Source organism: Pseudomonas sp. Irchel 3F6 (assembly GCF_900187595.1).
Taxonomy (GTDB): Bacteria; Pseudomonadota; Gammaproteobacteria; order Pseudomonadales; family Pseudomonadaceae; genus Aquipseudomonas; species Aquipseudomonas siliginis.
In genome coordinates this window covers 56994-114664 of the sequence record NZ_FYDP01000003.1, presented here as the reverse complement: position 1 = coordinate 114664, position 57671 = coordinate 56994, and the positions used below count along the sequence as shown (strand labels likewise).

General features: G+C 61.1%; 47 protein-coding genes (2 of these 47 cut by a window edge). 25 read left to right on the top strand and 22 right to left on the bottom strand.

What is annotated here, in order from left to right; genetic code table 11:
• The 7 genes from CKW30_RS12245 to cbiE form a co-directional block, all read right to left on the bottom strand.
• Positions 1 to 1467, bottom strand: partial view of a TonB-dependent copper receptor gene (locus tag CKW30_RS12245; protein ID WP_095180928.1) — the 5' portion only. 654 nt of this gene lie to the left of the window's left edge; only the first 1467 of its 2121 coding nucleotides appear in the window; its start codon is at positions 1465 to 1467; the stop codon falls past the left edge of the window.
• Positions 1468 to 1551: 84 nt separating this feature from the next.
• A complete protein-coding gene (locus tag CKW30_RS12240) occupies positions 1552 to 1998 on the bottom strand; it encodes a DUF2946 domain-containing protein (RefSeq protein ID WP_095180927.1) in 447 nt (148 codons plus the stop codon).
• Between the two features lie 21 nt (positions 1999 to 2019).
• Complete coding sequence (locus CKW30_RS12235; protein ID WP_041480685.1) at positions 2020 to 2499, bottom strand: copper chaperone PCu(A)C; 480 nt, start codon at positions 2497 to 2499, stop codon at positions 2020 to 2022.
• A 48-nt stretch (positions 2500 to 2547) separates the two neighbouring features.
• Complete coding sequence (locus CKW30_RS12230; protein ID WP_041480684.1) at positions 2548 to 2946, bottom strand: DUF2946 domain-containing protein; 399 nt, start codon at positions 2944 to 2946, stop codon at positions 2548 to 2550.
• 317 nt (positions 2947 to 3263) lie between these two features.
• The gene (locus CKW30_RS12225) at positions 3264 to 3980 is read right to left on the bottom strand and encodes a cobalt-precorrin-6A reductase (protein ID WP_056787660.1); all 717 of its coding nucleotides are present in this window, start codon (positions 3978 to 3980) and stop codon (positions 3264 to 3266) included.
• Complete coding sequence (locus CKW30_RS12220; protein ID WP_095180926.1) at positions 3977 to 5074, bottom strand: cobalt-precorrin-5B (C(1))-methyltransferase; 1098 nt, start codon at positions 5072 to 5074, stop codon at positions 3977 to 3979. Before CKW30_RS12220 ends, CKW30_RS12225 begins: the two co-directional genes overlap by 4 nt.
• On the bottom strand, positions 5067 to 6278 hold the full coding sequence (gene cbiE, locus CKW30_RS12215; RefSeq protein WP_095180925.1) for a precorrin-6y C5,15-methyltransferase (decarboxylating) subunit CbiE: 1212 nt from the start codon (positions 6276 to 6278) through the stop codon (positions 5067 to 5069). The genes CKW30_RS12220 and cbiE overlap by 8 nt, the downstream gene beginning before the upstream one ends.
• Positions 6279 to 6503: 225 nt before the next feature.
• Between cbiE and CKW30_RS12210 the strand changes: the two genes are divergently transcribed.
• The 8 genes from CKW30_RS12210 (at position 6504) to CKW30_RS12175 (ending at position 20818) form a co-directional block, all read left to right on the top strand.
• On the top strand, positions 6504 to 7175 hold the full coding sequence (locus CKW30_RS12210; protein ID WP_056787668.1) for a hypothetical protein: 672 nt from the start codon (positions 6504 to 6506) through the stop codon (positions 7173 to 7175).
• Positions 7099 to 8136, top strand: coding sequence for a hypothetical protein (locus tag CKW30_RS12205; RefSeq protein ID WP_159894668.1), 1038 nt, complete (start codon positions 7099 to 7101; stop codon positions 8134 to 8136). Before CKW30_RS12210 ends, CKW30_RS12205 begins: the two co-directional genes overlap by 77 nt.
• Before the next feature lie 52 nt (positions 8137 to 8188).
• Complete coding sequence (locus tag CKW30_RS12200; protein WP_095180923.1) at positions 8189 to 8839, top strand: hypothetical protein; 651 nt, start codon at positions 8189 to 8191, stop codon at positions 8837 to 8839.
• A gap of 156 nt (positions 8840 to 8995) precedes the next feature.
• Entirely contained in the window at positions 8996 to 10294 is a 1299-nt protein-coding gene (gene cobG / locus CKW30_RS12195) for a precorrin-3B synthase (protein WP_095180922.1), read from the top strand.
• A complete protein-coding gene (locus CKW30_RS12190) occupies positions 10287 to 10913 on the top strand; it encodes a precorrin-8X methylmutase (RefSeq protein WP_095180921.1) in 627 nt (208 codons plus the stop codon). The genes cobG and CKW30_RS12190 overlap by 8 nt, the downstream gene beginning before the upstream one ends.
• Positions 10910 to 11644: a precorrin-2 C(20)-methyltransferase gene (locus CKW30_RS12185; RefSeq protein WP_370695113.1), complete on the top strand. Its 735-nt coding sequence runs from the start codon at positions 10910 to 10912 to the stop codon at positions 11642 to 11644. The genes CKW30_RS12190 and CKW30_RS12185 overlap by 4 nt, the downstream gene beginning before the upstream one ends.
• Positions 11644 to 13344, top strand: a complete 1701-nt coding sequence (gene cobJ, locus CKW30_RS12180; protein ID WP_095180920.1) for a precorrin-3B C(17)-methyltransferase — start codon at positions 11644 to 11646, stop codon at positions 13342 to 13344. The genes CKW30_RS12185 and cobJ overlap by 1 nt, the downstream gene beginning before the upstream one ends.
• Positions 13345 to 13711: 367 nt before the next feature.
• A complete protein-coding gene (locus tag CKW30_RS12175; RefSeq protein ID WP_095180919.1) occupies positions 13712 to 20818 on the top strand; it encodes a TcdA/TcdB pore-forming domain-containing protein in 7107 nt (2368 codons plus the stop codon).
• Between the two features lie 78 nt (positions 20819 to 20896).
• On the opposite strand, the gene CKW30_RS12170 is transcribed toward CKW30_RS12175, so the two are convergent.
• The 8 genes from CKW30_RS12170 to prmA all read right to left on the bottom strand — a co-directional run bounded on the left by CKW30_RS12170 (position 20897) and on the right by prmA (position 31249).
• Positions 20897 to 21493, bottom strand: coding sequence for a MarC family protein (locus CKW30_RS12170; protein WP_016771870.1), 597 nt, complete (start codon positions 21491 to 21493; stop codon positions 20897 to 20899).
• 63 nt (positions 21494 to 21556) lie between these two features.
• Positions 21557 to 24334: a hybrid sensor histidine kinase/response regulator gene (locus tag CKW30_RS12165; RefSeq protein ID WP_095181162.1), complete on the bottom strand. Its 2778-nt coding sequence runs from the start codon at positions 24332 to 24334 to the stop codon at positions 21557 to 21559.
• Positions 24335 to 24433: 99 nt separating this feature from the next.
• Positions 24434 to 25729, bottom strand: coding sequence for a phosphoribosylamine--glycine ligase (gene purD / locus CKW30_RS12160; RefSeq protein WP_095180918.1), 1296 nt, complete (start codon positions 25727 to 25729; stop codon positions 24434 to 24436).
• A gap of 147 nt (positions 25730 to 25876) precedes the next feature.
• Entirely contained in the window at positions 25877 to 27484 is a 1608-nt protein-coding gene (gene purH, locus CKW30_RS12155) for a bifunctional phosphoribosylaminoimidazolecarboxamide formyltransferase/IMP cyclohydrolase (protein ID WP_095180917.1), read from the bottom strand.
• A gap of 83 nt (positions 27485 to 27567) precedes the next feature.
• Positions 27568 to 27888: a DNA-binding transcriptional regulator Fis gene (fis, locus tag CKW30_RS12150; protein ID WP_002555375.1), complete on the bottom strand. Its 321-nt coding sequence runs from the start codon at positions 27886 to 27888 to the stop codon at positions 27568 to 27570.
• Entirely contained in the window at positions 27885 to 28895 is a 1011-nt protein-coding gene (gene dusB, locus CKW30_RS12145) for a tRNA dihydrouridine synthase DusB (protein WP_095180916.1), read from the bottom strand. The genes fis and dusB overlap by 4 nt, the downstream gene beginning before the upstream one ends.
• A 185-nt stretch (positions 28896 to 29080) precedes the next feature.
• The gene (locus CKW30_RS12140) at positions 29081 to 30340 is read right to left on the bottom strand and encodes a DUF3426 domain-containing protein (RefSeq protein WP_095180915.1); all 1260 of its coding nucleotides are present in this window, start codon (positions 30338 to 30340) and stop codon (positions 29081 to 29083) included.
• 30 nt (positions 30341 to 30370) lie between these two features.
• Positions 30371 to 31249, bottom strand: a complete 879-nt coding sequence (gene prmA / locus CKW30_RS12135; RefSeq protein ID WP_095180914.1) for a 50S ribosomal protein L11 methyltransferase — start codon at positions 31247 to 31249, stop codon at positions 30371 to 30373.
• Positions 31250 to 31443: 194 nt separating this feature from the next.
• Between prmA and CKW30_RS12130 the strand changes: the two genes are divergently transcribed.
• On the top strand, positions 31444 to 35397 hold the full coding sequence (locus CKW30_RS12130; protein ID WP_143497944.1) for a type III effector 1: 3954 nt from the start codon (positions 31444 to 31446) through the stop codon (positions 35395 to 35397).
• 65 nt (positions 35398 to 35462) lie between these two features.
• Here the strand turns inward: CKW30_RS12130 and accC are convergent, their stop codons facing one another.
• The 5 genes from accC to gcbA all read right to left on the bottom strand — a co-directional run bounded on the left by accC (position 35463) and on the right by gcbA (position 41684).
• Positions 35463 to 36818 (bottom strand): acetyl-CoA carboxylase biotin carboxylase subunit, encoded by a 1356-nt coding sequence (gene accC, locus CKW30_RS12125; protein WP_024011424.1) that lies wholly within the window; start codon positions 36816 to 36818, stop codon positions 35463 to 35465.
• A gap of 17 nt (positions 36819 to 36835) precedes the next feature.
• Positions 36836 to 37294, bottom strand: coding sequence for an acetyl-CoA carboxylase biotin carboxyl carrier protein (accB, locus tag CKW30_RS12120; protein ID WP_016771862.1), 459 nt, complete (start codon positions 37292 to 37294; stop codon positions 36836 to 36838).
• Positions 37295 to 37318: 24 nt separating this feature from the next.
• Entirely contained in the window at positions 37319 to 37774 is a 456-nt protein-coding gene (aroQ, locus tag CKW30_RS12115; protein ID WP_016771861.1) for a type II 3-dehydroquinate dehydratase, read from the bottom strand.
• Between the two features lie 241 nt (positions 37775 to 38015).
• Complete coding sequence (locus CKW30_RS27855; RefSeq protein WP_370593508.1) at positions 38016 to 38564, bottom strand: methyl-accepting chemotaxis protein; 549 nt, start codon at positions 38562 to 38564, stop codon at positions 38016 to 38018.
• A 1449-nt stretch (positions 38565 to 40013) separates the two neighbouring features.
• On the bottom strand, positions 40014 to 41684 hold the full coding sequence (gcbA, locus tag CKW30_RS12105) for a diguanylate cyclase GcbA (protein ID WP_016771860.1): 1671 nt from the start codon (positions 41682 to 41684) through the stop codon (positions 40014 to 40016).
• A 324-nt stretch (positions 41685 to 42008) separates the two neighbouring features.
• On the opposite strand from gcbA, the gene CKW30_RS12100 reads away from it, so the two are divergent.
• The 10 genes from CKW30_RS12100 (at position 42009) to CKW30_RS12055 (ending at position 51793) form a co-directional block, all read left to right on the top strand.
• On the top strand, positions 42009 to 43157 hold the full coding sequence (locus CKW30_RS12100) for a DUF2515 family protein (protein WP_095180911.1): 1149 nt from the start codon (positions 42009 to 42011) through the stop codon (positions 43155 to 43157).
• Positions 43157 to 43879 (top strand): hypothetical protein, encoded by a 723-nt coding sequence (locus CKW30_RS12095; RefSeq protein WP_177434211.1) that lies wholly within the window; start codon positions 43157 to 43159, stop codon positions 43877 to 43879. The genes CKW30_RS12100 and CKW30_RS12095 overlap by 1 nt, the downstream gene beginning before the upstream one ends.
• Positions 43858 to 44364 (top strand): Hcp family type VI secretion system effector, encoded by a 507-nt coding sequence (locus tag CKW30_RS12090; protein ID WP_095180910.1) that lies wholly within the window; start codon positions 43858 to 43860, stop codon positions 44362 to 44364. The genes CKW30_RS12095 and CKW30_RS12090 overlap by 22 nt, the downstream gene beginning before the upstream one ends.
• Positions 44361 to 44837 (top strand): hypothetical protein, encoded by a 477-nt coding sequence (locus CKW30_RS12085; RefSeq protein ID WP_041480665.1) that lies wholly within the window; start codon positions 44361 to 44363, stop codon positions 44835 to 44837. The genes CKW30_RS12090 and CKW30_RS12085 overlap by 4 nt, the downstream gene beginning before the upstream one ends.
• 138 nt (positions 44838 to 44975) lie before the next feature.
• Complete coding sequence (locus CKW30_RS12080) at positions 44976 to 46043, top strand: DUF2333 family protein (protein ID WP_041480664.1); 1068 nt, start codon at positions 44976 to 44978, stop codon at positions 46041 to 46043.
• Between the two features lie 3 nt (positions 46044 to 46046).
• Positions 46047 to 46604, top strand: a complete 558-nt coding sequence (locus CKW30_RS12075) for an NUDIX hydrolase (protein WP_041480663.1) — start codon at positions 46047 to 46049, stop codon at positions 46602 to 46604.
• A gap of 315 nt (positions 46605 to 46919) precedes the next feature.
• The gene (locus tag CKW30_RS12070; protein WP_007914613.1) at positions 46920 to 47291 is read left to right on the top strand and encodes a translation initiation factor Sui1; all 372 of its coding nucleotides are present in this window, start codon (positions 46920 to 46922) and stop codon (positions 47289 to 47291) included.
• A 220-nt stretch (positions 47292 to 47511) separates the two neighbouring features.
• Entirely contained in the window at positions 47512 to 49425 is a 1914-nt protein-coding gene (gene speA, locus CKW30_RS12065) for an arginine decarboxylase (RefSeq protein WP_016771856.1), read from the top strand.
• Between the two features lie 233 nt (positions 49426 to 49658).
• Positions 49659 to 51005 (top strand): type VI secretion system Vgr family protein, encoded by a 1347-nt coding sequence (locus CKW30_RS12060; RefSeq protein WP_095180909.1) that lies wholly within the window; start codon positions 49659 to 49661, stop codon positions 51003 to 51005.
• The gene (locus CKW30_RS12055; RefSeq protein ID WP_095180908.1) at positions 51002 to 51793 is read left to right on the top strand and encodes a DUF4123 domain-containing protein; all 792 of its coding nucleotides are present in this window, start codon (positions 51002 to 51004) and stop codon (positions 51791 to 51793) included. Before CKW30_RS12060 ends, CKW30_RS12055 begins: the two co-directional genes overlap by 4 nt.
• A 9-nt stretch (positions 51794 to 51802) precedes the next feature.
• Here the strand turns inward: CKW30_RS12055 and CKW30_RS12050 are convergent, their stop codons facing one another.
• A complete protein-coding gene (locus tag CKW30_RS12050; protein ID WP_095180907.1) occupies positions 51803 to 53152 on the bottom strand; it encodes an MATE family efflux transporter in 1350 nt (449 codons plus the stop codon).
• On the opposite strand from CKW30_RS12050, the gene CKW30_RS12045 reads away from it, so the two are divergent.
• Positions 53151 to 53600, top strand: a complete 450-nt coding sequence (locus CKW30_RS12045) for a hypothetical protein (protein WP_095180906.1) — start codon at positions 53151 to 53153, stop codon at positions 53598 to 53600. The two genes, CKW30_RS12050 and CKW30_RS12045, sit on opposite strands and share 2 nt — an antisense overlap.
• Before the next feature lie 314 nt (positions 53601 to 53914).
• Here CKW30_RS12045 and CKW30_RS12035 read toward each other — a convergent pair whose 3' ends face one another.
• Positions 53915 to 54208, bottom strand: coding sequence for a hypothetical protein (locus tag CKW30_RS12035; RefSeq protein ID WP_039757018.1), 294 nt, complete (start codon positions 54206 to 54208; stop codon positions 53915 to 53917).
• 245 nt (positions 54209 to 54453) lie between these two features.
• Here CKW30_RS12035 and CKW30_RS12030 point away from each other — a divergent pair, with 245 nt between their 5' ends.
• From CKW30_RS12030 to CKW30_RS12010, 5 genes are all read left to right on the top strand, one after another.
• Positions 54454 to 54756: a MazG-like family protein gene (locus CKW30_RS12030; RefSeq protein WP_016771852.1), complete on the top strand. Its 303-nt coding sequence runs from the start codon at positions 54454 to 54456 to the stop codon at positions 54754 to 54756.
• Entirely contained in the window at positions 54756 to 55505 is a 750-nt protein-coding gene (locus tag CKW30_RS12025; protein ID WP_095180904.1) for a methyltransferase, read from the top strand. The genes CKW30_RS12030 and CKW30_RS12025 overlap by 1 nt, the downstream gene beginning before the upstream one ends.
• Before the next feature lie 12 nt (positions 55506 to 55517).
• A complete protein-coding gene (locus CKW30_RS12020) occupies positions 55518 to 56129 on the top strand; it encodes a DUF4136 domain-containing protein (protein WP_095180903.1) in 612 nt (203 codons plus the stop codon).
• A 41-nt stretch (positions 56130 to 56170) separates the two neighbouring features.
• On the top strand, positions 56171 to 56728 hold the full coding sequence (locus CKW30_RS12015; RefSeq protein ID WP_041480657.1) for a DUF4136 domain-containing protein: 558 nt from the start codon (positions 56171 to 56173) through the stop codon (positions 56726 to 56728).
• Positions 56729 to 56947: 219 nt separating this feature from the next.
• A protein-coding gene (locus CKW30_RS12010; RefSeq protein ID WP_095180902.1) for a pilus assembly protein TadG-related protein crosses the window boundary here: on the top strand, positions 56948 to 57671 show its beginning. Its footprint extends 1274 nt past the window's final position; only the first 724 of its 1998 coding nucleotides appear in the window; its start codon is at positions 56948 to 56950; the stop codon falls past the right edge of the window.

The following is a 57671-nucleotide window of genomic DNA, read 5'->3' as shown; positions in this document are numbered from 1 at the left end:
CGATCCTGCCGGGCCGGACTTGGGCGAAAACAACTCCCAGTAATCCGGGAAGCGTTGCGCATGGCCGAGGCCTGCATAGAGCGTGGTCGGGCTGTCGGCCAGATCGTGTTCATAGCGCACGAAGCCACTGGGTAACGTGTCGGCGCGGCTGTCGTCGGCGGTCTGGTTGGGGCGGGACATCATCCCCGACCCTGTGGTTTGCCGGTAATCCTTGGCCGAGGCGCGATCGACCCGAGCGCCAGTGATCAAGCGATCACGCTCGGCGGCGTACCAGGTCATTTCGCTGAACACACCGTAATTGTGGAAATCGGCGTCCTTGCTGTACGGCAGCTCCTTGTAGGTATCGATGCCCATTGAGCTGCGCTGACGGTGCTCGTTGGTCTGTGCGTCGAGGCCGGTGATCAGCTGAACATCAGCCCAGCGCCAGGTTGCTTTGATCCGTGCACCGAGGGTACGACGGTCGACGTTGGACGCCATCGGTCCCGCCATCATGCCGGTGCCGGACGGGGTGCGCAGGGTGTAGTTGTCCATCACATGGTCGGCGTAGTTGTAGTAGACCTGCGCTTCCAGTTTTTCCAGCACCTCGCTGATGTTGGATTTTTCCAAGCGCAGACCGAGGCTCTCGCGCAGGAACTGCGAACCGTCCATGCCGCGCCCGGCATACCGTGCCTCGCCATCGCCCTTGCCGGCGGTGAGTTCGATCAGGGTGTCGGCATCCGGCGTCCAGCCCAGTGCGATATCGCCGTTCCACTTGTCGTAACGCGAGGCGACGATGTCGTTGTTGCCGTCGCGATAGTCATCGGAATGCGCAGTGTTGCCGATCACCCGCACGTAACCCAGAGGACCGCCGGCAGCGGCGTCGACAACCTTTTCGAAACGCCCATGCGAGCCGGCCAGGAGGCTGGCGTTGACGCGCGTGCCGAGTTCGCCGAAGTTCTCCGGCTCACGGTCGAACAGCACCGTACCGGCCGATGCGCCGGGACCCCAAAGCACGGTTTGCGGGCCTTTGATCACGGTGAGTTTGTCGTAGGTTTCCGGCGAAATGTACGAGGTCGGCGCGTCCATCCGGCCAGGGCAGGCGCCGAGCATCATGCTGCCGTTGGTGAGGATGTTCAGGCGCGAACCAAACATGCCGCGTAGCACCGGATCGCCGTTGGTGCCGCCATTGCGCACCAGAGCGAAGCCGGGAATGGTCTTCAGGTAATCGCCGCCGTCACTGGCCGGCACCGGTTGGCGCGGATCCTTGGGGTTAGTGACGATCGTCAGTGGCGAGCTCGGGGCGATGGCAGTGATCACCGTCGGGCTCAGTTCATGTTCATGGCCGGCGTGAGCGTCGGCCAACGCCAGGGGTGTCAGCAGTACGCCGCAAAGGACGGCAATAGCGTGCCTGCAACGAATCCGCGATTCGTTCAGGGCAAAGTGCGCGCGGGCAGATTCCGCGCAGGGGACAGCAGTAAACCTGGACATGACAATTTCCATCGAACAGTCGTAAACACCACGGTCGGCAGCCTGGCGCTGTCTTCTCAACCGTGTGCAATCAGAGGTGCGTGTTTACGTGGCGATGGGCGGGGCGCGGGTGCGGGCGCCGGGGAAGAAGGGTTGGCGGGCATGGCCCAGACGCGGGGAGGGTGTGGTGAAGGTGTTGGGTGGCGGGATGTTGAAAGCGACGAAATCGCCGCCGCCGGTCAGTGCCGGGCAATTGAACAGCAGGGTGCAATAGCCGCACTTTTCCCACAGCACGTGATGCGAAGATTGCGGCGGGCAATGCTCGGCAGCAGGCTGGGCGCCATGGCCGCTGTGATCCATGCCGGGCATGTCCATCGACATGTCCATGCTCATTGGCATCGACGTCGAGGCGTGCTGATCCATCGGCATCGACTGAGAAATCAGTGGACCGATGAAGATCATCAACATGGCGAACAGGGCGATCCAGCTGCCACGCGTCAGCGCTTGAGTCTGACGGTGATGCGGGACGGGCCTGGCGCGCAACGGACGCATGGGCGAAGTCAGCCGAAACAGTTACTGAGCGTGCACGTGGCCCTGGGCCGATTCCGGCGGTTTCTTCTGCACGGCTACTTCAACGCTGACGTCACCTGCCTTTTCGAAATGCAGGGTCATCGGGAAACGCTTGCCGTCGCTGAGCAGGCTGCGATCGCTCGGGTTGAGCAGCATCACGTGGTAAGCCATCGGCGCGAAGGTCACGGTGCCGCCGGCGGGGATTTCCACGCTTGGCACTTGCTGCATCTTCATCAGATCGCCCTGCATCACGTGCTCGTGCAACTGCGCTTGTGCAGCGATGGGCGAGTCGACGCTGAGCAGGCGATCGGCGCTTTTGCCGGTGTTGTGAATGATGAAATAGGCGGCGACGGTCGGCGCATTCGGCGGCAGTTCCTGCGACCACGGATGGGCGATTTCCAGCGCACCCACCTTGTATTCGTGGGCATGGGCAAAGCACGCCGGCAACAACAGCGCAGCGAGGACGAAGAGTTTCTTCAACATGGCAGTTCTCCAGAACGATTTGAAACGCGGATTCAGGGCGCGAACCAATCAGACCAGAGGGGAGGCACGGGGATTGAGACTCGGCCATTGCTGGCGCGGCGTCGGGGTTTGCAGGGAGGCGGGCGCAACGCTGCGGTTGCTTTCAAATTGCGCGAAATACAGCTGCGGCGAATGCCCCGGCAGCGCCAGCAATGGCGCCCCGCCTGAGCAACACCAGCAGTGCTGCATGTTCGAATGGTTGTCGTTTTGCGGGGCCTTCTGATCCGTGGCACCGATGTCGATCGCCACCATCTTCATGCCGCTGCCGGTGCAGAAACTGCTCCAGAGTATCTGCTCGGCCGGTGAACTGGCCGCCTGCGCCATCGCCCCGCTCAGCGGCATGGCGAGCATGTTGAACAGCACTGCAAAGCAGGCGATCCAGGCAAATGCTAACCGGCGTCGGTTCATGGGACAGGTCCGTTGGGTGGGCGATCAGGCGCGGCCCATTTAGCCTGATCAGGGCCGATAAGTAAAAAAGCGTCGTGCGGCTTGGTGTCGCATTGAGCTGTTAAAGGAGTGTAGCTACTTGAATTTGCAGTGCCAGACCTGACGCCTTCGCGGGCAAGCCCGCTCCCACAAATTTTGTGAGTGTGCACAGATATCAGCAACATCCACGGTTCCTGTGGGAGCGAGCCTGCTCGCGAAAGCGATTTGTCAGGCACTGATGGGCTACTGGTGCTGACGTCTTCGCGAGCAGGCTCGCTCCCACAAAGCGCCGTGCCGATTCAGTGGGAAAGGGCAGCGAGGACTTCAGCGACTGATTCAAACTCCCGATCAACCCCCGGCAACCCCGGGCGCTTCAACACCAGCACCGGCACGCCACGCTCACGCGCCACTTCGAGCTTCGGCTCGGTGGCGCTGCTGCCGCTGTTCTTGCTGATCAATACGTCGATCTGCCGGCGCTCGAACAGCGCGCGCTCGTCTTCCAGCAGAAACGGCCCACGGGCGCCGATCACTTCGCAGCGCGCGTTGCCGGGATAAACGTCGAGGGCGCGCAGGGTCCAGAACTGGTGGGCGGGGATTTCGTCGAGGTGTTGCAGCGGTTCACGGCCGAGGGTGAACAGCGGGCGGTGGAACGGTTCCAGGGCGGCGATGAGTTCGGCCCAGTCACTGACCTCGCGCCAGTCATCGCCTGCTTGCGGTTGCCAGGCGGGCCGGCGCAAGGCCCAGCAGGGAATGCCGGCGAGCTGTGCCGCGCGGGCGGCGTTGGCGCTGATTTGTGCGGCGTACGGATGCGTGGCGTCGAGCAGCAGATCGACGCCTTCATCGGCGATGAACTGCGCCAGACCCTCAGCGCCGCCATAGCCGCCGACCCGAACCTGGCAGCGCAAATCGCTCGGCACCCGGCCAACGCCGGCGAGGCTGTAGATATGTTGTGGGCCGAGCGTGCGGGCAATCGCCAGCGCTTCAGTCACGCCGCCGAGCAGCAAGATCCGTTTCATGCAAAACCTCCGGCGTGCCCGACAATCCCGCCTTGACGATCAATGGCAAACACCTCGACCTGGACCTGTGCCGGCACGACGCTACTGGCGAAATTCAATGCGTGGCGACACACCTCATCCCCTAAAGCGATGCCCGCCGCACTGGCTATGGCCAAGGCTTGTTGGCTGGTATTGGCTTCGCGAATGCCTTGTTGCAATGCCGCATCCGCGCCAATCGCCGCCGCCCACTCGGCCAGTTGCGGCAAATCGATGCTCGAATGCCGTGAGTGCAGATCCATATGCCCGGCGGCGAGTTTGCTGATCTTGCCGAAGCCGCCGCACAGGCTGAGTTTATCCACAGGTACTTTGCGCAGATGCTTGAGCACCGCGCCGACAAAGTCACCCATTTCGATCAGGGCGATTTCCGGCAGGTCATAGACCCGGCGCATGGTGTCTTCGCTGGCGTTGCCGGTGCACGCGGCGATGTGCAGATAACCGTTGGTTTTCGCTACGTCGATGCCCTGATGAATCGAGGCGATGTAAGCGGCGCAGGAAAATGGCCGGACGATGCCGCTGGTGCCGAGGATCGACAGGCCGCCAAGAATGCCTAGCCGCGGATTCATGGTTTTCAGCGCCAGTTCTGCTCCGCCCTCGACATTGACTGTGACTTCGAAGCCGCCGCCATAACCGGTTTCGGCGGCGAGCAAGGCCAGGTGATCGCTGATCATTTTGCGCGGCACCGGATTGATCGCCGGCTCGCCGACGGCCAATACCAGGCCGGGTCGGGTCACCGTGCCGACGCCGACACCGGCGTTGAAGTGGATTCCCGGTTCGGCGGACAGTCGCACCTGTGAATAGAGCAGGGCGCCGTGAGTGACGTCAGGGTCATCTCCGGCATCCTTGATCGTACCGGCCTCGGCGCCGCCCTCGCTCAGGCGGCAGAACTCCAGGCGCATCTGCACCTGTTTGCCCTTGGGCAGCGTGATCTGCACCGCGTCGGAGCTGACGCCGGTGAGCAACAGGCGCGCGGCGGCGAGGCTGGTGGCGGTTGCGCAGCTGCCGGTGGTGAGGCCGCTGCGCAGGGGCGCGGGTTGTTCGGCGGTTTCGTCACGCATCGAGGGGTTTGACCAATTCCAGCAGGGTGATCGGCAATGCCTGACGCCAGGTGTCGAACTCGCCGAGCGGTTGCGCCTGGGCGACATGGATGCGCGTCAGCTCACCGCCGTATTGTTCGCGCCAATGCATCAGGGTGACTTCGCTTTGCAGGGTCACGGCGTTGGCCACCAATCGGCCGCCGGGCTTGAGCTGGTCCCAGCAGGTCTCGAATACACCCTCACGGGTGACGCCGCCGCCGATGAAAATCGCTTCCGGACGTTCAAGGCCATTGAGCGCTTGCGGCGCCTTGCCGCGAATCAGGTGCAAGCCGGGTACGCCCAGCGCATCGCGGTTGTGTTCGATCAATTGCTGACGGCCCTCGTCGGCCTCGACCGCGATGGCGCGACAGCTCGGGTGCGCACGCATCCACTCGATGCCGATCGAGCCGCTGCCGGCGCCGACATCCCAGAGCAGTTCGCCGGGCTTCGGCGCCAGGCGGGCGAGGGTGATGGCGCGCACGTCGCGCTTGGTCAGCTGGCCGTCGTGACGGAGCGCCGAATCGGGCAGACCGGCAAGACGCGACAGGCCGGTAACACCGGGGTCGGCCAGGCACTCGACAGCGACGACGTTGAGGTCGGCGACCGCCGCATCGCTCCATTTGCTGGCGCTGCGTTCGATACGTCGCTCGGCGTCGCCGCCCAGATGCTCCAGAACAGTCATGCGACTTGGGCCGAAACCACGTTCGCAGAGCAATTGCGCAACGGCGGCCGGGCTGCTGCCGTCATTGCTCAGCAACAACAGACGCACGCCGCTGAACAGATGCGCATTGAGCGCCGCCAACGGACGCGCCACCAGCGACACAATCGTCACCTCCTGCAACGGCCAGCCCAGGCGCGCCGCCGCCAGTGCGCAGGATGAAGGGGCGGGGATGATCGCCATCTCGGCGCTCGGCACCTGACGCGCCAGACTGGCACCGACGCCGTAAAACATCGGATCACCGCTGGCCAGCACGCAGACCCGCTCGCCACGCGACTCGAGCACCGGCGCGAGGGAAAACGGACTCGGCCACAATTGCCGCTCGCCGCCAATGCACGGCGGCAGCAGATCCAGCTGACGCTGGCCGCCGACGATCCGCGAGGCGCCCATCAGAGCACGCCGGGCGTTCTTGCCCAGGCCTTTGAAGCCGTCTTCACCAATACCCACAACGGTCAGCCAATCGCCCATTTCATACTCCAGATCCTGCGTCCAGCGAAGCGGGCGACATGATAGCGCGACAATCGATAACTGGCTGCTGTCCTTTTTTCAGGAGCGCCGACATTGAATGTTTACATTGTCTTTTGTGATTTTTCGAGTTCTTCGCAAGTATTGAATTGGCGTTCCGCTGGAAGTGCTTGTGGCTATCCGGAAGGTACTTTTTTAGTAAATTGAATAATCAAATGGATAATTGAAATGAACGATGTTTTGAACAGTATCTCAGCACTGCCCGACCAAGGCAGTGCGACGGTGATGGGGAATAATCTGTTGTCCTACTTTTCCGGGTTGACTGCGGAAGACAAACGATTCGTCAAAGACAGTATGCGCTGGGCAGAATACAGAGCCGATTTGCGTCATGACAGAAACAGTGAGCCAGCTGCTTGGTTCGAATATTATTCCGGGGTGCTCTGGTCTGTCGGCTGGAGCCTGGAGCAAGCTCCGGTAATCCATGTTGACAAGAACTTTACCGGCAATGCGCTGGACGTCTGGGCGCGATCCTTGTCGCAACAACTAAGTCGGGAGAAAGTCGCGCTAATGAAGGAAGCGTTCCATATGCTTGAGACACATTCGGACGCCATAGACGTATTTAGAGGCAGCGCTCGGGAATGGAGCGATTTTCGTTTTTCTCCTGCTCAGTACAATTTCAATAGGGAGTTGGAGATTGTCGTTAGTAACGTTCGCTTGCTTGATGCGAAGTGGTCCTCTACCTATTTGTTCTGGACTATTCAGCATACGGGTTCGGAGCTTGATATCCGCTCCAGGCGCTTTTTGATCAGGTCTGCCGCGATAAATGAAAATCGGCTTCAGTTGGCTGCTGCAGTGCTTGATATGCGCACGCGTGAAATTGAGTTGGCTCGGGGCGCTTGATATTAGTTGTACAGCTTTGTTTGATGGTTTGTATGACGCTCTGAAATTAAATGCATGGATTTTCGATTTGATTAACTCCGGTGCTGTGGTTAGTTTGTTTTCCACACCAAGTCGGTGTTTTAACCAAGAAAGGATTCCATTTATGACTGAGCTTAATAAAGATGTAATCTCCGCTGTTGAACGGTTTAGTTTGATTGCACAAACCAATGAGTTTATCGCTGCGCAGCCAGTGCTGCGCTCGCGTTCGGCAAGTGTTGGCAGTAGCTTGCCGGTTGATAAAGATGAACTGAATGCTGCAATCATGGGCTCGGGTATTGCAGGCTTTGATGCAAGCATGTCCAAGCGCAGCAAGCGAATCGTTAAAAACACCTACATGTATGCCGATCTGGTTGCCTTGCTCAAATATCCGGCGTCCAACCAAAAGGAACAGCGCTATAACGAGTTTATGCGATTGATGAAACTGGCTGGCTGGTTTGCTTTCAGCCAGCCTTATAATCGATATACCGCTACTTCGCAAAAATTGACCATGGATAATGTTGTCCTGTCTGTTCTGCATACCGCTGTTGGTGCAGCAGTAGGACAGGGCCAGGCAGCCCTTAAAGTATTGTCCTCTGTGGCAGATGCGACCATGGATGCACTGAAAAATGAACCACAGGCCCTGACGCTGTTCGAGAACAACTCGAAGAAAGCCGAAGGTGGCAACTTTTGCATGAGTGCGGCTTCGCAGGATGATGAGGGTGGTATCACCCTGGCAATCGCTGCTGTGCAATATCTGGCTTCGGCTCAACCTACCAAAGTACTGTTTGTAGAATGGGCAACATCTGCTGTGGAGATTTATAACGCCGGCGCCACTATGTATATGGATGAGGAAGACTATGCAATGGTTGAACCGTTGATTGTCAAGGCTCTGACTGAGCAGCGTGAGAAAGCGCTCAGCTACGAATTTGGCCAATCGGTCTGAAAGTGATTAATGCCAGAGGCGCAAGCCTCTGGTTTTTTTGTGGGAGATGCAAATGTTCGCGATTTCGAAGGTTTTCGTATGCGCAGGGGCATTAGTGCTGGTGAGTAAAGAGCTGTCGGCATCTGACATTGACGACAGTCTCGATGCGCTGCTTTATTCACAAACGGTCGCCTCGCATAAAGTTCCCGATGCTGTTGAATGCGATGCATGGAATGACGCCAATAAAACGGCTTTGAAAGTCACCGGTGCTTTGTTTTTCGACGATCCGGTTATCAGCGCGCCGGTCACTACGCCCGATACTTTTACTCTGCTGGAGTTGGCACAAGAACTCTTGCAAGGTTGGGCGCCGGCAGTTTTTAACCAACAGGTAATTGCCAATCTGACCTCGCAACTGGAGAGCAACGGTGCGGCCCTTGAGTTGCTTCAGCGAAATATTCTGCAAGAGGGCAAGTCGATTCGCTTCATGCTTGGCAGCGTATCTGCGGAATCAACGATTACGATGGTCGTCATTTCGTTTGCCGTCAAAGAGCCTGTTCCGGGCAATGTGCTTGAGCGACGCTTCAATGCCGAGCAGATAGTGGGCAACCTTGCTGTTGATTGCTACAAGGCTCTTATAGATGCCGATGATTACTGTTTCTCGAGAGCCAGGATTATTGCGTTATTGGGTGAGCGGCGCGAAAAGCAGATTATCGCCCTGACCTGAGCGCGCGGCAGAGGCAACAACTGAAGCCTGCCTGCCCCACCGGTCGAGACAGAGGGCAGACTTTTCATACCGGTGGGCAAAGCAGGCATAATACCGCGCCTTCGCCCGCGAAGCGCTTCTGCCACACAACCGGTCAGCCCCTTGAACGAACGCCCGATGTCCACTGCCTTACGCCCCTCGGCCTGCCCGGGGTTGCTGCGTATCGTCCAGGCACTGGACGGCGGTATCTGCCGGATCAAGCTTGATGGCGGTTCGATCAGCGCCGATCAGGCCGATGCGGTGGCCGCTGCCGCCGAAGCGTTTGCGAGCGGTGCGATCGAAGCGACCAATCGCGGCAACCTGCAGATTCGTGGTATCGGTGCGCAATCGGCAGCGCTGATCGAGCGCTTGCTGGCCGCTGGCCTCGGGCCAAAGAACGCTGCCGGCGACGATGTGCGCAATCTGATGCTCAGCCCTGCCGCCGGGATCGATCGGCAGATGCTGATCGACACGCGCCCGCTCGCAGGGCAAATCCTCGACACCTTGCAAAGTCATCCGCGCTTCCATGAGTTGAGCGCCAAGTTCGCCGTGCAGCTCGATGGCGGCGAAGCGCTGGCGATGCTCGAACATCCGCATGATCTGTGGCTGTCGGCATTCGAGCGTGACGGCGAAATCCTCTGGGCATTCGGTCTGGCCGGTTGCCCGACCGATCGCCCGCTCGGCGCTGTGAGCCTGGACAACGCTCACGCGCTGGTGGTCGCCGCGCTGGAGTTGTTCCTCGACCTGGCCCGGCCAGAGCAAACACGGATGCGCCATCTGCTCGACGAGTTGCCAAGGCTCGCCTTTCTTGAATCGTTGCGCGAGCGCGTATCGCTCAAGGCGATCAGCAATTGGCAGCGCCCGACGTCGGCAGACGCGCTGCACATCGGCGCTCATCAGCAGAGCACGCAAGGTCTCTGCTACGTCGGCGCAGTGCCGCCACTGGGCCGACTTGATCCGGCGATGCTGCGTGGCGCGGCACAACTGGCCCGTCAATTTGGCGATGGCAGTCTGCGCTTCACGCCGTGGCAGAGCCTGCTGCTGCCGAACGTGAAAGCCACTGATACCGACAACGTGCTTGAGCAGTTGCGGGCGTTGGGCCTGTTGACGGCCGAGGCCGAACCACTGGCTCGCCTGATCGCCTGCACCGGCGCCGATGGCTGCGGCAAAGGCCTTGCCGACACCAAACAGGATGCCCGGCAACTTGCACCTCTGCTGCCCGCAGGCCTCAGCGTGCACCTGTCGGGTTGCTCGCGCTCCTGCGCCGCCGCCCACTGCGCGCCAGCGACGCTGCTGGCCGTTGCCCCCGGTCATTACGACCTCTATTTTCGCGATGCAGCACAGCCCGGATTCGGCACGCTGCACGCCTGCAACCTTACTATTGAAGCGGCCGCGACCCTGCTCGACGCCCGCTCCCGGAGCCCCCTTGATGCTTGATTACATCCGCGACGGTCAGGAGATCTATCGCAACTCCTTCGCGATCATTCGCCGCGAGGCCAATCTGGCGCGCATTCCCGCCGATCTGGAAAAACTTGCGGTGCGGGTGATCCACGCCTGCGGCATGGTCGAGGCCGTCGACGGTCTGCAATTCTCCGAGGGCGCGGGCAAGGCCGGGCGCGATGCTCTGGCGGCCGGTGCGCCGATTCTCTGCGACGCGCGGATGGTCTCCGAAGGCGTGACCCGCACGCGCCTGCCGGCCAATAACCAAGTGATCTGCACTTTGCGCGACGACAGCGTGCCGGACCTCGCCCGCGAGTTGGGCAACACCCGCTCGGCTGCCGCGCTGGAACTGTGGCGCCCGCACCTCGAAGGCAGTGTGGTGGTGATCGGCAACGCACCGACCGCGCTGTTCTACTTGCTGGAAATGCTCGACGCCGGCGCGCCGAAACCGGCACTGATCCTTGGCTTCCCGGTCGGCTTCGTCGGCGCTGCCGAATCGAAAGCGGCGCTGGCCGCCGACAGTCGCGGCGTGCCGTTCGTGATCATGCAGGGTCGGCTGGGCGGCAGCGCCATGGCCGCGGCCGCCGTCAATGCCCTCGCCACGGAGATCGAATGATGCAGGCCAAAGGACGTCTGATCGGCCTCGGTGTCGGCCCCGGTGATCCGGAACTGATCACTGTGAAAGCCTTGCGCCTGCTGCGCGAATCGCCGGTGGTCGCGTATTTCGTGGCCAAGGGCAAGAAGGGCAATGCGTTCGGCATCATCGAGGCGCATCTGGTCGAGGCGCAGAACCTGCTGCCGCTGGTCTATCCGGTGACCACCGAGGCGTTGCCGGCGCCGCTGTCGTATGAGCAGGTCATCAGCGATTTCTACGACGAAGCCGCTGTGGCGGTCGCCGAGCATCTGGACGCCGGCCGCGACGTGGCGGTGATCTGCGAAGGCGACCCGTTCTTCTACGGCTCCTACATGTATTTGCATGATCGTCTCGCCAGCCGTTACGAGGCCGAAGTCGTGCCCGGCGTGTGCTCGATGCTCGGCGGCGCTTCGGTGCTCGGCGCGCCGCTGGTGTATCGCAATCAGAGCCTGTCGGTGCTTTCCGGCGTGCTGCCCCACGAAGAACTGAAACGGCGTCTGGCCGATGCCGACGCGGCGGTGATCATGAAACTGGGGCGCAACTTTCCCAAAGTGCGTCAGGTGCTGGAAGAACTCGGTCTCGCCGAGCGCGCGCTGTATGTCGAGCGCGCGACCATGGCCAATCAGAAGATCGTGCCGATGGATCAGGTCGAGCCGATGTCCTCGCCGTACTTCTCGCTGATCATCGTCCCGGGCGAACGGTGGCAAGGTTGATGAGCCAAGCGACTCCCGCCATCGTCATTCTCGGCCAGGGCAGCCTCGCCACGGCGCGGCGCATTCAACAGGTCTATCCGGCGGCGCAGGTTCATGGCCTTGCCGGACGGGTTGAAGGCGCCGACAGCAGCTATCAGGAATTCGGCGCGACCCTGCGCGCGTTGTATCAACAGGACACGCCGATCATTGCCCTGTGCGCGGCGGGGATTGTCATTCGCACCCTGGCGCCGCTGTTGCTGGAGAAAGGCGCCGAACCGGCGGTGCTGGCGGTGGCCGAAGACGGCAGCGCGGTGGTGCCATTGCTGGGTGGACTCGGCGGGGTCAACGTCATGGCCCGGGAGATCGCGGCGGCGTTGCAAGTGGCGCCGGCGATCACCACCAGCGGCGAATTGCGCTTTGGTACCTGCCTGCTCAATCCGCCAAGCGGCTACGCACTGGCGGATCTGGAATCGGGCAAACGCTTCGTTTCCGACCTGCTCGCCGGGCACAGCGTGCGCATCGAAGGCGCGGCGCCATGGCTCGATCAGGCGCAGTTGCCGCAGGATCCGCAGGCGCAGCGGTCGATTCATGTGAGCAGTGTGCAGCGGGTGGCCAGCGCCGATGAATTACTGATTTACCCGCGCAGCGTGGCGGTGGCAGTGAGCGCTGACGTGGCAGATCTGTCGAACGCTGTTCGCGCTGCGTTGCAACAGGCCAGCGTCGCCGTGCCGGCACTGGCGTGTCTGGTGGCAGCAGACGCTGAAATGGCCTCATCGAGTTTGCGCGAGGCTGCGCTCGAGTTGGGCGTGCCACTGCGCTTCGTGGCAGCACAAAACGATCTTCAGACTTTGGCCCGCGTGGCAGTGCCAGCGGCGACCGTGATCTGCGCAGAATATCTGGCGATCGCGATTGCCGAGCAACCGCTGGACGTCGCGCAGATCGGCCGCCCGCGCGGTCGCCTGGCGGTCATTGGTCTTGGCCCCGGCGCCGCCGAACTGATGGTGCCAGCGGTGAAAACCGAACTGGCCCGCGCCACCGATGTGCTGGGCTATGAAACCTACGTGCGCATGGCCGGCCCGTTCCGCGACGATCAGGTGCAGCACTGCACCGACAATCGTGAAGAAATGCAGCGTGCCCGCCATGCCTTCAGGCTCGCCGCCGAAGGCCGCTCGGTGATCGTGGTTTCCTCGGGCGACCCGGGCGTATTCGCCATGGCCGCTGCGGTGCTCGAAGCCCTGCACGAATCGGATGACCCGGCGTGGCACAGCGTTGATCTGGAAATCCTCCCCGGCGTCTCCGCCTCGCTGGCCACTGCGGCTCAGGCCGGTGCGCCGCTGGGCCACGACTTCTGCGTGATGTCCCTGTCGGACAACCTCAAGCCCTGGGCGATCATCGAGAAACGTCTGGATCTGGCCGCCCAAGCGGATCTGGCCCTGGCGTTCTACAACCCGATTTCCCGGGCGCGCCCGTGGCAACTGGGCCGCGCACTGGAGATTGTTGCGCAGCACCGCTCGCCTGAAACACCGGTGGTGCTCGGTCGGGACATCGGCCGGCCGGGGCAGACGCTGCGCACCACGACCCTGGGCGCATTGACACCGGAACAGGTGGACATGCGCACCATGGTGCTGATCGGCTCTTCGACCACCTGCACCTTCGCCCGTGCCGGAGGCGGTGAGTGGGTTTACACGCCGCGTTGGTATGGTGAAAAACCGCTGTCCTGAAAAACCCTCCGCTCATTCAATATTCAGCTTTGGGAAAGTTTGAGCGGTTGTAAGTCCGATCGAAGTTTCAATTGTTTTCCACCAGCAATAAACAATGGTCATGCCCCACAGGGCAGGGCCATTTTTTTTGTCCGACGGTCGCGCCGGTCCGCTAATTATTTCGCAGCCGTTACAGCATAGTGCTTCGGTGTTATCAGATATTGCCGGGGACAAGCTTTGTATTCCTTGTTGTTTGTGTGGCGCGTATTAGCCCACTAGGGTGCTGTGTTCATAGCACTTGTCGAGTGTCGTTCAAATCAATTTACCGCTCTGCAGCGGCGCGAAAGTGCGCGCGTCAATGGGCCATTAAGTAAACAAGGAGTGTGTGATGGCTTTAAAAAACGATTACTCGTTCGGGCGAGCATTCATTTCTGCGCAAGAGTATTCCGTACTCTCAAAAGCATTGCGGGAGCTTTCTGCTACACCCCAATATCAAGCGCTGAACGACTATTACCAGCAAGCCGGTCAAACGACTGACCCGGTGTCGTTGTTGACCCTGGCGAGCCTGTTTCAAGAGCAACTTGCAGCGTTGTTGAAACGCAAAAAAAACCCTGTTCCGGTGGTTGTCGATGACATTGCGCGAGGGCTGCAACGTTATCTGTCACGGCTTTCGACGACCGTGGAAATGTTGTCGGGGCCGACCCGGCCGGTGCCGAAAGTCATCCATTTCGTCTGGGTTGGCGGAAGCGAAGTCGGGGTCAATCAGCGCGATTACATGAATATCTGGCGCCAGGTGATGGCGGCGGAGGGTTACCGCTTCAACCTTTGGTACGACAGCGATGCGTTGCTGGCTTTCGAGATGAACCGGGTCATTCTCGACAGCGCCAGGGCTGATGCGATGGCATCCGGTGGTGCAGCACTCAAGCATGCCGGGCAACTGGCGACGATGATTGAAGAGCGTGCACGGGTGTTGAAACAGCAGATGTTCGACTACCTCAGCCAGCCGAGGTGGAAGGGGCGGACCGATGAAGCACGCATCGATCTGATGGTGCGTGCTTATGGCAAGGACCGCGCGTCGCTGCAGGCTTTTCGTCAGCGCTGCCTCGACAGCCATCTGGCGATGGTGGGGCCGGATCTGCAATTACGCGATGTCACTCACGCCTTTGCCGATGACTTGTTGGCGGACGTCTACCACCGCGAAGTGTCGATGCGCGGCAACTTCGCTGCAGCGAGCGATGTGGTGCGCTTGCAGGCGGAATTTCGTGAAGGCGGGCGTTATACCGACATGGATTATCTGCCGCCGCTGCTCGACAAGTTGGGCGGTGTCGATATCAGCGATTACAGCCAGACGCAGAAAATCGCAGTCCTGCAACTTCTGTTGAACAACAATCCGCAGTTGATGCCGGGGCGCGATCCGCAGCATTACCCCGACAGGACCGACAGTCTTCCAGAGCAACATAAACAACTTCTCGAGGATTTTGCTCGCAGCAAACCCGACGTCCTTGAACTGTTCATAGCGCCAAAAGTCGTGGAGGCTGCGGAGAACGGCTTTCGCATGGGGCTGCAAATCAATGAAGAAATGAACGCTCATTTCATCGCCCAGCCGGGCAGCGGCATGACGATGTCGATCATGCAAGTCATTCGGCTTAATTACGACGTGCTCGCTGAAGTTGAAAAGCGCATGGCCAACTCGGCATCCGGTTGGGCCGACGGTGAAAACCTGACCACGGTCGCGGCGACAGTCATTGAAGAGATGTTGGTCAGGTCGAACTTCACCAGCTGGAATGAAGCTTATGCCTACCAATTGCTTAAAGCGGTTGTCACCTATTATCGGGACGGTATCCGCAATGACGCGGCGGGTACGGTAACGCTCACCGGCCCGGGCGCGGCACTCGCTGGATTACATGAATATATCGAAGCCAATTGCGATCCGTTTTTCACTCGTCAGGTGCTGGCGCAACAGCGTCTGCGCGAGGGCTACAACGTCAATACCGAAGAGGAAACCATTTCCGGCTGGATCGTCAGGGGCACGGAAAAAGACTGGCTGGAGAAGGAACACGCCCGGTGGGCCGAGGGAAAGCTCAAGTCTCGTTATGCCGGACGCTTGTCCAACCTGCTCAGCGATCGAAGCCTGACCTTCGAGCGCGGCTGGCCCGTTGTCGAGGGCAAACCGGTGCTGGTGACCGCGGTGCTGCAACGCTTGATGGATGATCTGGGCGAGCCGTTCATTCGAGCGATGCGAGACAAGTTGAGCGGGGAGGTCAATTTCGCTCAAGCCGTGGTCATCGACTTCGACGCCCGTCAGCAAGTGCTGGCGCAAGGACCTGTGGTTGTGCCGACCTCCCATGGTGCGGAATCGGTCAGCCATCTCAACGAACTGTTCAGCCGGATCGCCCACGGTACGCTGCCGCTGGAACAACTGAGCCCCGCGATGCGAGTCGTGCTCGGGGGGATTTTCGGCGCAACGAGCGTGGACGATGTCGGGTTCGCCGATACCTGGCAACAGGTGCGCGACCTGGCCATCGCCACCGACCGTGACGGCACTTTCGCGCGCTACGATGCGATTGAAAAAGCCGTGCGCCAGCGCCGCTCGGCGGCGTTCGAGAACGGACTGGAACGCGACCTGCCGACGGCCACATCGACGACCCGCGAACTCAAGGTTCAAGCCATGTCCGAGCCGCTGACGCTGCGCCAGTGGGGCGAACGTATCGGCCAGATCAAGCACAGCGCGCAGCGGGAGTTTCGCACGCAGATCCTGCAGCGCAGCGGGCAAGTGCGTGACATCTTTTTCAAGGCTGGCGCGGTGTCGGTCAAGCAGTTGCCGCAGGATCTGTTGCAGCGCAACGCGGGCGACCCGGGGCGCCGCTGTTATCCGCTGGCGCTGCTGATGGGCGCCGCAGTGGCAGCCGGCGAGCCGGCGGAACGGGCGTTGGTCGGGCATGTCGCCAGCGCCAGCGCGAGTCCCGACGAAATTGGATCGCGGGCGTTGCGCAGTGCGCTGGACGAACTGCGCGCCTTGCCCACCGGCGAGGTCGGCAGCGTTCGCGGCGTGCAACGCCTGGACAGCATCATCGCCGCGCTGAACGTCAGTGCGGCGCCTGCGGTGCTGCTGCTCGACACTGGCGACCACGCCCTGCTGCTGGCGAAAGTGCGAACCGGTGAGCACGCGGCCTATCGCTTCTACGATCCTAACTTCGCCCTCTACGGATTTGCCGATGGCGCGCAGTTGCAACGTGGCGTAGAGCGTTATCTGAGCGCAGACGATAACGCGCTGGCGAAGCTTTATGGTCTGGGTGAGATGGCCACGGCGCAGTTCACCGTCACTGAGCTGGACACTGCGGCGATCGCCGAACGCAAGCTGTCATCGGCTCTGCGTGTGGACAGTTTTCTGCACAACGTTGCGCTGGCCGATCCGCAGGGAGCCTCGATCTGGCACAAACAAGCGCTGGCCCGTACCCGATCTCTGGGGGAAAACGCTCGGCTGGGCACCAGCCTTGCGCAACTGGACGCACGCTACTGGACCAGCGAGTTCGAGCAGGCGACCGAGCGTTTGCGCCGTGAGCACAACCTGGCGCGTGATTACGTGCCGTTGCTCGATACCCACAGCAAAAACGCCGACGGCGGCCACAGCATTACGCTGATGGATCTGCGCAATGCGCAAAATGCCCGGACGGTCAGCACCCGGGATTCGCGCTTTCAGAAAATCAGGCAATACGTCGAACGACTCGTGCAGGGCGGTGCGGCCAGGCCCGGTCAGACGGCTGATCACGACGGTGGCAGCCGACTCAGTTTCGCCTTTGCGATCCAGACGCTGATCAGTGAAATGCGCCAGCGCGAGTACCGCGCTGGCGATACAGCGCCGACACTGACCGTCGCCCTGCAACTTCAGGTGTACGTCAGTTATGCACAGCTGGGCTTTGGTGTGGCCAGCGATGCAGTGCAGGTCATCCAGTTGGTGCGCCATTTAGCGGTGGCCGAGCGGGCGTTGCAGCAGACCTCGTTCTCCGCACGTCTGGCAGGGCAGGCCGCCACGGGCGTCGGGGTGGCATTTTCCGTGGCCAATATCGGTTTCGACATCTACAACCTGACGCAGGCAGAGAATCATGAGCAGCGAGCGCGATTCTCTACGTCTCTGGCGTTCAATACGGCGGCCCTGGGTCTGGATATTGTCGCCCTGGCGGCGGGCGGAACGGTGGGCGCGTTCGCCGCAGCGCTGTCCGTGCCGCTACTGGGCGTCGGTATCGGGGTGACCGCGATTGCCAGCAATCTCGGGCAGATCATGGACAAGGCTGCGGCCATCGGCGAGCACCTCTCGCAGATTCACGACGCTTATCAGAAGTCTTACGAAAGCGTTGGTGCGGTCTTGCAGTTCCCCGCACTGGCAGTGATTACCGAGGTGGATCTGCACAGCAGAAGGGTGGCGTTCGAAGGGCAGAAGTTTTACCCCTGGAAGGGCAGTGCACTGGAATTGCCGCAATACGACGATGATCCTGCCACGCGGCATGCTGCGATCAACATCCCCATAGCCTTTCAACGTCCTGCTGTCGGCAGCGTCTGGGGTACTTTGCCCACGATGGTGGTGCTGCCTTGTTCGCCAATCTGTTACTACGGCTATGAATATCAACTCGGCAGCGCCGGGACCGTGCCCTTTTCAACAACCCGCTACCCGCGGTTGCACGACCGCCTGGCACATCAGCTGGAATATGACGCGCTCGGTAACCGGGTGTTTTACCTGTTCAGTACGCCATTAGCGCCGCACATACTCTACAAGCTGCATCCGGTATTCATGGCCACGACGATCAAGCTGCAGTTGAGCGCAGAGGTCAGTCAGCTGTTGGTTCCGGACCTGCCGCCAGAGTGGCGCGAGAAGATTGCCTACCGGATCACCGCACCGCAGGGGCAATTCCGGATTCGGTTGGTGCCAGGCCTGCTGTCGGTGAATTTCGAGCAAGCCCAAGGCTGGGAACGGGTGACCTGGACGGTGCAGGCGTCCTGGGCACGGGTCGAGCAGGTCAGCTTTCGTGCAAAACCACGGGACAGCATCGACAGCGCACCTGACATGCTGGTCGATGGCCTCGTGTTGAATCGTTTTGACGGCGTCATCGAGCTGGCCGAGGGGCTGTTCCGGATCGACTGGACGGGCCGCAGCCTGCATCTGATCGCCGTTGTCCTCGACTACGAAAACAACGCTGCGACTCAACTGCGTAGCGCCAACATGACCGCCAGCGGCATCCCTGCGCCGGTGCAGCGCTATTTGCGCGCTCAGGTCGCAAGCGGGCAACTGACCGCAGCCTATTTGCCGTTGCGTAACTTCAGAGTGCCGTTCGATTCGCCGAACCGGCCAGTGGTGACTACCGGCTATTACGACACTGCGCGGGATCGGGTGCTGTTCGCGCGTAACCTGCCGCAGGAGGTGAACGAGGGTGTGGTTCTGGCAGGCGTCAACGCCGGCCATGCGTGGTTCTACCATCCCGATCATCCATCGGTATGGCGGGTCGATGTGCTGACCGGCACTGTCCAGCATCGCTACCGTCTGAAAAATCCACGTACAGGTTCGACCATCATCGGCTGCCGACAACAAGCCGATGGAGCGCTGCGGATTGCGCAGAAGCTGACGGCAGAAGCGTTGCATGGCACCACCACGGTCGAGTACCGGATTAGCGGGCAGCATGTAGAACTGACCGCTTGCCAGATCGCTTTTGCCGCCGAGGACTATCGGTTCGAGCCGCGTGAAGCGCTTCGACAAGCCGATGCCCCGGACATGAGCGTCTCGTCAGACATGGCCGCCAGCAGCAGTGATTGGTCTTGTGCTCCGTTCATTGTTGTCGAGGGCTATGCCGGGTCGCAGTTGCGCGACAGGGCTTGGCTGAACAAGACGACGGGCAAGTGCATTGAGGCCAGGCAAGACCTGTCCTGGCCCGAATACTTGTTGATGCTGATGCCGTCCAGCCCTGAAAACAACGCGGTGCTGTTCTATAGCCAGCAGGAGCGGACGATCAGCCGCGGCATCGAACCCCGTGTCGGTCATGGGCAGAATGTGGTGATCGAGCGCGATGTGGTGGAGGTCACTCAGATCAATCAGCGTTTCATCGCCACCAAGGACGACGGCCGTCTGTTCGAGGTCGATATCGTCGACGTGCCGGCAGCGGCAGCGATCGACGAGGTGATTGTGTTTCAGTACGGGGTACCTTCCCTTGCGCACAGAAGCGATGAGGCATGGCTCGATCAGGCCGATAAACCCTCGATTCTCCGGTTCGCCGGCGTTGGGCAGCGCTGGCTGCAGCGAAATCCCGATTGGTTGAGCGCATTGCCCTCGCTGGCCACGGTCGCAGCGTTGCTGCCGTTCCCGGTCTTCGGTTTACGAGATGGGGCAGGTCAGGCGTTCCTGACTGTGTGGTGTGTCGATGGCAAAGTCGCTGTGGCCGATATCGGTCAGGGCAAGGAGCTGGCGCTGCTCGGTCTGACCCCGGATCAAAGCGCTGTCTGGTTGCTTGAGGTCAGCGCCGGACAACTTTTCCGCCAGCCGCTGATGGCGATCGAAGCACTGCGGGGAGTGTTTGCCGCTGACCATCGTTTGCTGAAACCGGAGGTGCTCGACAGGCCTGAAAAGGTCTGGACGTCATGGACTTTTGCTGAGGTGCGGCGCCAGGGTGAAGGGCTGATTGCGCAGACCCTCGACGGGGTGCATCTGCAATTGCTGGATAACCAGCCGGCAATGATCGTTGGCGTGGAAAATCGCTGGTCTCATGTGCCGGGGCAGAGCGATGAACAGTTACGTGCACGCCTGCGAGCATTGTTGCAAGGGCATGCCCACGCGCCTGTCATACAAGTGGCAAGTGCAACCGGACGCTATCTGTATTACCTACCGCAACTTGATCAGCTGTTCGATCTGGCCGGGCGCAGTGACGGACAGTGGTCGGCATTCCTCGGTACGCGCGGGTCGAAGCAGCCGATGCTGTTCGACCCGGTCGACCAACTGATTTTCAGCGCCGGCCCGAACGACGGCGTCTGGCTGCCCGACAGTTATGCCCATCGCGACGCCGAGGTCATGGTGCTTGAGGTAGGTGATGACATCACAGAGATCGAAACATTGTTGCCCGATGGCGTCACCAGGCTGCTGCTGACTTTCGGTGCGCAGACCTCGGGTTATCGGCTGGCGCAAGCGTCCTTCCAGCGGTTGGACTGCATCGTGGTCGATGGACGACAGGCTTCGGATGCTGAAACGGCAGAACCTTGCCTGCTGGATCTGGATCTGGACGAGTGCGGGCATTGGTGGATGTCACGGGTCGATGACGGTGTGGTACTGACCGATCCGGACTCCGGGCACAGTCTGATATTGCGTAATTTCGACGGACAGCGCCCACTGCTACTGATGCTGCCCATTGCCGGGCGGCCACACACGTTCACGCTGGCTCAAGGGCTGGAAGCGTTTGCCACTGTGCGCGGCGCAGAGGCCACGGTCAGCCTGACAGCGGTGATCGCAGCGCTGCGCTGATGTCTCTACGCACAGCAAAACGCCGCGAACGGTAACCGTACGCGGCGTTTCGTTGTGGCGGTTGCGCTGCAACAACACTCAAGGCACTAGATAGCCTTTCACACCGGTAAAGATGATTTGCGCCGCCAGTGCGCAAACAAACAATCCCATCAAGCGGCTGACAATCTGCAAGCCCTGATCGCCGAGAATCCGCTCGATGCGATTGGACAGATACAGCACCACTCCGACAGTAAAACTGGCCAGGGCGATACTCATGATTGCAGTGAGCTTGTCGTCCCAGTGCGGCTGGCTGACGCCCATCACCAGCAAGGCGCCGATGGTGCCGGGGCCGACCGTCAGCGGGATGGTCAGCGGCACGATGGTCACGTCCTGCTGCACATTATCAGCCTGCACCGCCGGTTTGCCCTGAGCCATGCCGAGCGCGGAAATGAACAACACGCTGCCGGCACCGATGCGAAAGGCGTCCACGGTGATGCCGAAGACATCGAAAATCACCCGCCCGAACAAATAGAGCAGCACACTGGAAATCAGTGTGGCGAGGGCGACCTTCCACGCCAGACGCCGCTGTTCCTTGCGCGAATAGCCACGGGTCAGGCTGATAAAGCACGACAACACGAAGAACGGGCTGTAGAGCACCAGCATCTTCAGATAAACGCTGAACAACACATGGAGCATGATGCAAGCTCACTGGCGATGGAGTCGGGGGGGAGTCTATCAGGCACCGCAGATTCTGTCGGTTTACGACGGCTGGGTCGTGGCCCGGTTCTGCTGATCGCGTTGGGCAACCCAGTGTTCGATCAACTCGCGCAACTGGGAGAGCTCGACCGGTTTGGACATGTGCCCGTCCATGCCGGCCTGCCGGGCGCGCTCCTTGTGTTCGGCAAGAATGTGCGCGGTGAGGGCTACAACCGGTGTGCGGATGCGCTGATTGCTGACTTCCCAGGCGCGCAGTTGCTGAGTGGCGGAGAAGCCATCAAGGATCGGCATTTCACAATCCATCAGCACCAGGTCGTAACGCTGGGCCTTCATCGCTTGCAGCGCTTCTTCGCCATTGCTCGCGGTGTCCGGTTGCAGGTTGAGCTTGCCGAGCATGCCACGGATCACTTTGGTCGAGATGGTGTTGTCTTCGGCGACGAGGATGCGGAAGTCGCTCGGCACTTTGGCCGCTGTGGCCGCCGTAACGACCTGCGGCTGGAACGCGACCTGGCCCTTGTTGCGTTGATTGAGCTCGTCAGCCAGCGTGGTCTTGAGCGTATAGCCGGCCACCGGTTTGGCCAGTATTCGTTTGATCCCCGAATTGCGCGCAATGATCTTGCTCGGCGCGTTGCTGATGCCGGTGAGCATGATCAGCAGAATGTCGTGGTTCAGGCTCGGGTCTTCCTTGATCTTCGCTGCCAGTTGCATGCCGGTCATGCCGGGCATGTTCTGGTCGAGCAGGACCACGTCGAAGTAATCGCGCAGATGCGCCTTGGTGCGCAGCAGCGCCAGCGCCTCCTTGCCCGACGGCACGGCGCTGACATTCAGGCCCCAGGCGCTGCACTGCTGCACCAGCACTTTGCGGCAAGTGTCGTTGTCGTCGACCACCAATACCCGCGCGCCTTGCAGCGGGCTGTCCAGATCGGAGGTCGGATGTTCGAGGCGATCCGGGTCCAGTGGCAAGGTCAGCCACAAAGTGCTGCCCTGGGTGGCGCCGCTCTTGATGCCGAACTCGCCTTGCATCAGACGGATCAGTTGGCGCGCAATCACCAGGCCGAGATTGCCGCCCAGGCGATTGGCCGAGAGGAAGTGCTTGCTGTGCAATTCGGCGTGCAACAGTGCTTCGCGCTCTTCCGGCTCCATCGGCACGCCGCTGTCCTGCACGGCAATGCGCAGGCGCGGCTTGCTGCTGCGCTCATCCAGTGCAACGACGATCAGCACTTCGCCTTCTTCGGTTTTCTTCAGGGCATTTTCCAGCAGGCTCAGCAAGGTCTGGCGCAGGCGCGTCGGATCGCCGCTGATTACCCGTGGCACTTGCGGCTGGATGAAGCTGATCAGCTCGACGTTCTGTTGCTCGGCCTTGGCCCGGTAGATGCTCAGGCAATCATCGATCAGGGCGTTGAGGTCGAACTGCACGTCATCGAGTTCGATCTGCCCGGATTCGAGCTTGGAGATGTCGAGGATCTCGTTGATCAGCGTCAGCAGTTCGTTGCCGGCGCTGTGGATGGTTTGCACGTAATCGCGTTGCTTGACCGACAGCGGCGTGCCCAGCAGCAGCTCGGTCATGCCCAGTACGCCGTTCATCGGTGTGCGGATTTCGTGGCTGATCTTGGCGAGGAATTCGGCTTTGGCGTTGATTTCGGCGTTGCTTGCCGCCAGGTCGCGGCTGATGCTGAAACGACTTTCAGTGATGCTGCGCTGTCGCTCGCCCAAGGCGACGCTCATCAGCAGACCGCTGATGCAGATGAACACCATCAGCGTCATGATCAGGCCTTGCGGCGTGACCAGGGTCAGCCCCAGTAGCGCCGGCAGGATAACCAGGGTGCCGATGTTGAACACGATCATGGCGGCGACGAACAGACGCGCCGGGCGATAGCCCTTCTGCCAGTGATAGAAACCCACCAGCAACATGCTCAGACCGGCCAATGCGACCAATGCGTAGGTGATGATGTTCAGCGGCAAGGTGTTGACGAACAGCAGCAACAGGCTGCACGTGACGATCAACAGAATGTCGCCCCACAGCAGTTTGTTCAGCGGATGCTGGCCCAGTGGTGCAAAGAAGCGCAGGGCGTACATCAATCCGGCTGGAGCCGTCAGCAGCAATGCCAGATAAGCGCCCGGCGTCTGAATGGCTTGCCAGTTCGGCAACCACGGACCGGCGAGATTGAGCAACAGGAACAGACTCAGCCCGAGCAGGCCCTCACAGATCGCCAGCCACAGACTGCTGCGCGAGCGCGAGTAGGCGTAGCGCACCAGGTTGTGCAGCAGGAGCATGGCGAGGCAGCCGAACAGCAGGCCGAAAATCAGCGTCTGCTTCTGATCGGCTGCGCCCTCGATTGCCGCTTGCAGGGTGATGTGCGGGCGCAGCTGATGGCCGGAGACCATGCGTACGTAGACGTCCAGCGGCTTGTCGGCCTGGGGCAGGGGCAGCATGAAATCGCTGCTTGGCAAAGGATGTTCGGCCTGCGGCCGTTCGTTGCCGGTATTGCGTTGCTCGATCAGCCGGTCGCCGTCGAGCACGTAGAGATTGAGTTGGGACAGGTCGGGGGCAAAGATGCGCAGCACTTGTTCGTGCTTGCCCGGCGCCAGTTTGAAGCGCAGCCACAGGGCGCCCTCGGGTTCGGCCGCGGTCAGACGGTCAAGCTCGATGGGGCTGAATTGATTGGTATAGCGAGCGGAGCGGATGTCGCTCAGTTGCAGGATGCCCTGATCGTCAAGCAATACCGACCAGCCACTGCCTTGCGCGGCCTGGGCCGGAAGCATGCAGAGCAAGGTCATCAGCGTGACGGTGAAGCTTATGGCAATCCTGAGCCAGCGCACGGCGAAATCCCTTCGTAGGTTGATGCCAGAATATAACGATGCGCGACGACCGAACAGCCCGGCGAGGAATGGCATCCCGCGCCGGGCCTGATGGATCGCTTACTCCTGGGTTTCGCCGCGTTCACGGGCAATGGCGCGGTAGCCGATGTCCTTGCGGTAGAAGCAGCCTTCCCAGTCGATTGCCGAGGCAAGTTTGTAGGCCTGCTGCTGAGCTTCACCCACGGTGGCGCCCATGGCAGTGGCACACAGTACACGACCACCGGCAGTGACGACCTGACCGTCCTTCAACGCGGTGCCGGCGTGGAAGACTTTACCTTCCAGAGCTGCCGCCGCGTCCAGACCGTTGATCGCTGCGCCTTTGGCGTAGTCGCCCGGGTAGCCGCCAGCAGCCAGAACGATGCCAACGCTCGGACGCGGATCCCACTGTGCTTCAATTTTGTCCAGTGCCTGCGCCAACGCGGCTTCAACCAGCAGCACCAGGCTCGATTGCAGACGCAGCATCACCGGTTGGGTTTCCGGATCGCCGAAGCGGCAGTTGAACTCGATGACTTTCGGGTTACCGGCCTTGTCGATCATCAGACCGGCATATAGGAAGCCAGTGTAGACGTTGCCTTCCTCGGCCATGCCGCGCACGGTCGGCCAGATCACCTGATCCATCACGCGCTGGTGCACGTCGGCGGTGACCACCGGGGCAGGGGAATAAGCACCCATGCCGCCAGTATTCGGGCCGCTGTCGCCGTCGCCGACGCGTTTGTGATCCTGGCTGGTGGCCATCGGCAGCACGTTCTTGCCGTCGACCATGACGATGAACGAAGCTTCTTCGCCGTCGAGGAATTCTTCGATCACCACGCGTGAACCGGCGTCGCCAAACGAGTTGCCAGCGAGCATGTCACGCACGGCGTCTTCGGCTTCGGCCAGGGTCATGGCGACGATCACGCCTTTGCCGGCAGCCAGGCCATCGGCCTTGATCACGATCGGCGCGCCTTTCTCACGCAGATAAGCCAGGGCCGGCTCGATCTCGGTGAAATTCTGGTAATCGGCGGTCGGGATCTTGTGGCGGGCGAGGAAATCCTTGGTGAAGGCTTTCGAGCCTTCCAGTTGCGCAGCACCGGCAGTCGGACCGAAGCAGTCCAGGCCACGGGAGCGGAACAGATCGACCACGCCGGCCACCAGCGGCACTTCCGGGCCGACGATGGTCAGGGAAACGTTCTTTTCCGCGAAGTCGGCCAGTTGCTCCAGCGCCAACACGTCGATGGCAACGTTCTCGCACTTGGCTTCAATGGCGGTGCCAGCGTTGCCCGGTGCAACGAAAACCTTCTGCACACGCGGATCCTGAGCCACTTTCCAGGCCAGAGCGTGTTCACGGCCACCGCTGCCAATGATCAAAACATTCATTTCAAAAACCTCAAAAATCTGTCAGGCGCTGCTGGAGCGCTTTATGTGGGAGCGAGCCTGCTCGCGAAAGCGGTGTGTCAGTCAACGTCAACGTCGCTGGCAGATTGCATTCGCGAGCAGGCTCGCTCCCACATTTGAATCGGTGTATCAGTGACGGAAGTGGCGCATGCCGGTGAAGACCATTGCGATGCCGGCTTCATCAGCAGCAGCAATCACTTCGTTGTCACGCATCGAGCCGCCCGGCTGGATCACCGCAGTGATGCCGACCTTGGCCGCATTGTCCAGACCGTCGCGGAACGGGAAAAACGCGTCGGACGCCATGACCGAACCGGCCACCTGCAAACCGGCGTGCTCAGCCTTGATCGCGGCGATGCGTGCCGAGTTGACGCGGCTCATCTGGCCGGCGCCGACACCGATGGTCTGGCGGTTCTTGGCGTAAACGATGGCGTTGGATTTGACGTACTTGGCGACTTTCCAGGCGAAGATCAGGTCGTGGATTTCCTGTTCGGTCGGCGCGCGCTTGGTCACCACTTTCAGGTCATCGGCGCTGATCATGCCGATATCACGGCTCTGCACCAGCAGGCCACCGTTGACGCGCTTGTAATCCCACGCAGCGGCGCGCTCAGCCGACCACTCGCCGCAGGCCAGCAGGCGTACGTTGGCTTTGGCCGCGACGATGGCGCGGGCTTCTTCGCTGACCGATGGGGCGATGATCACTTCAACGAACTGGCGCTCGACGATCGCTTTGGCGGTCTCGGCATCCAGTTCACGGTTGAAGGCGATGATGCCGCCGAACGCCGACTCGGTGTCGGTGGCGTAGGCCAGTTCGTAAGCCTGGCGGATGCCGCCTTCGGCATCCGGGCTGACCGCCACGCCGCACGGGTTGGCGTGCTTGACGATCACGCAGGCTGGCTTGACGAAGCTCTTCACGCATTCCAGCGCAGCGTCGGTGTCGGCGACGTTGTTGTACGACAGTTCTTTGCCTTGCAGCTGGGTCGCGGTGGCGATGCCGACTTCGGCCGGCCTGGCTTCCACGTAGAACGCCGCGCTCTGGTGCGGGTTCTCGCCGTAGCGCATTTCCTGAGCCTTGATGAACTGGCTGTTGAACGTGCGCGGGAATTCGCTGCGACCTTCAGTGCTCAGGGTTTCAGCGGCCTGGTTCACGGTGCCCATGTAGTTGGCGATCATGCCGTCGTAGGCGGCGGTATGTTCGAAGGCCTTGAGCATCAGGTCGAAACGCTGAGCGTAGGTCAGGCCGCCGGCCTTGAGGTTTTCCAGGACGTTGGCGTAATCGCTGGCATTCACCACGATGGCCACGTCTTTATGGTTTTTCGCTGCCGAACGGACCATGGTCGGCCCGCCGATATCGATGTTCTCGATGGCGGTCGGCAGGTCGCAGCCTGGCTTGTTGATGGTCGCTTCGAACGGGTACAGGTTGACCGCTACCAGATCGATCGGCTTGATGCCGTGCTCGTTCATGATCGCGTCGTCAGTACCGCGACGACCGAGGATGCCGCCGTGGATTTTCGGGTGCAGGGTTTTCACCCGACCGTCCATCATCTCGGCGAAACCGGTGTAGTCCGCGACTTCCACTGCTGCAACGCCGTTGTCGCGCAGCAGCTTGAACGTTCCGCCGGTGGAGAGGATCTCGACGCCCAGAGCTTCAAGCTCCTTGGCGAATTCGAGGATCCCGGTCTTGTCGGAAACGCTGATCAAGGCGCGGCGGATCGGCAGGCGGGTAGTCTGGTCGGTCATCTCAATTTCCATCAAAAGCAAAGGAAGTCAGCAAAAAAGGCGACCGTTTTTTACGCGGGCGCCTTTCTGGTTTGATTGAATGCTTACAGCAGATCGTACTGCTTGAGTTTCTTGCGCAGCGTGCCGCGGTTCAGTCCCAGCAGCTCACTGGCCTTGGTCTGGTTGCCCTTGACGTAGTTCATCACGCTTTCGAGCAGGGGCGCCTCGACTTCGGACAGCACCAGGTTGTACACATCCGTGACGGACGCGCCCTCAAGGTGGGCGAAATAATTGTGCAGCGCCTTCTCGACACTCCCGCGAAGGGTCTGGCCTTCTTCGCTCGGCGTGTTGAGGTGCTGTTTCAAATTCACGTTGTCGCTCACGGGTGTTGTTCCACTCACTAAAGTCTCGGTCATCATCGTCATGCGGCCACCCCTTCTTCGTCCCCTGTCAGGCTCTTGTAACGCTCGGCGAAGAACTCCCGAACGTCGGCGCATTGTGTTTCCGTACCATCCAAACGATTGAAACGGGCGCGAAACTCCCTGGCGCCCGGCAAGGTTGCGAGATACCAGCCCACATGCTTGCGGGCAATGCGCACGCCCATCACGTCACCATAAAAGGCGTGAAGGGCAGCCAGATGCTCCAGCAGGATGCGTTCCACTTCGCTCAGTTTCGGCGCCGGCAATTTCTCGCCGGTACGCAGGAAATGATCGATCTCGCGAAAAATCCATGGCCGCCCTTGAGCGGCCCGGCCTATCAGCAGGCCATCGGCACCGGTCGCATCAAGCACGTATCGGGCCTTTTCCGGCGAATCGATATCGCCGTTGGCAAACACCGGGATCGACACGGCCTGCTTGATCGCGGCAATCGTGTCGTACTCGGCTTCCCCTGTGTACAGATCGGCGCGGGTGCGGCCATGCACGGCCAGCGCTGTGATCCCGGCCTGTTCGGCGATCTTCGCCACGTTCAGACCGTTCTTGTTTTCGCGATCCCAGCCGGTGCGGATCTTCAGGGTGACCGGCACATCAACCGCGGCCACTACGGCCTGCAGGATCTCGGTCACCAGTGCTTCGTCTTTCAGCAACGCGGAGCCGGCGGCCTTGTTGCAGACCTTTTTGGCCGGACAGCCCATGTTGATATCGATAATCTGTGCGCCCAGTTCGACGTTGGCCCGTGCCGCATCGGCCAGCATCTGCGCGTCGCCACCGGCGATCTGCACCGAGCGCGGCTCGGGATCGCCTTCGTGGATCATGCGCATGCGCGACTTGCGGGTATTCCACAGGCTCATGTCACTGGTGACCATTTCCGAGACTACAAGCCCTGCGCCCAGACGCTTGCACAGCTGACGAAAAGGCTGGTCGGTGACGCCCGCCATCGGGGCGAGAATCAAACCGTTCTGCAATGTATATGGGCCGATGCGTACCGCCGACATAGGACTTCCCTGAAGTGGGGCCGGATCATGAGAGTTCGAAAAAGGGTGGGCATGATACCCGCTCTCGATGACTGGTTAAAGGCTGAATTGAACAAAATCTGAACAGTTATTCTGTTATCGCCAACGGTTTGGTTGGCCGCGATCCAGTCAGAAAAATGCCGTCAATCGAGAAACGCTGAAGCGGTTCACTCCGGTGAGTGGAAGTTCAGGCTGTAATTCACCGCTTTCGGCCCCGGATCGAGAATATCCAGGGCGATGTGGATCGGCGTCTGCGGCGGCATTTCCGCGAGGCCTTCGAGATCGCCGCTCAGATACTCGCCGGGTTTGAAGCGACGACTGGCGATCAGATGACCGTTGAGGTCGGCGAAGCGCAGTTCGAGCAAAGGGAACGGCTGGGAAAACGTCGCCCGGTTGTAAATGATCGCGTCGACCACCAGCGCCCCGCTGAAATCGGGATGGCTGCGCACCACCAGATTGCTGCTCTTGATTTTGCCGATATCGACTTTCGACGGCACGGTGCAGCCGATCTGCGGGCAGATCTGCTGGAACCACGGTCGGTATTGATCCTGCCGCGCCAGTTCCTCGAAGTGATAGGCGATGTACTGGGCGGCAAGGCCGCCGGCCGCCAACACCACCAGCACCAGCCAGAGCAGGCGCCGGCCCCAGGGCGAGCGGCGCTGCTGCCAGTCCAGTTGCAGCGGGTCGTCGGTCAGATCCTGCAGGACCTCGGCGCGCACCCCGGGCTCGGCCCGTTCGCGTTTTTTGCGCGGCGAAGTGATCAATGGCAGATCGTCGTCATCGTTGTCGTCGCTAGCCGACAGTCGTTCGCGGCGGGCGTTGGGGTCGATCGGGTCATGCAGGCGCAATTGCGGAATCGGCGGCTCGTCATCCAGATCCACCGGCTCCAGCGACAGCGAAGGTTCGGTGCGCTCGGGTTCGAGGGTTTCGATGCCGTCGATATCCGGCTCGATATCCGGCGCTACGCTGCGCTCATCCGCAGGCTCGCTGAACAGGCTGTCGGGCCATGTGCCTTCGTCCGGCTCCGGGCTGTCGCGTCGGGCGCTCAAGGATTCTTCGCGGGTACGGCCGAATTCGGCGGCCGGCTGGATTTCGCGCTGTTCGAGGCGGGCGAGTTCTTCGTCCAGATCGAGGCTGTCCAGATCCAGTTCCGACGCGCTCCATTGCTTCTGGCTGATGGCGCGCGGTGCGGGGATCTGTTCGACGACCGCAGAATCGCTGACAGGCGCGGGCGCTTCAGGCAGCGCTGGTGCGAGCGGCGTCACCGTGTCCTTGCCGGAATGTTGCTCGAGCAGCTGCTTGGCGGCATTGAACACTTGCAGGCAGGAGCCGCAACGAACCACCCCGCGCGCCACGCTCAATTGAGCATGGTTGACGCGGAAACTGGTCTGGCAATGCGGGCATTGGGTGACGAAACTGTCGGTCATGCGGCGATCCGGTTCAGGCAAGCGGTCATTTTAGCGCCGACGCCCGGTGATGCGCACCCAGCCGTCGCGATTGGCGATCGGGTCGAGCTCGAAGTCCTGCGCATAAGCTGCCGCTACTTCTTCGCCCTGCTCGGCGAGAATGCCCGACAGCGCCAGGCGCCCGCCGCTCTTGACCAGACCGGACAGTTGCGGCGCCAGCGACACCAGCGGGCCGGCGAGAATGTTGGCGACCAGCACGTCGGCCTGAACTTGCGGCAGATCCTCGGGCAGGTACAGCGGGAACAGCTCATCGGCAATATTGTTGCGCCCAGCGTTGTCGCGCGAGGCTTCCAGTGCCTGTACGTCGATGTCGGTGCCCACAGCTTGTTTGGCGCCGAGCAGCAGGGCGGCAATCGCCAGAATCCCCGAGCCACAGCCGAAGTCGAGCACGTGGCAGCCTTTCAGATCCTGACCGTCGAGCCATTCCAGGCACAGTGCGGTGGTCGGGTGGGTGCCGGTGCCGAACGCCAGGCCCGGGTCCAGCAGCAGGTTGACCGCGCCAGGCTCGGGCGCGGCGTGCCAGCTCGGCACGATCCACAGACGCTGGCCGAAACGCATCGGCTCGAAACCGTCCATCCAGCTGCGTTCCCAGTCCTGGTCTTCGATGACTTCGCTGTGATGTTCGGGCAACGGGCTGCCGGTCAGCAATTCCAGATGGGCCAGCACCGGTTCCGGTTCGGTACCGCCTTCGAACAGCGCCAGCAAGTGGGTGTGCGACCACAGCGGCGTGGTGTTGAGTTCCGGTTCGAAGATCGGCTGGTCTTCGGCGTCCATGAAAGTCACCGACACGGCGCCGACTTCGAGGAATGCGTCCTCGTAGGTTTCGGCTTGTTCCGGGGTGATGGCGAGACGGACTTGCAGCCAAGGCATGGCGGGCACCTTTGAAAATCTGTGGGGCAGCCCGAAGCTGCAAAAGCGCGCAGTTTACGCCAGGTCGCCGGCAAAGTGGACACACCGCTTGGCTGTTACACATTCGCGGCCGCGATATACATATGTATGGCCTGAGCACTTTTGTCGGCAAATAGAGTGAGCGCTCATCTCTACGCAACAAAAGGCTGGACGACATGGCGGATCAACAAGGGACTGTAGAAGAAAAACCACCGATAGCCGCTGCGTCTACGGGGTCGGTGCAGGAGATCCTCCTGCGCATCACGCGCTGGCAGGTGATGATCGACAAGCGCTTGAACAGCCAGATGACGTTGCTCGAGGCGCTGGAGCATTTCGCTTTGACTGAACTGCGCAGGCATTACCCGGACGGCCATTTCGCCCCGGGCTTTGTGGTTGCGCTGCTTGACGCCATTCTGCAAAAGCTTATCGACGGCCGGCCAGTCATGTTCCTGGCGCTCCAGGACGCGCCATTTCGCTGGCCTGGGGGCGCTGACCCCGGTTTACCGTCCAGCCGTCATGAGCATGTGATCCGGACGGTGGATAGCGTTTCGCTGCACTTCCTCGACCAGTACAAAAAATACCTGCGAGAACATTGGACGACAAAAGGGCAGGAAGCGCTGTTTGATCGCCTGATCAAGCGCAAGCTGCGGCGCTATATCAAGGATATCGAGTTACTGTTGCGCCGTGACCAACTGGCGGGCCTGACACTGGATCAATTGCGCAGCAAAATCGACCGGGTTCACGCCCGCAGCACGCGTCGGTACCGGTTGACTGCCCTGGCAACCGGCGCAGAGAAAAAGATTCTCGAGGCGCATTCCTTCGCGCAACTGCCGTCATGGATGAAGGCGCTGAAGGAGCCGGATCGCGCCTTGTTGCGCGATTATCAGGAGCAGACGTCACTGGCGCAGGCAGCTCTCGATGACTTGCTGCAGGGCCACGGCTCGTTGCGCGCCTTTGCCCGCCAGCAGGCCATCGAATACATTCAGCTCAAGCTCGACATGGCGGTTGAACCAGACCGGATCGACGTGCGGCTCAGATGGCGCTCGGCGGTCGGTGAGCCGACCCACAATCGCAGCCTCAGTGACCTGCTGGCATGCGGGCCGATCGGTCAGGACTTCGCAGCGGTGTTGGAGATCACCAGTCCTGCGCCATTGCGCAACCAGTCACTCAAGCCGGCATTCATTGCCGACATGCTGGCGGAACAGGATTATCCGGCGGACTACCTGCGCGCCCTCGCCGAGCAGTACCAGCGCACCGACGTGCAAAAGGCACTCATCGACTGGTTCACCGTACGGCTCAGGCAGAGCGCATTCGTCGCGCGCTGCGCAGCTCATCTGGCGGATTCCGACCATGAGCGTCTGGAGCAGATGTGGTCTGGGCAAGCGGCAATGAAACCGTTGCAAGTGGCCGCATTGACGCTGCCCAACGGCATGCAATGCGCCGATCTTCTGGTGTTCTACCAGGCAGAGACTGAGCAAGCGGCGAATAACCTGGTGCTGTACGCGCCCAACAAACCGGACGGTCAGGAGTGGGTCCGGTTGCCTTCGATTGCGGCGTTGACCGGCGAAGTATGGAGCTGGACGCAGAGCGAATCCGGTCGCGAGTATCTGTTGCAGCAGCTTTCGCCGACGGCACATCACCCGGCACGTGATTATCTTGTGGCTGCGGCGGCCAGTCCTGCTCTCTGGGGCATGCAGAGTGACCTTCGACGAACGCCCTTGCCGTTCGACGAGTGCGTCGAAGCCGCTGCAAAAATGGCCCTGGCAAACAACCTGCAGCGGGTCGAGCAGGACAACTCGCTGCGCTGGTACACGACGCTCGCGCTCGAGGCTCGCCGGCGCATCAGCAGTCTGAATCAGGAACTGATCGTTCATCAGCAGGTGTTCAACGAGCTGCTGGGCGGTTTCGAGGTTTTTGTCGATTTCGCCAGGCGCTCGGTTGCCGCAGCGATCACGCCCTATATGCGCAGCAAGAACGTGCTGGAACCGGTCGATCCGGCCACCGTGTTGATCGATTACAACCCCGGTGTCGCCGACCGCAGGAAGCAGCAGGTTGCCACGCTGCTCGACCTGGCCATTCACGGCTACGATGACAACTCCGGCATCGACCATCCGAAAAAAGGCGTGCGATCGTCGGTTGGCCAGGATCTGAGCCAGGTGCGCAGCGCCGATCTGGCGCTGTATCTGCGCCGGGCGTGGCTGGGTGAAAAATACGCCAGCGAGATCCGTGGCAAATATCTCGATCCGCGTGATGCTGCCTACGAACCGCGTCGCTTTGCCTACCGCAACGTGCTGCTGTCAAAGATGGACCGGGATTTACGCGTTGCCAGAAGTCAGGCGCGATTGAGCGACGCGGTGTATTCGGCGCTGGTCCGTCAGGTTTCTCTGTTGAGCCAGGTGCCAGCACCGGGTACGCATTTTCCGGGCGCCAGCATGGTTGAAAGTGACGGCGTGTTCAGGTTCACCGTGCGCCATCACGTCGTGCTCGGGGTGTATGTGCTGACCTCGTTCGACCCCGAGCCGTCCTGGTGGCTGTACACGCCCGATGCCCCCGACGGAATTGTGGTGCGCGCGTATCAGTCACTGTTCGGCGACATCGCGGGCGTATTGCATGACTACTTGATGGCGCGTACGCCGGTTGCTGCGCGCAGCATCGTGTCACGCACCCTGTATGCGATTGCGGCAAAAAAACAACGCGTCGATACGCTGCACGAAGCGCAGCGCCTGATTGACGCCCGTAGCGAGTTCAACGCGTACATCGAGCGCGCGGTCACGGATGTGCAGGACATCACCACCAGCCGCGCGCAAATGATCGAACGCCAAGTGGTCAAGGGGCTGATGTTTGCAGCCGCACCGTTTTGTATGGTGTTTCCACCGTTTGCCTTGCTGCTTGACGTTGTGTTGATTGCCGTCAGCGCTGGTCAGGCGGTCGCGGCGCATCTGGAGGGCGACATCGATGGCGCGCTCGGCCACTGGCTGGAGGCGTCGTGGGGGGCGCTGTTTGCCATGGTCGGCGCAGGCAGTGCGATCAAGTGGCTGGGCGGTGCGGCCAGGAGTCTGAAGCACACCATGAGGCCTGTTTCGTTGTTGTCAGAGCGTCTGAATACCGTGGCTCCGCTACGCAGGGACGCGCTGCCGGCGATCCGGGAGGTACGCTTTCATGCCAGGCAGGCCGTCAGCAAGACGCCCGAACATTTGCAAAGGGTGAGCGAAGAAGGCGTCTTTTTCGGCACCTGGCGCAGCCCGTCCAGCGCTGCACAGCCGCAACCGGCCTATTACATTCGCAACAGAGGCAAGTACTTTCTGGTCAGGGAAAATCCGCATTTCGGTGGCCTGAGCCTGGTCGATGCCCGTCGCCCGAGCGCCATCTATCAGCAACCGATTCAGCTTGCTCCGGGGGGCAAGTGGACACATGCCAGGGTCGGACTCACAGGAGGCAACGTGCGCAACCTTGGGCGCGTGAATAATTTGAATGATGCTTTTCCTGGAGGTGTCGAGCCCGTGCTGAACCGCGGCGCGCTGCAGGGCGAAGCCGTAGTGGCGGCTTTCCGTCCCGGATCGCAGGATAACTACCTGTTTTCGTTGAATGCGCAGAGTTGCGTCATCGCCTCGCTGTATAACCCGACGACGAGAGTGGGTGCGGTCATTCATTTTGATCACAATATTCGCCCGTTGATCGAGCGAAGTGTCACGCAGGTGCTGGAGCGTCTGGGGGGAACACCGCAGAACATTCGCGCCACGCTGGTGGGTGGCGACTGGCTGTCGGCGGGTGCTGACATCGGCGGTCCGGTCAGGCGAGTGTTGCGCGAACAGGGCCTGCAGCCGACATGGGATTACTGGTCATACTCGTCCTGCCTGGGCAACAGCTATGGCGTGGTGCTGAATCTGAACAATGGAGTCTCGAGAGTGTTCAAGCATTCCGCTGGTCAGATTGGCAGGTTGTACAACCCGCTTATCGCCAGATCGAGCTATGCCACGGACGGGCTCTCGATACGTGCCCGAAACTTTACGAGGCGGTTCACCCGCAGACCGTTACATGAAAACGCAGCAGGAGCGGTGGTCGATGAGGCTGGCCTGGGGGCATCTGCCACAATGGTCGAGCAGCAGGCGTTCTCCACGGTAATGGTCTGATCTGCTTGTTGCAGGCATAAAAAAACCCGATCCGCAGGGATCGGGTTTTTCATGCCGCTTCAGCCTTACGACTGTTTGGCCAGCTTGTGCTCGAGGTAGTGAATGTTCACACCGCCTTTGCAGAAGCCTTCGTCACGAACCAGATCACGGTGCAGCGGGATGTTGGTCTTGATCCCGTCGACCACGATTTCGTCCAGGGCATTGCGCATGCGTGCCATGGCTTCGTCGCGGGTTGCGCCGTAAGTGATCAGCTTGCCGATCAGCGAGTCGTAGTTCGGTGGCACGGCATAACCGCTGTACAGGTGCGAATCGACGCGAACGCCGTTGCCGCCTGGGGCGTGGAAATGCTTGACCGTGCCCGGGCTCGGCATGAAGGTCTTCGGATCTTCAGCGTTGATCCGGCACTCCAGCGAGTGACCGCGGATGACCACGTCATCCTGAGTGAACGACAGCTTGTTGCCAGCGGCGATGCTGAGCATCTCCTTGACGATGTCGATACCGGTGACCATCTCCGAAACCGGGTGCTCCACCTGAACACGGGTGTTCATTTCGATGAAGTAGAAACGGCCGTTCTCGTAGAGGAACTCGAAAGTACCGGCGCCACGGTAGCCGATGTCGATGCATGCCTTGACGCAGCGAGCCAATACTTCCTGGCGCGCTTTCTCGTCGATGCCCGGTGCCGGCGCTTCTTCGAGAACCTTCTGGTGACGACGCTGCAGCGAGCAGTCGCGGTCGCCCAGGTGGATGGCGTGGCCCTGGCCGTCGGACAGAACCTGCACTTCGACGTGGCGCGGGTTGGTGAGGAATTTTTCCAGATAGACCATCGGGTTGCCGAACGCCGCGCCTGCTTCGGAGCGGGTCAGTTTCGCCGAGGCGATCAGGTCTTCTTCCTTGTGCACCACGCGCATGCCGCGACCACCACCGCCACCGGCGGCCTTGATGATCACCGGGTAGCCGACTTCACGACCGATGCGCAGCGCCGTTTCTTCGTCTTCCGGCAGCGGGCCGTCAGAGCCAGGAACGGTCGGTACGCCGGCTTCGATCATCGCGTGCTTGGCCGATACCTTGTCGCCCATCAGGCGGATGGTGTCGGCTTTCGGGCCGATGAAGGCGAAGCCGGAGTTCTCGACCTGCTCGGCAAAATCGGCGTTTTCCGCGAGGAAACCGTAGCCTGGGTGAATGGCGGTAGCGCCGGTCACTTCAGCGGCAGCGATGATGGCCGGAATGTGCAGGTAAGACTGAGCGGCGGACGCCGGGCCGATGCAGACGGATTCGTCTGCCAGACCCAGGTGCATCAGCTCTTTGTCGGCCTTGGAGTAAACGGCGACGGTCTTGATGCCCATCTCTTTGCAGGCACGCAGAATCCGCAGGGCGATCTCACCGCGGTTAGCGATCAGAACTTTTTCCAACTTCGCAGTCATCAAAGGCTCTCCGCGGTTCAAACGATGGTGAACAGCGGTTGGTCGTACTCAACCGGCTGGCCGTCTTCGACGAGGATGGATTCGATCACACCGCTGGTTTCAGCTTCGATGTGGTTCATCATCTTCATGGCTTCGACGATGCACAGGGTGTCGCCTTTCTTCACGGTCTGGCCGACTTCAACGAAGGCAGGCGAGGTTGGCGAAGATTTGCGGTAGAAGGTGCCGACCATCGGCGAACGGGCCACGGTGCCGTTCAGCGCGGGTGCAGCAGCGGCAGCCGGAGCAGCGGCAGCGACTGGCGCGGCAGCAGGGGCAGCGGCCGGAGCCTGCATCGGGGCTGGCGCGTAGTACTGCTGCGCCGGGGTCTTGCTGTGGCGGCTGATGCGTACGGACTCTTCGCCTTCCTTGATCTCGAGCTCGTCGATGCCGGACTCTTCCAGCAATTCGATCAGTTTCTTAACTTTACGGATATCCATGAATCATCAACTCCCAAGGGTCGGTCAGGGGCGTATAGCTTGGTGTTCAAGCTGCTCTAGTGCGGCCTCCAGGGCCAGTCGGTAACCGCTGGCGCCAAGGCCGCAGATCACTCCTACCGCTACATCGGAGAAGTAGGAGTGATGGCGGAAAGGTTCGCGCTTGTGCACGTTGGACAAATGCACTTCGATGAATGGGATGCTCACTCCCAGCAGCGCGTCACGTAATGCGACACTTGTGTGCGTAAAAGCCGCCGGATTGATCAGAATGAAGTCCACGCCTTCACCGCGTGCAGCGTGGATGCGATCGATCAATTCGTACTCGGCGTTGCTTTGCAGGTGCAGCAGATGATGGCCGGCTTCACGGGCGCGCCGCTCCAGATCCTGATTGATCTGCGCCAGGGTCGTCGACCCGTAGGTCCCCGGTTCCCGGGTGCCGAGCAGGTTCAGGTTGGGGCCGTGCAGCACCAGTAGCGTCGCCATCTGCGTTGTCCTTGTTATCAATGTGCAGTCGTCATAACCCGGCGACTATGCCGCAAAGCCTTTGTGACTGTCCAGTTCCATGCAATAGGCGGCACGATGGGCGATGTTTGCGCGAAATTTGTGACCGAGTGAGCTGATCCGGTCATTCGTGGTGTCGGCAAGAGCCTCTTCGCGAGCAGGCTCGCTCCCACAGGGGTATGCATTCCAATGTGGGAGCGAGCCTGCTCGCGAAGGTGGTACGTCAGACGCGGAAGGCCTGAACGGCCGTATGCAGTTGGCCGCCGAGAACCAACAGATTCTCGCCCTGTTCGCGGCCCTGGCCGATGCGCAGCAGGTTATCCCCACCCAATTGATGAATGCGCTCGCTGTGATCGCGGATCTCGCTGACCGCGCCACTTTGCTGCGCGGTGACATCGGCGATGCGCACGGCGGTGTCGGCGATGGTCTGGATCGCGCCAACGATTTTGTCCAGTGCACCGTCCGCCGCTTGCGCCTGACTGGCCGTGGCTTCGGCGTGTTCGACCTGCGCGCGCATGCCTTCGACCGATTGTCGCGCGGCGGTCTGCAGACCGGCGATCAGCGTCTGGATTTCTGCCGTGGCCCCGGCGGTGCGTTGTGCCAGCGAGCGCACTTCCTCGGCGACCACGGCAAAACCACGGCCCATCTCCCCGGCGCGGGCCGCCTCGATCGCGGCGTTCAGGGCGAGCAGATTGGTCTGGTCAGCAATCGAACGAATCACTGTCAGCACGCCGCCGATGGTTGCTGATTCTTCTGCCAGATGTTCGATCATCTGCGCATTGCCTTGAACCTCACCGACCAGCGCATGCAGTCCGGTCAGGCTCTGGCCGATTACAGCCTGCCCATGCTCGACGGCGAGACCGGCATGACGACTGGCGTCGGCAGCCTGACGAGCATCGCCGGCCACTTGCTGAATGGTCGCCTCGAGTTCTCCCAGCGAATCGCGAATCAGCGCAGTATCGCCGGCCTGATGTTCGGCGCCGCTGTGCAGGTCATTGCTCAGTTCGGCGAGGGTGCGGCTGCTGCCCGCGACCTGCTCGGCGTTGCCGCGAATGGTGCCGACCAGATCCACCAGATAGGCGCGCAAGCGGTTGAGCGAGGCTTCGATGTCGTGCAGTTCTCGATTGGTCTTGCCCAGTTGGATGTCGCGACTGAAATCGCCTTCGGCCCAGGTCGACAGCGCTGGGGCGAGGTTGGTCAGGGTGCGGGCCAGGCGCCGCTGCAAGGTATCGATGAGGAGGGCGATCAGCAGAATCAGGCCGATCATCACGCCTTGCATCAGCCGCACTTCGCCCTGGATCTGCCCATGTTGCGCGCGTACCACCGGTTCGAGGCCGGAGATGGCGTGTTGCACGCTGGCGATTTTTTCGTGGGTCGCGGCGCTGAGCTCGGCGCGTTTCTGGATCTGCTGGCGGGTGCGCGCCAGTTCCGCCGGATAGCGGCCGAGCAAGCTGTTCAGTTCGCGTTTGAGGCCGACACCGGCATCTTCGGCGGCGGCTTTATCAGTGGTTTCGATGCCCATCAGCGCGGCGAAATCGTCACTGCTCGATTCGTTGCTGGCGACCACACCGAGCAAGGGCAGGGCATCGATGGCCTCGGCCTGGGCGCGCATGTTGCTCACTTCACGCTCGACATCGGCGGCCAGCTCACTGCGCCCGCTGCTCACCAGTTTGTCCCGCGCCAGCGACAGTCTGCCCAGATGCTGCGATGCGGCAAGCAGTGGCGCGAGGTAGGCGGCGTTGCCATTGGCGTAGGTATTGAGCTGGTCGAGGCTGGCGCTGAGTTCGCGTTCGGCCTGTAACAGCAGCGCCTGCGGATCGCCAGCCAGTTTGCCGGCGGCGAGCAGGTCGGTTTTGCTGAACTCATCAAGGCTCGACAGGCTTGGCCGTACGGTGTCGGCCAGCGCCGGGGGCAAGTCACCCAGTTGCTTTTGCACGCTGTCGATAGCCTGGGCGGCGCTGCTCAGGCGCAGCGCGTCACCGCTGGCCAGATAATCCTCGACGTTGCGCGCTACTTCATTCTGAAATTGTTGCGACAGCCCCAGGTAACGCTCCATCAAAAGATAGGGTCGTTCGAGGGCTTTTTGCGACCACCACAGCGTGGCGCCAAGGGCCACGCAGACGGCGACCAGCAGCAGAGTGTTGAGATTGGTGAGCAACTTCAGGCGCATGACGGCTACCAACGGCAGGAATGGTAAGCGCCTGAATTTATTGCGGTTCTATTACAAGGTTATGACCGAATCAGTGGATTCCGATGAAAAAGTGGCACTTTGCTTTGACTGGCGCGCGGTCTGCACCCGATTGCGTCCTGCACCCTTGGCGCGATACAGCGCCTCATCGGCCTGGCTGGCCATCATCAGGCTGTCGGAGTCATCGCACATTTCTACTACGCCGGCGCTGAACGTGCACCAGAGGTCCTGCGGCTGCGCCGGGTAATGAATCTCGGCGAAGCGCTGGCGAATCTCGTCGAGGACTTTGTGCGCCGCGTCGATATCGGTGTCGGGCATGACGATGGCGAACTCTTCGCCGCCGTATCGGCCAATGAAATCGGTCTTGCGCAAACGCTGCTTGAGAAACAGCGCCAGGCTCTTGATCACCCGGTCACCCATCGGGTGGCCATGGCTGTCGTTGACCCGCTTGAAGTGATCGATGTCGAGCATGGCAAAGCTCAGCGGTTTGTTTTCGCGGCGCGCGCGGAACGAGCAGTCTTCGAGCAATTGCAGGATGTGCGTGTGGTTGTACAGGCCGGTGAGGCTGTCGCGAACCATCCGTGCTTTCAGATTGCGTGCCCGCGCGGCGCGGTTGCGCACAGTGGTGATCAGGTGTCGCGGTTTGATCGGCTTGGTCAGGAAGTCATCGCCGCCCTCGCTCATGGCGTCGAGCTGCTTGTCCAGATCGTCCTCGGCCGACAGGTAAATGATCGGCACGCTGACGTAGCGGTCATTGTGACGGATCACTTTGGCCAGCTCGGTGCCGGTGCAGGCCGGCATGTACATGTCGAGGATGATCAGGTCCGGCTGGAAATCCGCCAGTTCGGCCATTGCCTGAATCGGTTCGATCAAGGTGCGAGTGACAATCCCGGCACTGTTGAGCAGACGCTCGGTGTGCAGGGCCTGGGCGCGCGAGTCGTCGATGATCAGCACTTTATAGGGCTCGTACTGGGCGACGCAGGTCAGCACTTCGATTTTTTCCAGCAGGCTCGAGGCTTCGAGCGTGCCGGTGAGGAATTCCTGGCCACCGGCGCGCACGGCGGCTAGGCGGGTCGGGGTGTCGGTTTCGTGCAGGCTGAAGAACAGCAGCGGCAGGGGTTCTTCGAGGCCGACCTGAGCTTCGGCGGCGAGTTTCAGGCCGATGCCGGGGCCACTGAAATCCACGTCCATGACAATCGCTGCGGGCAAGCGCTCGACCATCGACGAGCGAAACGCGGCCACGCTGTCCAGTGCCTGCGCGCTCAAGCCGAAAAACTCCAGTTGCTTGGCCAGTCGTTCAGCGCGGTCGTGATCCTGCAACATTACGTAGATCGGCTTGCGCAGCGGCGGCAGGAACGTCTGGTCGAGCTGATCGCCATGGCGCAGGCCAGTGCGCGACAGGCGCTGCATCAAACGATTGAGATCGGTGATCAGGCCGCTGCTGAGGCGCCCACGGTTGGCATCCACCGCTTGCAGCGACTGGCTGATGTGATGCGCCAACTGAGTGTGTTCCGGCTGTTCAAAGCGCTCGGCAAAACGCAGCAGACGCAGATTCGCCTCGCTCAGTTCGGCAAGATCGACGGTGGACCACTCACTGCGTTGCAGGCGCTGCCATATCTCAAGAATCTGACGTGCCTGATGAATTACCCGCTGGGCAAAGTGGTGCTTGAGACGCTCACGGCTGGGGTCTTCTGGCTCGGTCATATCCTGACTACTAGTTAGGGTGCATGCTGAGATCGACTGGTGGCTCTATGCTAGCACCTCTTTTCCCTTAGACGAGTGTCGTACGTCAATAATCTGCTGGACGACACGATTCAGTTTCTGACCGGGTGGTTTTGTTTTTACCTCTGATTTCGACCAAGTGCCCGCATGCTGGGATTTTGCGAGCAATCCGGCCAGCGCTGTCGACATTTCACCGGTCTTGATAGGCGGCGTCTGACAGCGCTTTCTGATTTTTCTTCTACGCGCTTTCACCGGCCAGATTGGCTGGTACGGTTCAGGGATTCCCCTAGCTGCCGCCCTTCCATCATGAGCCAATGTTTCACCGAACTCGCCAGTGATGCCCAGCGCCTCAATCACAACATCAGGCCCATCGACGACTGCGCTTGCGACGAAGAGCTGTTGTACGGCGAGCGGGTGCAGGTGACAGAGGTGCCAGTGCTGACCTGCCAATGCCTCTGGCGGCGCTATCAGCGCGCCGCCGAGGCAATTGTCGCCCCGAACGGCGTGCTGATTGCCGATCCGGTCGCGCGCAACCGGGCGATCAACGCGGCTTATGCCCGGTTGTGGTTGCACGACTCACGTTTTCAATGGGCGGGCCTGGCGGCGTTTGCCTCCAAGCAGGTCGGCTGTGGCTTGCTGCATGCGGCACAGAGTATCGAACGCATCCGCGAGGAATACGAAGCGCGGCAGCGGCTGCGAGACAGCCGACGCGAATCCGGATTGCTCACGCCGGAAAAAATGCCGGGACAGGCCGAAGACCTGCGTGAATATCAACAGGCTCAGGCGCGTAATCCGCTGTCTGTCATGGATGCCCGGGTGCCAGGTGAAGAGCTGTCGGTGGCCGAGCAACAGTTCCGGCATGTCTACGAAATGATGGCGATGGGTAATACCACGCTGTTTCTGGATGTTTATCCGTTGCATCAGTTCTATGCGGTGCGGGGATTGGCGGAGTTGAAGAAATGTCTTCGCGACCGGGAGAAGATTCAAGGGCATGCGAAGTGGCCGGTGCTTTGGCCGGTCGGGCAAGACACCCTCAGGTTCGGGGATGCATATCCCGAGATAGAGGTGGCCTTTGAAGCAATAGAGGCTGGGAAAATCGCCGAAAGCGTGAAGCATTTGGCGTGGCACGAGCAGCAAAATATTCTCCAGCCGACCATTTACGAAAACAGCCACCTGGTTGCGCTTTTGCGCGGCAATCATTTTTCTTATATCACCAACTTCCCTTCCGGCGTCGCTCAGGCCATCGAGCTGACGCTGACCAGCCAATGCCAGCGTGTCGATGATGGCCGGACCATTGATTTTGATAGCAGCCCGCTGGCGGATTTGTCCGATATCGACCAGCGAATGAAGTTTGTGCTGCGGGCGGCAAGTCGTTTTGATCTGTTGCTCAACGACAGCAACAAGGCGTTGTTGGCGCAGTCAATCCGCGAGATTGCGCTCAGGGAGGAGGGCTGATGAGCTTGCGCCTTCGGCAAATCAGCCGACGTCGCTGGGTGTGGATGATTGTTTGTGTGGCTGCTGCACTGGCCGCCTTGCGGCAATTGATGCAGCCGCTATGGAATGATCCAGTCATTACCTTGAGGATCGGCGAAACCTACGAGTACATGGAGGCACATTCAACCGCTCCGTTCAGTGTGTGGGATCGCGGCAGCAAGACTGTTTCCGGTGGCATTCCGAAGACGGATGCACGTCTGCGCTTCGTTGATCCGCAGTACGGGTTCGAGACGCCGCTGGCTCGGTTTTTCACCGTGACGTTCGTCAATAATCTGACCGTGAGCATCCGCATGTCTCCGCAAATCGAACCTCTGCTGATTGAGGACGCCATGAAGGTTGTTACCGATCTGCAGAGCCAATGGTGCGCAAAAGGCTGGAAACCGATGGGTACGCAGGGCGACCCGACAATTACGGACACCCCCGATTGGCGCGCATACGTCAGACAAGGAGTGCTTTCTGGGCGGTCATTTTGGCAGGCCGGCGACAAATACCAGGCAATGCTGATTCTAGGACGCTTCAGAGATTCCAGACATCTCGATCAGGAGCGCTACCTCATCACTCTCGCCGTGGCGAAACCCTGGATTCCTTTCGACGAAATCGAAGATCGCCGCCTCGAATCCCATCACTTCCTCCCACCCCTACCCGAAAAAGGAGCCATTCCATGCCCATCCCAGCCTTCATGACCATCCACGGCAGCCGCCAGGGCCTGATCACCGCCGGCGCTTTCACTGAAGCCTCGGTGGGCAATACCTACCAGAGCGGGCGCGAAGACAAGATCATGGTTCAGGCCCTCAGTCATGGCATGTACATACCCAAGGATCAGGGCGCCGGGCGGCGGATGCACAGGCCCTTGATCATCACCAAAACCCTCGACAAGGCTTCGCCCTTGCTGAATATGGCGCTGTCCAGCGGCGAGTTGCTGAGCGAATGCCGCGTGGAGTTTTATCGCACGTCGGCCAGCGGCGTGCAGGAGCACTTCTACACGGTGGAGCTGGAGGATGCGTTGGTCGTCGGCAGCGAACTATTGATGCCGAACTGTCTCGACACGGCCACGTCGCATCTCACCCAGCTGGAGAAAGTCCACTTCAGCTATCGGCGCATCTACTGGCGCCACGAAATCAGCCGGACGATGGGTTCGGACGAGTGGCAAGGCGAGGGACTTCGGTGAGGCTGGTCCGTGAACTGAGCCTGACCGACCACGAGCGCCAGCATGTCTGCTGCGTGGAGGAGGCGCTGGCGCACGTCAGCAGTCTGTTGAGCATGCGCCAACCGCTCGAAGGTCTGGATCAACTGCGGGCCGGTTTGATGATCAATCTGGACAGCGAAGTCCTGGCGCAGATCAAACAGGGTGAATGGTGCCTGATCAAAGCCGAGGCCGACTATGGCTACTGGCAGGGCGCCGAAGCGGTGTTCCACCAGGCCGTGCTCGATCTGATGAACAACCCGCCCGAGCAGCCCACGCGCACCGCACGAATCTTTCGTCTGGTCGACAGCGTGACCGGTCAGCCGTTGCCCGCGCAGGCCTACATCGCCATGATCGATGGAATACCCAGTCAGCGCCGAACTGATGCCCAAGGCATTGCACATCTGTTTACCGACGACCAAGTGCGGCAGCTTTCGCTGCGCATCTTCAACGTCTGAAATCTGCGTCTATCCTTTCGTTCGCGACACCCTTCGCTTGTTTTGCGCCAGTACCGCGATAGCGGGTGCTAGGCCTTGGCACGTTGTTGTATGGTTGTGGTCGAACCGTTGAACCCAAGTGATTGAAAGGATATCGCCATGCTGGACTGGAAAAATCGCGCGGGCAGCGCGCCTGAACGTGCCGCCGAGCCCAAGTCGGCCACCCGCAGCTATGTCGGCGGGCTGCTGTTCAGCCGGGCGCTGGCCACAGTGATCGGTCTGTATTTGCTGGTCACCATCGCGCTGGGCTGGTACTGGAGCCAGGAGCCGGAACTGTTTCCGGTGGCGCAGAACGCCCAGGTCGCTGCCGAGAAAGAAGGCAAGCAAATGGTGGTCGGCTACACCACGGTCGAAACCCTGAAGACCGTTGCCGGCACCTTGCTCAACAAGCCGGGCGGTTACATTTCCAATGACCGTTTCCCGCCGGGCCTGTGGATGGACAACACGCCGAGCTGGGAATACGGCGTGCTGGTGCAGGTGCGTGACCTGACCCGCGCCCTGCGCAAGGATTTTGCCCGTTCGCAATCGCAGTCCGCCGAAGACGCCGATCTGGCCAAGGCCGAACCGCGTTTCAACTTCGACAACAAGAGCTGGGTGCTGCCGTCCAGCGAGTCGGAATACCAGGAAGGCATCAACTCCCTGAGCCGCTATCAGTCGCGCTTGTCTGATCCGAACCAGAAAAACGCGCTGTTCTACGCGCGCGCCGACAACCTCAACAACTGGCTGGGCGATGTCGGTACCCGTCTCGGTTCGCTGTCGCAACGCCTGTCGGCCAGTGTCGGCCGGGTCAAGCTCAACACTGCGCTGAAGACCGAAGTTCCGGCAGTCGGCGAAGTGCCGCAGGTTGACGAAGAGGTCGTGGAAACCCCGTGGATGCAGATCGACAACGTGTTCTACGAAGCACGCGGCCAGGCCTGGGCGCTGTCGCATCTGCTGCGCGCCATCGAAGTCGATTTCGCCGACGTGCTGGCGAAGAAGAACGCCACCGTCAGCGTGCGCCAGATCATCCGTGAGCTGGAGGCTTCGCAAGAGCCCGTGTGGAGCCCGATGATTCTCAACGGCAGCGGTTTCGGCGTGTTGGCCAACCACTCGCTGGTCATGGCCAACTATATTTCCCGGGCCAACGCTGCGGTGATCGATTTGCGTCAACTGCTCAATCAGGGCTGATACGTGAGCCAGACTACAAGAGAGGCGGCCCATCGCGCCGCCTCGGACGCTGAACAGATCGCCTGGGTCGACGAACAGGACAACCTGCTCGGCGCTCTGGTGCGCTCCGATTTGCGTGAGCGCGGGCTGATTGGCCGTGGCACTTACATCATGCTGTTCAACTCCGCCGGTGAGCTGTGCGTGCACCGCCGTACGTTGAGCAAGGCGATTTATCCTGGTTACTGGGATGTTGCCGCAGGCGGCATGGTCCAGGCCGACGAAAGTTATGCCGAGTCGGCGGCGCGCGAGCTGGAAGAAGAGCTGGGCGTCAGCGGCGTCGAACTCACCGCTCACGATCACTTCTATTTCGAAGACACCGGCAACCGTCTGTGGTGTTCGGCATTTTCCGCTGTATGGGACGGGCCGCTGAAACTGCAGCCGGAAGAAGTCCTCGAAGCGCGATTCATCCCTGTCGAACAGGTCATGCGCGAAATCAGCGAAAAGCCTTATTGCCCGGACTCTCTGGCCGCGTTAAGGCGCTATCTCAAGGCGCAGCAAAGCAACGTCGCAAAGAACACATGAATTGGCGCCGATTGGCACTTAGCAATCGCGATTTTTGCCGTTACACTGCGCGACCTTTTCAAGCTGCACCGGATAGCTTGAGGTTGGCCTGCAGATTTACCGTAGGAGCTGCCGAAGGCTGCGATCTTTTGATCTTGCCGTTAAAGATCAGGATCAAAAGATCGCAGCCTCGTTGCACTCGTCAGCTCCTACAGATTCAGTCCAGCGTCCAAAGTTTTCCGATGCAGTAGCGCTGCCCCTGCCTGAGTGGGGCTTCGCGGTCGCTGACCTTGCCCAAGGTTGCGATCAGTCTTTGTCCTCCCGAGAGGATTGCCGGTGGCCAAGAAAGCCGCATCCTTCGCCGCCCTGGGCGGCCTGGTATTTTCCACCGACGCAGGTCGTCATTGCCCGGAATGCAGCAAGCCGGTGGACGCCTGTATCTGCAAACAAACCGTGATCCCGGCCGGTGACGGCATTGCCCGCGTGCGTCGCGAAAGCAAGGGCCGTGGCGGCAAGACGGTGACCACCATCACCGGCGTGCCCTTGGCCGAAGACGCGCTCAAGGAGCTGGCGACGACGTTGAAGAAACGTTGTGGCACCGGCGGGGCGTTGAAGGACGGCATCATCGAAATCCAGGGCGATCACGTCGAGCTACTCTTGGCAGAGCTGATCAAGCACGGTTTCAAAGCGAAGAAGTCCGGCGGCTAGCAGCCTCTGTGAAACCCTCCGGCGGCTTGATCCGGCTTCGAGTGTTCTCGGATCCGGCGTCGTCGCCATGGTTTTCACAGAGCCTGTTCATGACCGGTTTCTAAACTCCACGCAGTCAGTGCGGTCTACCGCCGCACTGACGAACCGTCATTTTCATTCTTTAGACTGCGCCGGCCTGCACTTCAGGCGACGCACTCTGACTTCTTTATAGGGGACTTCGATGTCCGTACGACGCACACGTAAAGACGATGGCAGCCAATGGACAGTTGCGGACAGCCGCAGCGTTTACGGGATTCGCCATTGGGGGGCCGGGTATTTCGCGATCAATGAAGCCGGTCGCGTCGAAGTACGTCCGAACGGCCCGAGCAGCTCGCCTATCGATCTGTTCGAGCAAGTCGACCAACTGCGCAAGAGCGGTTTGTCCTTGCCGCTGCTGGTGCGGTTCCCCGACATCCTGCAAGACCGTGTCCGTCAGTTGACCGGTGCTTTCGATTCAAACATCGAGCGCCTGGAATACCAGAGCAAATACACCGCGCTGTACCCGATCAAGGTCAACCAGCAAGAAGCGGTGATCGAGAACATCATCGCCACGCAGAACGTTTCCATCGGTCTGGAAGCCGGCTCCAAGCCTGAGCTGCTGGCGGTGCTGGCGCTGGCGCCGAAGGGCGGCACCATCGTCTGCAACGGTTACAAGGACCGCGAGTTCATCCGTCTGGCGCTGATGGGCCAGAAGCTCGGCCACAACGTGTTCATCGTCATCGAGAAAGAATCCGAAGTCGGCCTGGTGATCGAAGAAGCCGCCTCGCTGAAGGTCAAGCCGCAGGTGGGTCTGCGCGTGCGCCTGTCGTCGCTGGCCTCGTCGAAGTGGGCCGACACCGGTGGCGAGAAATCCAAATTCGGCCTGTCGGCAGCGCAACTGCTGTCGGTGGTCGAGCGCTTCCGTGGCGCCGGTCTGGATCAGGGCATCCGCCTGCTGCACTTCCACATGGGTTCGCAGATTGCCAACCTCGCTGACTATCAGCACGGCTTCAAGGAAGCGATCCGCTATTACGGCGAATTGCGCAACCTCGGTCTGCCGGTCGATCACATCGACGTCGGCGGCGGCCTCGGTGTCGACTACGACGGCACGCATTCGCGCAACGCCAGTTCGATCAACTACGACATGGACGATTACGCCGGTGTCGTGGTCGGCATGCTCAAGGAATTCTGCGACGCGCAGAGCCTGCCGCATCCGCACATCTTCTCCGAGAGTGGCCGTTCGCTGACCGCGCACCACGCAATGCTGGTTGTGCAGGTCACCGACGTCGAGAAACACAACGACGAAATCCCGCTGATCGAAAACAAGGAAAGCCTGCCGGAAACCGTGCAGTGGCTGGTCGATCTGCTCGGCCCGACCGACATCGAAATGGTCACCGAAACTTACTGGCGCGCCACCCACTACATGAGCGACGTGGCCGCGCAGTATGCCGACGGCAAGCTGACCCTGGCGGAAAAAGCCCTCGCCGAGCAGTGCTACTTCGCCGTATGCCGTCGCTTGCACAACTCGCTGAAAGCGCGTCAGCGTTCCCACCGTCAGGTGCTCGACGAACTCAATGACAAGCTGGCCGACAAGTACATCTGCAACTTCTCGGTGTTCCAGAGCCTGCCGGACACCTGGGCGATCGATCAGGTGTTGCCGATCATCCCGCTGCATCGCCTCGACGAAGAGCCGCTGCGCCGTGCGGTGCTGCAGGATCTGACCTGCGACTCCGACGGCAAGATCAACCAGTACGTCGACGAGCAGAGCATCGAAACCAGCCTGCCGGTGCACGCGTTGAATGAAGGCGAAGATTACCTGCTGGGCGTGTTCCTGGTCGGCGCCTATCAGGAAATCCTCGGTGACATGCACAACCTGTTCGGTGACACCGACTCGGTGAACATCTACCAGAACGCCGATGGCAGCGTGTACCACGCCGGTATCGAGACCCACGACACAATCGAAGACATGCTGCGTTACGTGCACTTGTCGCCGGAAGAACTGATGACCCACTACCGCGACAAGTGCGCCAGTGCCCGCATCAGTGCCAGCGAGCGCACGCAGTTCCTCGATGCCTTGCGACTGGGCCTGACCCGCTCCTCCTATCTGTCTTCCTGAGACCCGATAGCGTTCCGCCCGGGTTGTCCGATTTTTTTCCGCAAGCTGTGGAAAATTCGGATAACCCGGTGGGACATCTCCTGATTTTTTCACGAAAACCTGTGCGATCACGGTCAGCAAACTCATCTGGTCTGCTTTTCGCGTAGGTCATTTCCTAAGTTGTACTTCGCCTCTCTACTCGGCCATGCCTCTCGGCGAGAATCCCCGGCCGCCCCTCCTGTAGAGATCCGCCCATGTTCGATCCAGTCAACGAGCCGTCGTTTCGTCTCGATGTAGCGGGCCTGTCCGACCCCTTCGAAGTTCTCGCCTTTACCGGAAGGGAAGCGCTCAGCGAACCCTTTGCCTTCGAGATCGATGTGGTGATCGACGATCCGCATCTGGATCTTGCCAGCCTGCTGCATCGTTCTGCGTTCCTGTGCTTCGGCGCGCCCGGCCAGGGTGTGCACGGGCAGTTGCACAGCCTTGTCCAGCACGAGCATGGCCATGGCTTGCGTTTGTGTCGAGTGCGTCTCGGGCCGAGGCTCGACTGCCTCGACCTGCGTTTGAGCCAGCGCATTTTCAGTGGCCGCTGCGTGCCGCAGATCATCGAACAGGTTCTGCGCGAGCATGGCATCGTCGGCTTGCAACGACGTTTCGACCTGCATAGCGACTACCCGACCCGCACCTTCTGCACGCAATACCGCGAATCCGATCTGCAACTGCTCCAGCGCCTGTGCGCAGAGGCGCGCATTCACTATTACTTCGAGCATCACCGCGACAGGCACTGCCTGGTGTTCGGCGACGATCCGACGCGAATGCCCCATGCAGACGTCGCGCCCTATCAGGGCGAGCATGACCAGCGTGGCGTCGCTCCAGCCGTCCGCCAATGGCAACTGCACGAAGACTCGCAGGCCAGCCAGCGAGGCCCCAGTGCCGAAGGCCACAGCGATCTGCCCGCCTTGCGCAGCGGTCAGTGGTTGCCCCTGGACGACCATCCTTTCATCGAATGCAACCGCCCATGGTTGCTGACCCGCATCGAGCACCGTGCCGATCAGTCTCTCGAACCGCCCTATTGCAATCGCCTGTTCGCGGCCGCGCGGGCACCCGTCTGTGCGCCCGCCGCTGCGCAGTCCAAGCAGCGCATGCACAGCCTGCAGCGAGCCTGGGTGGTCACCGTCGATGAGCCGCAGCCGGATTGCTCGCGGCCGGTGGCGGTGCAATTCGACTGGCTCTATCAGGGCGAAGGGGCTTCGCCGAGTCATTGCTGGCTGCCCCTCGCGCCTGACCTGAACGAGCTGCCCTCGGCGGCACTCGCTGATGGTGTGGAAGTGGTGGTGAGTTTTCTTGAGGGCGACCCCGATCAGCCGGTGGTCAGTGGTGTGCTCCAGCCCTCAGTGTTGCCACAGGCTGCGGTCGAGGACGATGAACCGGTATCGCTCCCAGAACTGCTGGTGAGCGATGGGTTGCAGCAACTGTTGCAGTCTGGCGAGCCGTTGCTGCTGCTGTGCCTGATGCCGGGCGGTGGCAGCTTCAACCACTGCGCCGAGTCCGTGTGCAGTTGCCGGCTGCTCACCTCGCTCGATCAGAGCAGCGCACGATGAGCGGCGCGGCGCTTGAGCCCATGGCGCAATGGCTGTTGCTCGACACCCCGGACGCGGCACGCGCCCTGCTGACCTTGCGCCAGGGCTTTGCCGATGTGCAGCGGCACCGCTTGTTCGACGGCACCGAATTTCAGCCGGTCAGTGAGCACGGTCCGATTCTCGTCGATTTGCGCGAGAGTCCGGCATTGACCGCCCTGTGTCTACGCGACCCGGACACCTGGCGCGGCCTGTTGTTGAGCTGCGAGATACCGGCGCAGCAACTGCTCAGCCACTTGCAGCGCATGCTTACCGTCTCGTTCGGTTTGAATCACCGGGCCTTGCTCAGCTATTACAACCGTCAGACCGCCAGCTATTTCTTCGACGCCTGCGACGCCGCGCAACTGAGTCGCTGGCTCGGGCCAATCCGCCAGTTGCGCTGGTTTGGCGGCACCTGGGCCGACCGCGCCATCGGCAGTCAGGGCTGGCAACAGCTGCGCAATCCCGGCCTGCTCGTCGAACCTTTGGGCATCGAAGAAAGCCTGACCCGGCGCCAGCGCGAGCGCTTGCAAACCTGTCTGCTGGAGCAGCACATCTGGCGCTGGTGCCAGTCTCTGAGCGTTGATTACCAGACGATCGCTGTGCATGTGCAACAAGGTCTGGCGCTGGGTTTCAGCGATCGTGCTGTGCTGGATGGCTGGCTGTGGCTGCGCCTGCTCAATCCGCGCGCCGTGCTGGTTGTGCCGCCGGCCGGATTGACGCAGCCGGAACGGCTCGATTTTTTGCGTCGGCAGTGGGGCGCGGCGGACTGACTTTTCTGATCAGTGAGCCTTGCCGCTGAACCAGCCATCGCGGCGCTTCAGCCACAGGGCTTGCGCGCCAAGGGTTACGCTGCGCAAGACCATGAACAGCAGAAAAGATATCCACAGGCCGTGATTGCCCAACGCTTGCAAGAGCCAGGCGAACGGCAGGAGCAACAACACCGTCAGCAGCATGCCGTTGCGCATTTCCCGCGCGCGGGTAGCGCCGATGAACAGGCCGTCGAGCAGGTAACTCCACACCGCAATCAACGGCAGCACGGCGAGGTAGGGCAGGTAGACGAACGCCGTCTCGCGCACGCTCTGAATATCGGTCTGCATCTCGATGAACAGGTGCCCCGCCAGCAGAAACAGCACGGCAAACCCGAGGCTGGCGATCAGCGACCAGCCGCCGGCCACCACCAGCGATCGACGCAATGCCAGGCGATCCCGCGCGCCAATGGCATGGCCGCACAAGGCTTCGACTGCGTGGGCCAGGCCATCCAGTGCGTGGGCCGTCAGCAGCAGGCCGTTGAGCAGCAGCGCGTTGGCCGCTACGGTCGCATCGCCGAGCCGTGCGCCCTGCACGGTGATCAGGAAGAACACCGATTGCAGGGCGAGGCTGCGGATGAAAATGTCACGGTTGACAGCCAGCAGCGGCCGCCAGCTCTGCCAGACTCTCAGCGCCGACCAGATGATCTGCCCCGGATAGGCGCGCAATGCCGTGCGCGTCAGCCACAGGCCGAGCAGGGCGCCGCTCCATTCGGCGATTACCGAAGCCCGCGCCGAGCCGACCACGCCCCAGTCCAGGCCAATCACAAACCACAGGTTGAGCACGATGTTGATCAGGTTGGTGCTCAGCAGAATCGCCAGCGGCGCTCGGGCGTTCTGCGTGCCGAGGAACCAGCCGACCAGCGCATACGTCGCCAGCGCGGCGGGCAGGCCAAACAGGCGCGTGTGGAAAAACTCCCGGGTCAGTTGCTCCAGCTCCGCCGACGGCTGCATGAAGTGCAGAGCGACGCCGCTGAGCGGCACGCCGAGGCCGCCGAGCACGACGGCCAAGCCCAGTGCCAGCAACAGACCCTGCAAGAGAATCTGCCGCAACGCCGCGCCATCGCTGCGCCCGGCAGCCTGGGCGGCAAATCCGGTGGTGCCCATGCGCAGAAAACCCATCGCCCAGGCAAGAAACGTGTACAGACTGGCGCCGACCGCCACCGCGCCCAATTGATGGGCATGGGGCAAGTGACCGATGACAGTGCTGTCGACCAGCGCCACCAGCGGCACGGAAATATTGGAAAGAATCATCGGCGCGGCGAGCGCCCAGACCTTGCGGTGAGTCGGGCGGTCGCGCCAGTCGGTAATCAGTGAGGACATGCAGGCTCCTTGGGGGAGCGGGGATTGTAGCGGCAGAAACACCCTCACCCCAGCCCTCTCCCAGAGGGAGAGGGGGCCGATCTTCGTCGCTCTCAAGCGTGAGTTCGACTCGATATTGCAGGTCGGTGGAGAATTTCAAAGCAACGCGGTCAGCTCCCTCTCTCTCCGGGAATGGGAGAGGGAGCCGATCTTCGTCGCTCTCAAGCGTGAGTTCGACTCGATATTGCAGGTCGGTGGAGAATTTCAAAGCAACGCGGTCAGCTCCCCCTCTCTCCGGGAATGGGAGAGGGAGCCGATCTTCGTCGCTCTCAAGCGTGAGTTCGACTCGATATTGCAGGTCGGTGGAGAATTTCAAAGCAACGCGGTCAGCTCCCTCTCTCTCCGGGAATGGGAGAGGGAGCCGATCTTAGCGGGAGAGGGAGCCGATCTTCGTCGCTCTCAAGCGTGAGTTCGACTCGATATTGCAGGTCGGTGGAGAATTTCAAAGCAACGCGGTCAGCTCCCTCTCTCTCCGGGAATGGGAGAGGGAGCCGATCTTCGTCGCTCTCAAGCGTGAGTTCGACTCGATATTGCAGGTCGGTGGAGAATTTCAAAGCAACGCGGTCAGCTCCCTCTCTCTCCGGGAATGGGAGAGGGAGCCGATCTTAGTCGCTCTCAAGCGTGAGTTCGACTCGATATTCCAGGTCGGCGGAGAATTTCAAAGCAACGCGGTCAGCTCCCTCTCCCTCTGGGAGAGGGCTGGGGTGAGGGGCTTTTGAAGCGCTAGTGAATAATCCAGCTCAACAACCACAACCCCAGCAACAACCAGATGATCCCGGCAATGATCGACGCGTTCATGAACGCCCGGATCGCCGACCACAGCAGCATCAGGCCAACGATCAGGGCGATGATGCTGATGATCGAGGTGTCCATCCCCAGCGTTTGCGCCAGGCCGTCGACAAAGTTGCCGCCGGCATTGCTGAGCATATTGAACAGGCCGCTGAGGCCATCGACGATAAAGCGGATGACCGAACCGAGTGCCTGGCCTAGCCATTCGAAAAAGCTTTCTACACGCATGTGTGCATCCCTGATGAAAGAGCTGAGCCTTGGGCCACGCCGAGGGCGGCCGAGTTCCCTGCATGATAGAAGGTTTGCCCGGATCATGTGTGGGAGCGAGCCTGCTCGCGAAGGCGGCGTGTCAGGCAAATCCGGTCTGGATGATCCATCGCTTTCGCGAGCAGGCTCGCTCCCACAATAGATCATCTGCGCTGCTTGCCTTCAGCCCGCATCCCCCCGAAGCTATGCGTCTTCAGGAGAGCCCGATGAACCTTGTAGAACTGACCGAACGCCTGCATGCCATTCGCGACCGCAATGACTGGCGGCAATTTCACAGCCCGAAAAACCTCGCCATGGCCGCCAGCGTGGAAATGGCCGAGCTGGTGGAAATCTTCCAGTGGCTGACGGAAGACCAGTCGCGCCAGTTGCCGGCGGACAAGCTCGCCCACGCCGGGCAGGAAGTCGGCGATATCGTCCTGTATCTGTTGCTGCTGTGCAGCGAACTGGGTCTGGACATGAATGAAGTGGTGCGCGCCAAGCTCGCCGACAGTGAACGGCGGTTCAGCTGATGAGCGACCGTCATTTCGATCAGTTGGCCACGCGCTTCGCCGAAAAAATCTACGGCGGCGCCAAAGGCGCGATTCGCCTCGCGGTGTTGCAGGCCGATCTGACCGAGGCCTTGCCGGATCGGCCGCTGCGGGTGCTGGATATCGGCGGTGGCCTTGGGCACATGTCGCTGTGGCTGGCCGAGCGCGGTCATGACGTCACCTTTACCGAGCCGGCTGAGCCGATGCTCGAGGGTGCGCGCCAGCGTTTTGCCGAAGCCGGACACACCGCGACATTCATACAGGCGCCGTGGCAGGAACTGCCCGGTCAGCTCACCGAGCCCTACGATCTGGTGATCTGCCACGCCGTGCTGGAATGGCTCGCCGAACCCCACGCGATCCTGCCGGTGCTGCATCAGTTGACCAACCCTGGCGGCTGGCTGTCGCTGGCGTTCTACAACCGTGATGCGCTGATTTATCGCAATCTACTCAAGGGCCATTTCAAGAAAATGCGCAAGAACGTCATGGCCGGCGAGAAGCAGAGCCTAACCCCGCAGCAGCCTCTCGACCCACGGGAATTGGCAACGCAACTCGCCGGTATGTGGCAGGTCGAAAGTCAGAGCGGCGTACGGGTATTTCACGATTACATGCCGGTGGAATTCCAGGCCCGCGCCGAACTGGCGGACTTGCTGGAAATGGAACTCGCGCACCGTCGTCACCCAGGCTTCGCCGGGCTTGGGCGTTACTTGCACTGGATCTGCCGGCCGATCTGAGCGGAGCGCGACATGAAAGCTCAATGCGGGTTATTGCTGATAAGTCTGGGGTTGGCCGCTTGCCAAGGCAGCAACCCCTACGTGGCGCAGTCGCGGCCGTTGCCGCCGGCACCGCCGCAAGCCGCCACCACCTTCGACCGCAGCGCCTACCCGGCGCCGCCGCGTGATTACGGGCGCTACCGCAATTGGGCCTGGCGCGACGGGCAGTTGCCGCCGGGCACGGCGTGGGCTGACTCGGCGCAGGTGGCCGAGGCGGTCAGCAACGCCCTCGACCAGCGCGGCTTGCGGCCGATGCGCGACAACCGCCCGGCGGACCTGCTGGTCAGCGCCGATCTGCGTCTGGAAACCCGTTTGCGCCAGGTTCGCGACGACTACGGCTACTACGGCGGATACGGCGGCTATGATCGTTATGGTCGCGGTTACGGCATGTACAACAGCGTGCCGATCGTGCGCACCTATCAAGAGCAGGTCGTAGTGGTGCGGGTCGATCTGTTCGATGCCGGCAATGGTCAGCCAGTGTGGAGCGCCAGCGCCGAGACCGGCACCCAGGGCAATCAGATCGAACGCGCCGATGCGATCCGCGAGGCTGTGGAAAAAGCCATGGCGGCGTATCCTCCCAGCTGACGTCGTGTCAGCAGGTTCATGTCTTCACCCGGAGAAAAATCATGTTCCGCCGTCTCGCTCTACTCGCTGTTGCTGCGCTGCTCAGTGCCTGCGCCGCCAATCAGGTCAATCACGATTTCGACGCCAGCCGCGACTTTGCCGCTTATCGCAGCTGGAGCTGGAAAGACCCGGCCCTGCAATATCGCCCTGATGATCCGCGCATCAAAAGCGACCTGACCGAACAGCGCATCCGCCAGGCGGTGTCCGATCAACTCGATCAGCGCGGTTTGCGCCCGGCCGCTGGCGGTGGCAAGGGTGATCTGAGCGTGCAGACCTACCTGATCGTCGAGGACCGGCAGCAGCAAGTGACGACCAATTACGGCGGCGGTTGGGGCGGCCCGTGGAACGGCTACTGGGGCGCGCCGATGTACAACGAAACGCGCAACATCACCTACAAGGTCGCGACCATTCAGATCGACCTGCTCGACGGCAAGGACGGCAAACTGGTCTGGCGTGGCAGCGATGAGCAAATGCTCAGCAACCGCCCGAATCCGGCTGACCGCAGCAATGCCATTCGCGAGACCGTCGCACGGATTCTGGCCAACTATCCACCGCGTTGAACCGCTCTGAACCGTCCCTGTGGGAGCGAGCCTGCTCGCGAAGGCGGTGTGTCATTCAGCATTGAATCCTCTGGCACGACGCTTTCGCGAGCAGGCTCGCTCCCACCGTGGCGGTGGTGACAGGAATGGCGCCACGCCAGCACTCTCGACCGACCGCGTCTACACTCATTTTCACCAACGGAGGTAGCGCTCGGCACTGCGCCGGCAAAGGAGTGCGCCATGTCGCGAGGATCGCAAGGCAACGGCCCGGCCCGGCAACGCGGGGCGATCGGCTTGATGGCAGCCGCCACCCTGAGTCTGGCGCTGGTGATGATGTTGCTGGTGGTCGACAGCGGTCGCTTGTACATGGAACAGCGCAAATTGCAGCGGGTGGTCGATACCGCCGCCCTCGAAGCGGTCAGTCGCGGCGGCAATTGCCTGCCCGGGCTGACCGCCGCCAGTTATGCCGGGCAAAGTGCGCTGCGCAATGGTTACGTGGTCGATGCCGCCAATACGCTCGCGACCACCTGCGGCACGCTGGCCACGGCCGCCAGTGGTGTGCGCAGTTTCACCGTCGATGCCACGCAATCAAGCGCAGTCAAAGTCGCTGCCAGTCGTACGGTCACCAGCAGTTTTGCTGGCGGTGTGCAGGCGTTGTTCAGCGCCACGCCGGTCAGCCTCAATACCACGCTCAATGCTTCGGCAGTTGCCGCGAAACCGCAGCCGACCGTCGCCCAACTGAATATCCGCAGCACCCTCGCCAGCATCGACACGGCGCAGTCGAACATCCTCAATCCGCTGTTTTCCGGGTTGCTCGGCGGCAACGTCAACCTCACGGCGTTGGGCTGGGACGGTTTGCTGCACACCGATATCAACCTGCTCAAATACCTCGATCAACTGGCGATCGACCTCAACGTCGGCGCCGGCAATTACACGCAGTTGCTCAATACCCAAGCGACCGTGA

Coding starts and splice junctions, on each gene's coding strand:
- CKW30_RS12240 (WP_095180927.1), bottom strand. CDS start 1,998: ATGCGTCCGTTGCGCGCCAGGCCCGTCCCGCATCACCGTCAGACTCAA.
- CKW30_RS12235 (WP_041480685.1), bottom strand. CDS start 2,499: ATGTTGAAGAAACTCTTCGTCCTCGCTGCGCTGTTGTTGCCGGCGTGC.
- CKW30_RS12230 (WP_041480684.1), bottom strand. CDS start 2,946: ATGAACCGACGCCGGTTAGCATTTGCCTGGATCGCCTGCTTTGCAGTG.
- CKW30_RS12225 (WP_056787660.1), bottom strand. CDS start 3,980: ATGAAACGGATCTTGCTGCTCGGCGGCGTGACTGAAGCGCTGGCGATT.
- CKW30_RS12220 (WP_095180926.1), bottom strand. CDS start 5,074: ATGCGTGACGAAACCGCCGAACAACCCGCGCCCCTGCGCAGCGGCCTC.
- cbiE (WP_095180925.1), bottom strand. CDS start 6,278: ATGGGCGATTGGCTGACCGTTGTGGGTATTGGTGAAGACGGCTTCAAA.
- CKW30_RS12210 (WP_056787668.1), top strand. CDS start 6,504: ATGAACGATGTTTTGAACAGTATCTCAGCACTGCCCGACCAAGGCAGT.
- CKW30_RS12205 (WP_159894668.1), top strand. CDS start 7,099: ATGAAAATCGGCTTCAGTTGGCTGCTGCAGTGCTTGATATGCGCACGC.
- CKW30_RS12200 (WP_095180923.1), top strand. CDS start 8,189: ATGTTCGCGATTTCGAAGGTTTTCGTATGCGCAGGGGCATTAGTGCTG.
- cobG (WP_095180922.1), top strand. CDS start 8,996: ATGTCCACTGCCTTACGCCCCTCGGCCTGCCCGGGGTTGCTGCGTATC.
- CKW30_RS12190 (WP_095180921.1), top strand. CDS start 10,287: ATGCTTGATTACATCCGCGACGGTCAGGAGATCTATCGCAACTCCTTC.
- CKW30_RS12185 (WP_370695113.1), top strand. CDS start 10,910: ATGATGCAGGCCAAAGGACGTCTGATCGGCCTCGGTGTCGGCCCCGGT.
- cobJ (WP_095180920.1), top strand. CDS start 11,644: ATGAGCCAAGCGACTCCCGCCATCGTCATTCTCGGCCAGGGCAGCCTC.
- CKW30_RS12175 (WP_095180919.1), top strand. CDS start 13,712: ATGGCTTTAAAAAACGATTACTCGTTCGGGCGAGCATTCATTTCTGCG.
- CKW30_RS12170 (WP_016771870.1), bottom strand. CDS start 21,493: ATGCTCCATGTGTTGTTCAGCGTTTATCTGAAGATGCTGGTGCTCTAC.
- purD (WP_095180918.1), bottom strand. CDS start 25,729: ATGAATGTTTTGATCATTGGCAGCGGTGGCCGTGAACACGCTCTGGCC.
- purH (WP_095180917.1), bottom strand. CDS start 27,484: ATGACCGACCAGACTACCCGCCTGCCGATCCGCCGCGCCTTGATCAGC.
- fis (WP_002555375.1), bottom strand. CDS start 27,888: ATGACGATGATGACCGAGACTTTAGTGAGTGGAACAACACCCGTGAGC.
- dusB (WP_095180916.1), bottom strand. CDS start 28,895: ATGTCGGCGGTACGCATCGGCCCATATACATTGCAGAACGGTTTGATT.
- CKW30_RS12140 (WP_095180915.1), bottom strand. CDS start 30,340: ATGACCGACAGTTTCGTCACCCAATGCCCGCATTGCCAGACCAGTTTC.
- prmA (WP_095180914.1), bottom strand. CDS start 31,249: ATGCCTTGGCTGCAAGTCCGTCTCGCCATCACCCCGGAACAAGCCGAA.
- CKW30_RS12130 (WP_143497944.1), top strand. CDS start 31,444: ATGGCGGATCAACAAGGGACTGTAGAAGAAAAACCACCGATAGCCGCT.
- accC (WP_024011424.1), bottom strand. CDS start 36,818: ATGACTGCGAAGTTGGAAAAAGTTCTGATCGCTAACCGCGGTGAGATC.
- accB (WP_016771862.1), bottom strand. CDS start 37,294: ATGGATATCCGTAAAGTTAAGAAACTGATCGAATTGCTGGAAGAGTCC.
- aroQ (WP_016771861.1), bottom strand. CDS start 37,774: ATGGCGACGCTACTGGTGCTGCACGGCCCCAACCTGAACCTGCTCGGC.
- CKW30_RS27855 (WP_370593508.1), bottom strand. CDS start 38,564: ATGATCGAACATCTGGCAGAAGAATCAGCAACCATCGGCGGCGTGCTG.
- gcbA (WP_016771860.1), bottom strand. CDS start 41,684: ATGACCGAGCCAGAAGACCCCAGCCGTGAGCGTCTCAAGCACCACTTT.
- CKW30_RS12100 (WP_095180911.1), top strand. CDS start 42,009: ATGAGCCAATGTTTCACCGAACTCGCCAGTGATGCCCAGCGCCTCAAT.
- CKW30_RS12095 (WP_177434211.1), top strand. CDS start 43,157: ATGAGCTTGCGCCTTCGGCAAATCAGCCGACGTCGCTGGGTGTGGATG.
- CKW30_RS12090 (WP_095180910.1), top strand. CDS start 43,858: ATGCCCATCCCAGCCTTCATGACCATCCACGGCAGCCGCCAGGGCCTG.
- CKW30_RS12080 (WP_041480664.1), top strand. CDS start 44,976: ATGCTGGACTGGAAAAATCGCGCGGGCAGCGCGCCTGAACGTGCCGCC.
- speA (WP_016771856.1), top strand. CDS start 47,512: ATGTCCGTACGACGCACACGTAAAGACGATGGCAGCCAATGGACAGTT.
- CKW30_RS12060 (WP_095180909.1), top strand. CDS start 49,659: ATGTTCGATCCAGTCAACGAGCCGTCGTTTCGTCTCGATGTAGCGGGC.
- CKW30_RS12055 (WP_095180908.1), top strand. CDS start 51,002: ATGAGCGGCGCGGCGCTTGAGCCCATGGCGCAATGGCTGTTGCTCGAC.
- CKW30_RS12045 (WP_095180906.1), top strand. CDS start 53,151: ATGCAGGCTCCTTGGGGGAGCGGGGATTGTAGCGGCAGAAACACCCTC.
- CKW30_RS12050 (WP_095180907.1), bottom strand. CDS start 53,152: ATGTCCTCACTGATTACCGACTGGCGCGACCGCCCGACTCACCGCAAG.
- CKW30_RS12035 (WP_039757018.1), bottom strand. CDS start 54,208: ATGCGTGTAGAAAGCTTTTTCGAATGGCTAGGCCAGGCACTCGGTTCG.
- CKW30_RS12030 (WP_016771852.1), top strand. CDS start 54,454: ATGAACCTTGTAGAACTGACCGAACGCCTGCATGCCATTCGCGACCGC.
- CKW30_RS12025 (WP_095180904.1), top strand. CDS start 54,756: ATGAGCGACCGTCATTTCGATCAGTTGGCCACGCGCTTCGCCGAAAAA.
- CKW30_RS12020 (WP_095180903.1), top strand. CDS start 55,518: ATGAAAGCTCAATGCGGGTTATTGCTGATAAGTCTGGGGTTGGCCGCT.
- CKW30_RS12015 (WP_041480657.1), top strand. CDS start 56,171: ATGTTCCGCCGTCTCGCTCTACTCGCTGTTGCTGCGCTGCTCAGTGCC.